General features: G+C 64.1%; 54 protein-coding genes, 2 tRNA genes and 1 riboswitch (1 of these 57 cut by a window edge). Of the genes, 34 read left to right on the plus strand and 22 right to left on the minus strand.

Annotated features, from left to right (window positions below):
• The 9 genes from alaS to trhA form a co-directional block, all read left to right on the plus strand.
• Positions 1-401, plus strand: the final stretch of a protein-coding gene (alaS, locus tag DAES_RS13720; RefSeq protein WP_013515637.1) for an alanine--tRNA ligase. Its footprint begins 2,239 nt before the window's first position; only the last 401 of its 2,640 coding nucleotides appear in the window; the start codon falls outside the window, past its left edge; it ends in the stop codon at positions 399-401.
• 259 nt (positions 402-660) lie between these two features.
• On the plus strand, positions 661-1,089 hold the full coding sequence (gene rplM / locus DAES_RS13725; RefSeq protein WP_013515638.1) for a 50S ribosomal protein L13: 429 nt from the start codon (positions 661-663) through the stop codon (positions 1,087-1,089).
• A 12-nt stretch (positions 1,090-1,101) separates the two neighbouring features.
• A complete protein-coding gene (rpsI, locus tag DAES_RS13730) occupies positions 1,102-1,491 on the plus strand; it encodes a 30S ribosomal protein S9 (RefSeq protein WP_013515639.1) in 390 nt (129 codons plus the stop codon).
• Positions 1,492-1,658: 167 nt separating this feature from the next.
• Entirely contained in the window at positions 1,659-2,921 is a 1,263-nt protein-coding gene (locus DAES_RS13735) for a radical SAM protein (protein WP_013515640.1), read from the plus strand.
• A gap of 18 nt (positions 2,922-2,939) precedes the next feature.
• Entirely contained in the window at positions 2,940-4,187 is a 1,248-nt protein-coding gene (locus tag DAES_RS13740) for an HD domain-containing protein (protein ID WP_013515641.1), read from the plus strand.
• Positions 4,188-4,346: 159 nt separating this feature from the next.
• On the plus strand, positions 4,347-4,952 hold the full coding sequence (cbiM, locus tag DAES_RS13745; protein WP_013515642.1) for a cobalt transporter CbiM: 606 nt from the start codon (positions 4,347-4,349) through the stop codon (positions 4,950-4,952).
• 13 nt (positions 4,953-4,965) lie between these two features.
• Positions 4,966-5,637 carry a hypothetical protein gene (locus DAES_RS13750; RefSeq protein WP_013515643.1) on the plus strand — a complete coding sequence of 224 codons (672 nt, stop codon included), beginning with the start codon at positions 4,966-4,968 and terminating at the stop codon, positions 5,635-5,637.
• 188 nt (positions 5,638-5,825) lie between these two features.
• Positions 5,826-6,272, plus strand: coding sequence for an RrF2 family transcriptional regulator (locus tag DAES_RS13755; RefSeq protein ID WP_013515644.1), 447 nt, complete (start codon positions 5,826-5,828; stop codon positions 6,270-6,272).
• Between the two features lie 74 nt (positions 6,273-6,346).
• Entirely contained in the window at positions 6,347-6,988 is a 642-nt protein-coding gene (gene trhA / locus DAES_RS13760; protein WP_013515645.1) for a PAQR family membrane homeostasis protein TrhA, read from the plus strand.
• A gap of 433 nt (positions 6,989-7,421) precedes the next feature.
• Here trhA and DAES_RS13765 read toward each other — a convergent pair whose 3' ends face one another.
• The 8 genes from DAES_RS13765 to DAES_RS13800 form a co-directional block, all read right to left on the minus strand.
• Positions 7,422-7,607: a hypothetical protein gene (locus DAES_RS13765; protein WP_013515646.1), complete on the minus strand. Its 186-nt coding sequence runs from the start codon at positions 7,605-7,607 to the stop codon at positions 7,422-7,424.
• A 98-nt stretch (positions 7,608-7,705) separates the two neighbouring features.
• Positions 7,706-7,969, minus strand: a complete 264-nt coding sequence (locus DAES_RS13770; RefSeq protein ID WP_013515647.1) for an RNA recognition motif domain-containing protein — start codon at positions 7,967-7,969, stop codon at positions 7,706-7,708.
• Positions 7,970-8,263: 294 nt separating this feature from the next.
• Positions 8,264-9,490 (minus strand): DUF697 domain-containing protein, encoded by a 1,227-nt coding sequence (locus DAES_RS13775; RefSeq protein ID WP_013515649.1) that lies wholly within the window; start codon positions 9,488-9,490, stop codon positions 8,264-8,266.
• A 146-nt stretch (positions 9,491-9,636) separates the two neighbouring features.
• A complete protein-coding gene (locus DAES_RS13780) occupies positions 9,637-10,497 on the minus strand; it encodes an Mrp/NBP35 family ATP-binding protein (protein ID WP_013515650.1) in 861 nt (286 codons plus the stop codon).
• 127 nt (positions 10,498-10,624) lie between these two features.
• Positions 10,625-10,873, minus strand: a complete 249-nt coding sequence (locus DAES_RS17995) for a NifB/NifX family molybdenum-iron cluster-binding protein (protein ID WP_236608414.1) — start codon at positions 10,871-10,873, stop codon at positions 10,625-10,627.
• 302 nt (positions 10,874-11,175) lie between these two features.
• A complete protein-coding gene (locus DAES_RS13790) occupies positions 11,176-12,507 on the minus strand; it encodes a sigma-54 interaction domain-containing protein (RefSeq protein ID WP_013515652.1) in 1,332 nt (443 codons plus the stop codon).
• 134 nt (positions 12,508-12,641) lie between these two features.
• Positions 12,642-13,301: a hydrogenase nickel incorporation protein HypB gene (hypB, locus tag DAES_RS13795; RefSeq protein WP_013515653.1), complete on the minus strand. Its 660-nt coding sequence runs from the start codon at positions 13,299-13,301 to the stop codon at positions 12,642-12,644.
• A gap of 21 nt (positions 13,302-13,322) precedes the next feature.
• Complete coding sequence (locus DAES_RS13800; protein ID WP_041271450.1) at positions 13,323-13,676, minus strand: hydrogenase maturation nickel metallochaperone HypA/HybF; 354 nt, start codon at positions 13,674-13,676, stop codon at positions 13,323-13,325.
• 199 nt (positions 13,677-13,875) lie between these two features.
• On the opposite strand from DAES_RS13800, the gene DAES_RS17045 reads away from it, so the two are divergent.
• Together DAES_RS17045 and ribB are read left to right on the plus strand one after the other, a co-directional pair.
• Positions 13,876-15,747: a sensor histidine kinase gene (locus tag DAES_RS17045; protein ID WP_013515655.1), complete on the plus strand. Its 1,872-nt coding sequence runs from the start codon at positions 13,876-13,878 to the stop codon at positions 15,745-15,747.
• Positions 15,748-15,812: 65 nt separating this feature from the next.
• Positions 15,813-15,961, plus strand: a riboswitch (FMN riboswitch).
• Between the two features lie 134 nt (positions 15,962-16,095).
• Positions 16,096-16,749 (plus strand): 3,4-dihydroxy-2-butanone-4-phosphate synthase, encoded by a 654-nt coding sequence (gene ribB / locus DAES_RS13810; protein WP_013515656.1) that lies wholly within the window; start codon positions 16,096-16,098, stop codon positions 16,747-16,749.
• Between the two features lie 131 nt (positions 16,750-16,880).
• Here ribB and DAES_RS13815 read toward each other — a convergent pair whose 3' ends face one another.
• The 4 genes from DAES_RS13815 to DAES_RS13830 are packed head-to-tail and all read right to left on the minus strand — an operon-like array spanning position 16,881 to position 20,381.
• Entirely contained in the window at positions 16,881-18,032 is a 1,152-nt protein-coding gene (locus DAES_RS13815; RefSeq protein WP_041271451.1) for an alginate lyase family protein, read from the minus strand.
• Positions 18,033-18,034: 2 nt separating this feature from the next.
• Positions 18,035-18,526 carry a GNAT family N-acetyltransferase gene (locus tag DAES_RS13820; protein WP_013515658.1) on the minus strand — a complete coding sequence of 164 codons (492 nt, stop codon included), beginning with the start codon at positions 18,524-18,526 and terminating at the stop codon, positions 18,035-18,037.
• Complete coding sequence (locus tag DAES_RS13825) at positions 18,523-19,386, minus strand: ABC transporter permease (RefSeq protein WP_013515659.1); 864 nt, start codon at positions 19,384-19,386, stop codon at positions 18,523-18,525. Before DAES_RS13825 ends, DAES_RS13820 begins: the two co-directional genes overlap by 4 nt.
• Entirely contained in the window at positions 19,383-20,381 is a 999-nt protein-coding gene (locus DAES_RS13830) for an ABC transporter permease (protein ID WP_013515660.1), read from the minus strand. The genes DAES_RS13825 and DAES_RS13830 overlap by 4 nt, the downstream gene beginning before the upstream one ends.
• A gap of 150 nt (positions 20,382-20,531) precedes the next feature.
• Between DAES_RS13830 and DAES_RS13835 the strand changes: the two genes are divergently transcribed.
• From DAES_RS13835 to DAES_RS13845, 3 genes are all read left to right on the plus strand, one after another.
• Positions 20,532-20,607: transfer RNA gene (locus DAES_RS13835), tRNA-Ala, on the plus strand.
• 327 nt (positions 20,608-20,934) lie between these two features.
• The gene (locus tag DAES_RS13840) at positions 20,935-21,963 is read left to right on the plus strand and encodes a polysaccharide deacetylase family protein (RefSeq protein ID WP_013515661.1); all 1,029 of its coding nucleotides are present in this window, start codon (positions 20,935-20,937) and stop codon (positions 21,961-21,963) included.
• A 194-nt stretch (positions 21,964-22,157) separates the two neighbouring features.
• The gene (locus DAES_RS13845) at positions 22,158-22,727 is read left to right on the plus strand and encodes a DUF6680 family protein (protein WP_041271452.1); all 570 of its coding nucleotides are present in this window, start codon (positions 22,158-22,160) and stop codon (positions 22,725-22,727) included.
• Between the two features lie 270 nt (positions 22,728-22,997).
• Here DAES_RS13845 and DAES_RS13850 read toward each other — a convergent pair.
• The 3 genes from DAES_RS13850 to DAES_RS13860 all read right to left on the minus strand — a co-directional run bounded on the left by DAES_RS13850 (position 22,998) and on the right by DAES_RS13860 (position 24,624).
• A tRNA-Pro gene (locus tag DAES_RS13850) sits at positions 22,998-23,074 on the minus strand.
• 83 nt (positions 23,075-23,157) lie between these two features.
• Positions 23,158-24,177, minus strand: coding sequence for an AmmeMemoRadiSam system radical SAM enzyme (gene amrS / locus DAES_RS13855; RefSeq protein WP_013515663.1), 1,020 nt, complete (start codon positions 24,175-24,177; stop codon positions 23,158-23,160).
• A 69-nt stretch (positions 24,178-24,246) separates the two neighbouring features.
• The gene (locus DAES_RS13860) at positions 24,247-24,624 is read right to left on the minus strand and encodes a hypothetical protein (protein ID WP_013515664.1); all 378 of its coding nucleotides are present in this window, start codon (positions 24,622-24,624) and stop codon (positions 24,247-24,249) included.
• A 168-nt stretch (positions 24,625-24,792) separates the two neighbouring features.
• Between DAES_RS13860 and purM the strand changes: the two genes are divergently transcribed.
• Positions 24,793-25,854, plus strand: coding sequence for a phosphoribosylformylglycinamidine cyclo-ligase (purM, locus tag DAES_RS13865; protein WP_013515665.1), 1,062 nt, complete (start codon positions 24,793-24,795; stop codon positions 25,852-25,854).
• A gap of 106 nt (positions 25,855-25,960) precedes the next feature.
• Here the strand turns inward: purM and rlmD are convergent, their stop codons facing one another.
• Positions 25,961-27,358: a 23S rRNA (uracil(1939)-C(5))-methyltransferase RlmD gene (gene rlmD, locus DAES_RS13870; protein WP_013515666.1), complete on the minus strand. Its 1,398-nt coding sequence runs from the start codon at positions 27,356-27,358 to the stop codon at positions 25,961-25,963.
• Positions 27,359-27,426: 68 nt separating this feature from the next.
• Here rlmD and DAES_RS13875 point away from each other — a divergent pair, with 68 nt between their 5' ends.
• Positions 27,427-27,732 carry a hypothetical protein gene (locus tag DAES_RS13875; RefSeq protein WP_041271453.1) on the plus strand — a complete coding sequence of 102 codons (306 nt, stop codon included), beginning with the start codon at positions 27,427-27,429 and terminating at the stop codon, positions 27,730-27,732.
• A 214-nt stretch (positions 27,733-27,946) separates the two neighbouring features.
• On the opposite strand, the gene DAES_RS13880 is transcribed toward DAES_RS13875, so the two are convergent.
• Positions 27,947-28,267, minus strand: coding sequence for a helix-turn-helix domain-containing protein (locus DAES_RS13880; RefSeq protein WP_013515668.1), 321 nt, complete (start codon positions 28,265-28,267; stop codon positions 27,947-27,949).
• 187 nt (positions 28,268-28,454) lie between these two features.
• Entirely contained in the window at positions 28,455-29,273 is an 819-nt protein-coding gene (locus tag DAES_RS13885; protein WP_013515669.1) for a DUF3108 domain-containing protein, read from the minus strand.
• A gap of 139 nt (positions 29,274-29,412) precedes the next feature.
• Here DAES_RS13885 and DAES_RS13890 point away from each other — a divergent pair, with 139 nt between their 5' ends.
• A complete protein-coding gene (locus tag DAES_RS13890; RefSeq protein ID WP_013515670.1) occupies positions 29,413-29,901 on the plus strand; it encodes a CBS domain-containing protein in 489 nt (162 codons plus the stop codon).
• A gap of 79 nt (positions 29,902-29,980) precedes the next feature.
• Here DAES_RS13890 and DAES_RS13895 read toward each other — a convergent pair whose 3' ends face one another.
• A complete protein-coding gene (locus DAES_RS13895) occupies positions 29,981-30,994 on the minus strand; it encodes an HD-GYP domain-containing protein (RefSeq protein ID WP_013515671.1) in 1,014 nt (337 codons plus the stop codon).
• Positions 30,994-32,451, minus strand: coding sequence for a pyruvate kinase (pyk, locus tag DAES_RS13900; protein WP_013515672.1), 1,458 nt, complete (start codon positions 32,449-32,451; stop codon positions 30,994-30,996). The genes DAES_RS13895 and pyk overlap by 1 nt, the downstream gene beginning before the upstream one ends.
• Positions 32,452-32,750: 299 nt before the next feature.
• On the opposite strand from pyk, the gene DAES_RS13905 reads away from it, so the two are divergent.
• The 16 genes from DAES_RS13905 to DAES_RS13980 all read left to right on the plus strand — a co-directional run bounded on the left by DAES_RS13905 (position 32,751) and on the right by DAES_RS13980 (position 51,634).
• Positions 32,751-33,197 (plus strand): division/cell wall cluster transcriptional repressor MraZ, encoded by a 447-nt coding sequence (locus DAES_RS13905; RefSeq protein WP_013515673.1) that lies wholly within the window; start codon positions 32,751-32,753, stop codon positions 33,195-33,197.
• Positions 33,198-33,199: 2 nt separating this feature from the next.
• Positions 33,200-34,177 carry a 16S rRNA (cytosine(1402)-N(4))-methyltransferase RsmH gene (gene rsmH, locus DAES_RS13910; RefSeq protein ID WP_013515674.1) on the plus strand — a complete coding sequence of 326 codons (978 nt, stop codon included), beginning with the start codon at positions 33,200-33,202 and terminating at the stop codon, positions 34,175-34,177.
• Entirely contained in the window at positions 34,174-34,458 is a 285-nt protein-coding gene (locus tag DAES_RS13915; protein ID WP_013515675.1) for a hypothetical protein, read from the plus strand. The genes rsmH and DAES_RS13915 overlap by 4 nt, the downstream gene beginning before the upstream one ends.
• 48 nt (positions 34,459-34,506) lie before the next feature.
• Positions 34,507-36,465, plus strand: coding sequence for a penicillin-binding transpeptidase domain-containing protein (locus tag DAES_RS13920; protein WP_013515676.1), 1,959 nt, complete (start codon positions 34,507-34,509; stop codon positions 36,463-36,465).
• Positions 36,440-37,960, plus strand: a complete 1,521-nt coding sequence (locus tag DAES_RS13925; RefSeq protein WP_013515677.1) for a UDP-N-acetylmuramoyl-L-alanyl-D-glutamate--2,6-diaminopimelate ligase — start codon at positions 36,440-36,442, stop codon at positions 37,958-37,960. The genes DAES_RS13920 and DAES_RS13925 overlap by 26 nt, the downstream gene beginning before the upstream one ends.
• On the plus strand, positions 37,957-39,354 hold the full coding sequence (locus DAES_RS13930) for a UDP-N-acetylmuramoyl-tripeptide--D-alanyl-D-alanine ligase (protein WP_013515678.1): 1,398 nt from the start codon (positions 37,957-37,959) through the stop codon (positions 39,352-39,354). The genes DAES_RS13925 and DAES_RS13930 overlap by 4 nt, the downstream gene beginning before the upstream one ends.
• On the plus strand, positions 39,351-40,427 hold the full coding sequence (gene mraY, locus DAES_RS13935) for a phospho-N-acetylmuramoyl-pentapeptide-transferase (protein WP_013515679.1): 1,077 nt from the start codon (positions 39,351-39,353) through the stop codon (positions 40,425-40,427). Before DAES_RS13930 ends, mraY begins: the two co-directional genes overlap by 4 nt.
• A gap of 3 nt (positions 40,428-40,430) precedes the next feature.
• Positions 40,431-41,732: a Mur ligase family protein gene (locus DAES_RS13940; RefSeq protein ID WP_013515680.1), complete on the plus strand. Its 1,302-nt coding sequence runs from the start codon at positions 40,431-40,433 to the stop codon at positions 41,730-41,732.
• Positions 41,729-42,844, plus strand: a complete 1,116-nt coding sequence (gene ftsW, locus DAES_RS13945) for a putative lipid II flippase FtsW (protein ID WP_013515681.1) — start codon at positions 41,729-41,731, stop codon at positions 42,842-42,844. The genes DAES_RS13940 and ftsW overlap by 4 nt, the downstream gene beginning before the upstream one ends.
• Positions 42,841-43,929, plus strand: a complete 1,089-nt coding sequence (murG, locus tag DAES_RS13950) for an undecaprenyldiphospho-muramoylpentapeptide beta-N-acetylglucosaminyltransferase (RefSeq protein ID WP_013515682.1) — start codon at positions 42,841-42,843, stop codon at positions 43,927-43,929. Before ftsW ends, murG begins: the two co-directional genes overlap by 4 nt.
• Before the next feature lie 84 nt (positions 43,930-44,013).
• On the plus strand, positions 44,014-45,402 hold the full coding sequence (gene murC / locus DAES_RS13955) for a UDP-N-acetylmuramate--L-alanine ligase (protein WP_041271830.1): 1,389 nt from the start codon (positions 44,014-44,016) through the stop codon (positions 45,400-45,402).
• Between the two features lie 4 nt (positions 45,403-45,406).
• The gene (murB, locus tag DAES_RS13960) at positions 45,407-46,288 is read left to right on the plus strand and encodes a UDP-N-acetylmuramate dehydrogenase (RefSeq protein WP_013515684.1); all 882 of its coding nucleotides are present in this window, start codon (positions 45,407-45,409) and stop codon (positions 46,286-46,288) included.
• Positions 46,285-47,169, plus strand: a complete 885-nt coding sequence (locus DAES_RS13965; RefSeq protein WP_013515685.1) for a cell division protein FtsQ/DivIB — start codon at positions 46,285-46,287, stop codon at positions 47,167-47,169. The genes murB and DAES_RS13965 overlap by 4 nt, the downstream gene beginning before the upstream one ends.
• A 90-nt stretch (positions 47,170-47,259) precedes the next feature.
• Complete coding sequence (gene ftsA, locus DAES_RS13970; protein WP_013515686.1) at positions 47,260-48,498, plus strand: cell division protein FtsA; 1,239 nt, start codon at positions 47,260-47,262, stop codon at positions 48,496-48,498.
• A gap of 59 nt (positions 48,499-48,557) precedes the next feature.
• Positions 48,558-49,805, plus strand: coding sequence for a cell division protein FtsZ (ftsZ, locus tag DAES_RS13975; protein ID WP_013515687.1), 1,248 nt, complete (start codon positions 48,558-48,560; stop codon positions 49,803-49,805).
• 158 nt (positions 49,806-49,963) lie between these two features.
• On the plus strand, positions 49,964-51,634 hold the full coding sequence (locus DAES_RS13980; protein ID WP_013515688.1) for a radical SAM protein: 1,671 nt from the start codon (positions 49,964-49,966) through the stop codon (positions 51,632-51,634).
• A gap of 379 nt (positions 51,635-52,013) precedes the next feature.
• Here DAES_RS13980 and DAES_RS17685 read toward each other — a convergent pair whose 3' ends face one another.
• Complete coding sequence (locus tag DAES_RS17685) at positions 52,014-52,421, minus strand: hypothetical protein (protein WP_157864869.1); 408 nt, start codon at positions 52,419-52,421, stop codon at positions 52,014-52,016.
• Positions 52,422-52,736: 315 nt separating this feature from the next.
• Between DAES_RS17685 and DAES_RS13985 the strand changes: the two genes are divergently transcribed.
• A complete protein-coding gene (locus tag DAES_RS13985) occupies positions 52,737-53,738 on the plus strand; it encodes an IS110 family RNA-guided transposase (protein ID WP_013515689.1) in 1,002 nt (333 codons plus the stop codon).
• Positions 53,739-53,997: 259 nt separating this feature from the next.
• On the opposite strand, the gene DAES_RS13990 is transcribed toward DAES_RS13985, so the two are convergent.
• Positions 53,998-55,133, minus strand: a protein-coding gene (locus DAES_RS13990) for an IS3 family transposase (protein WP_157864856.1) whose coding sequence is annotated in 2 segments (ribosomal slippage) — positions 53,998-54,878 and positions 54,878-55,133 — 1,137 coding nt in all. Because the reading frame shifts where the segments join, the coding sequence is not laid out codon by codon here.
• Positions 55,134-55,332: the final 199 nt, after the last annotated feature.

The raw sequence follows: 55,332 nt of genomic DNA on the forward strand, positions 1-55,332 counted from the left end.
TGGCCCGCGAGATGAAGCAGCTCCAGACCAGGCTCGCTTCCGGCACGGGCCGCGACATGCTCGCCGAGGCGCAGCAGATAGGCGGGGTCACGGTGCTGGCCGTCGAGGTGGAGGCCCCGGACATGAACGTCATGCTCGAACAGATGGACGCCCTGCGCAGCAAGCTGCCGTCGGCCATCGTCTGCCTCGTGGCCGGACACGCGGACGGCAAGGTCTCGGTGGCCCTGTCCGTGACCAAGGACCTGCATGGCCGGTTCAAGGCTGGCGAGCTGATCAAGCCCGTGGCCGCCGAGGTGGGCGGCGGAGGCGGCGGACGCCCGGATCTGGCCCGCGCGGGCGGCACCGATGCCTCGGGTATCAAGAACGCGCTGGCCAAGCTGAAAGAGCTTGTGGCCGGATAGATTTTTGTGTATCACCGGTCTCCCGGTCGCGAGAGGCGGGCCCAAGGAACAACCCCGTTACACCCCGTTCCTTTGGCAGCGCAGACCATGACCGGGCGAACGCCATAAACGACAGTTGACAAGGACTGCCGATCAAATCATCCGCCGGGGCCAAGGGCTGCGGCAGACGATACGGTATCGGCGGTCTGAAAAATGGGTTGACACACGGAATCAAACTCCGTAAAAGTCCCCTTCTCAGTTTGCGCAAGGAGCATTCACCATGAAGACATATAGCCCCAAGCCGGAAGACGCGAACCGCGAATGGTTCATCGTCGACGCCACCGACAAGATCCTCGGCCGCTTGGCCACCGAGATCACCACCCGTCTGCGTGGCAAGCACAAGCCTGAATTCGCCCCCCACATGGACATGGGCGACTTCATCGTCGTGATCAACGCCGAGAAGATCAAGGTGACCGGCCAGAAGCTCGACAAGAAGATGTACTACAAGCACTCCAACCATCCCGGCGGGCTCAAGGAAAAGACCCTGCGCGAGATGCTGGACAAGAAGCCTGAGAACGTCATCACCGCCGCAGTCAAGGGCATGCTGCCCAAGAACCGCCTGGCCGCCCAGCTTCTCAAGAAGCTCAAGGTCTACGCCGGTTCCGAGCACCCGCACGCTGCCCAGGCTCCCAAAACTCTGGATATCTAATCGGGGATTATCATGAGCGATTTCACTTACAGCACTGGCAAGAGAAAGAACGCCATCTCCCGCACCCGCCTCTACGCCGGGACCGGGCAGATCACCGTCAACGGTCGTCCCTTTGAGGACTACTTCCCCCGCAAGACCCTGCAGATGATCGTCCAGCAGCCGCTCAAACTGGTGCGCATGCTCGAACGGTTTGACATCAAGGCCAACTGCACCGGCGGCGGTGTCACCGGACAGGCCGAGGCCCTGCGCCACGGCATCTCCCGCGCCCTGTGCGAGATCAACCCCGAGCTTCGCGCCGTGCTCAAGCCCGCCGGTCTGCTGACCCGCGATGCACGCAAGAAGGAACGCAAAAAGTACGGCCTGCGCGGCGCCCGCGCCAGCTTCCAGTACTCCAAGCGTTAAGCCGCTTCCGGGATACACGGTTCATTCAAGGCCGACACCCTCATGGTGTCGGCCTTTTCCTGTCTGGCGCGGAGCGAACGGGCCACAGGCAGTGCTGCGCAGACCAGTCCAAGCCAACGCGCATTCACTCCTTGCCCTGGCTCGCCGTTTTCCCGTATAACCCCGGCATGCCGTCAAAGAAAAAACCCCAGCCGCACATGCTCTTCGCCACCCCGGAAGGCGAAATCTACGACCACCCGGATCTGCTCATGCTCTGCCGCCGGGGCAACGAGTTCGGCCTGCCCCGGCCCGACGAGATCACGCCGCTGCCCGAGGAGTCGGAGTTCTTCCTGCTGCCGGGCCGCCACGCCATGGGCTACGACCCGGAGACCGGCCAGACCGAGGTCATGGAAGAGCTGGCCGTGGCCGCCTTTGCCTGCCCCGGCAACACCGTCACCGGCATCGCGGCCTACGAGACCGACGACGGCGCGCCCATCCTGCCCCTGCTCTCCTACGCGGCCATCGGCTTTGCCAACGGCAAATTCTGGGTCTGCGCCAAACAGGTGGACGAAGACAAACGGCAGGTCTTCACGCACATCCCGCCGGACCGCATCGAGGCGGGCGCGCACCAGCTCATCACGGAGATGCCCCAGAACCGACTGGTCAACCATCTGGCCGGGTGCGCCCTGACCAACGGCTGCCCGGCGGCCAAGAATCTCGCCCTGGGCCGGTTCGAGTGTCCGCTGCCCACCTCGCGCACCTGCAACGCCCAGTGCGTGGGCTGCATTTCCCATCAGCCCGAGGATTCGGGCTTTCCCTCGCCCCAGTGCCGTATCGCCTTCACGCCCACGGCAGAGGAGATCGTCCAGATCATGCGCCGGCACGAGGCGCGCGAGCGCAACCCCATCTTCTCCTTTGGTCAGGGGTGCGAGGGCGAGCCGCTGCTCGAGGCCGAGCTCATCTGCGAGGCGGTCAAGGCCTACCGCGCCGACGGCGGCACCGGCACGGTCAATGTCAACACCAACTGCTCCCGGCCCCAGGCCATGCCCGCCCTCAAGATCGCCGGGGTCAACTCCATCCGCATCAGCCTCAACTCGGCCAGACCCGGCCCCTACGAGGCCTACTACCGGCCAAAGGGGTATACCTTTGACGACGTGCGCGAGGCCGCGGCCAAGGCCCACGACGTGGGGCTGTTCATCTCCCTGAACCTGCTCTATTTCCCCGGCATCACCGATACCGAGGAGGAGCTGGCCGCACTCATCGAACTGGGCGAGACCTGCCGCTACGACTTTGTCCAGCTCAGAAACCTCAACCTCGATCCGGAGCTGTACCTGCGCCTGATGGCCCCGTTCGGCCACTCCCCGTGCATGGGCTTCATGAACTTCAAAAAACGGCTGAAAAAGGGTTTGCCCTGGATCAACTACGGGTATTTCAACCCCTATCTCCCCTGACCAGCCACGGAGCCAGCCATGTCGGTGATCATTAGAAAGAGTCTGCTCGAACTCATTTTTTCTGGCGCGTTCATGAAACGCTGGAACGACAAGCTGCGGCCCATGGAGCTGGTGGAGGTGGACAAGCAGGCCCACAAGATGATCGTGGCCTGGCTTCTGTTCGTGCTCAACTCCGGGTCCATGGATGTGGCCAGCAAGCGCGCTCTGGGCGAATCCATCGTCGAGGGCGGCATCTTTGACTATCTCTACCGCCTCGTCATCACCGACATCAAGCCGCCTGTCTTCTACCGCATCAAGGAGAACCCGGCGGACTACCAGACCCTGACCAACTGGGTCCTCTCCGAGCTGCGCCCGCGCATCACGCCCCTGGGCGACGACTTCATGCGCCGCATGTCCGCCTATCTCATGCAGCCCGAGGACACCGGGCTGGCCCGGCGCATCCTGCATGCGGCCCATCTCTACGCCAGCTATTCAGAATTCAAGCTGCTCAAATCCATCAACCGCATGGACCACGAGCTGATAGAGATCGAGCAGAGCTTCATCGACCGCTTGAGCGCCATGCGCGACATCACGGGCGTGGCCGAGCTGCTGGACGAGGACAGCAACGTCTTTGGCCGGTTCGCGCGCATGTGCGGCAGGCTGCGCTTCCAGAAGCGCTGGTCCCAGACCCCGCGCGTGCCCGAAACCTCGGTGCTGGGGCATCTGTTCATCGTGGCCGCCTTCTCCTGGTTCTTCAGCATGGAGGTGGGCGCCTGCCGCGCCCGCTGCCAGAACAACTTCTTTGCCGGGCTGTTCCACGACCTGCCGGAGCTTTTGACCCGCGACATCATCTCGCCGGTCAAAAGCTCGTCCCAGGACATCGCGGACCTCATCCACGAGTATGAAAACCGCGAGCTGCACCGGGTCGTGCTCACCCCCCTCAAGGAGGGCGGCTATTCGGTCATCGCGGACCGGCTCGAATACCTGCTCGGCCTGGCCGTGGGCAGCGAGTTCAAGGCCACCATCTGCCAGGACGGGGCCGTGGTCGAGGCCGACGAGGCCCAGCTCGCAGGCGGGTTCAACCAGGATTCCCTGGACCCCAAGGACGGCCCCCTGCTCAAGGTGTGCGACTCCCTGGCCGCCTTCATCGAGGCCCATACTGCCCTGAAGAACGGCATCTCCTCGGGCCAGTTGCACCACGCCCTGTACCGCATCCGCGCCCGCTACAACGAGACCCCGGTCATCGCCGGGGTCCAGATCAGCGCCCTGCTCGCCGATTTCGACTAGTGTGCCCCCCGGCCTGACCGGCCGATCCGCGCGCCCCCTTGCCTTGCGGCGCGGATGGGCGTATACGGAATCCGGATTGTTCACACGCCGCAGCTATTCGCCCAAGGCCCGCCCGTGCGGGAGTGCGGCGATCCGGCACAACATCGGGGCGAACAGCACATGCACATTTCCGAAGGAGTCCTGTCCGCACCCGTGCTGCTCGGCGGGGCCGCCCTGGCCATTGCGGGCACGGCCATCGGGCTGAAGAGGACCGACTACGACCGGATCATGCCCGTGGCCATCCTCTCGGCGGCCTTTTTCATCGCCTCCCTGGTGCATGTGCCCATCGGGCCGGTGAGCGCGCATCTGGTGCTCAACGGGCTGCTGGGCGTCATGCTCGGCTGGGCGGCCTTTCCGTCCATCCTGGTGGCCCTGCTGCTCCAGGCCGTGCTCTTCCAGTACGGCGGGCTGACCTCCCTTGGCGTCAACACCTTCAACATGGCCGCACCGGCAGTGCTGTGCTATTTCCTCTTCCGTCCCCTGCTGGCCAAAGGGACGACCTTCCGCTTTGCCGCCGCCTTTGCCTGCGGGTTCGTGGCCGTGCTGCTCAGCGCCGTGCTCACCGCCGGCTCGCTGGCCCTGTCGGGCGACGCCTTCAACAGCGCGGCGGGCGCCCTACTGGCGGCCCATCTGCCGATCATGGTCATCGAGGGCGTCATCACCGGCTTTGCCTACACCTTTCTCGCCAAGGTCAAGCCCGAGGCCCTGGCCGCACCCATCAACTGATCCCGGAGCCGTCATGACCCGATACGCCCTTGCCGCCTGCGCCCTCCTGGCCGCCATCCTCTGCCTGGCCCCGGCCAGCCACGCCCACCGGGTCAACATCTTCGCCTATGTGGACGGCGACACCGTGGTCACGGACAGCGGCTACAGCCGCACCAGCCGGGTCATGGGCGGCACTGTCGAGGTCTTTGACGCGACCACGGGGCAGCGTCTGCTCTCCGGCACCACCGACGACACAGGGCATTTTGCCTTCCCGGTTCCGGAGCAGGCGCGCGCCGGAGCCATGGACCTGCGCCTCCTGCTCACGGCAGGCGAAGGCCATCAGGCCAAGTGGACCATCAAGGCCGAGGAACTGGCGGCAGCTGCGACCCTTGCCGGGACGACTGCCGGGACGGCTGCGGTACAACCGGCGCAATCGGCCACCCCTGCCCCGGCGCAGGTCGCGCCCACGCCCACCCTGTCGATGACGACCGGTCAGCAGGACCAGCTCACCGCTGCCCCACTCACCGCCGCCCAGGCAGACGCCATGCTGCGCCGCGAGCTGGCCCCGATAAAGCAGATGCTCGCCGAGCTGAACCAGCCCGGACCAGGCATGACCGAGGTCGTCGGCGGCATCGGCTACATCCTCGGCATCTTCGGCATCGCCGCCTACATGAAAAGCCGCAGCCGTCCCGCAAGCCAGGAGTGAGCCACGGGGCGCGGTTTTGAGGCTGCGAATCATTGTCGCGCCGTTCCTTTTGTGCTAATTTCCCTCCATGACGAACCCATAATTCGCGTAGTGCAATGATTCCAACCAGTAGGAAGTCGGCTTTCCCGACCCCTGCGGGTTGCATTGACCGGCAACGCCGGCATACACCAAAAACAGCCAGGGGGACCATGCGACTCACCACGCGCAGCAGATACGGCACACGGATGGCTCTGGACATCGCCCAGCACTGCGGCCCCGGCCCGGTCAGGATCCAGGACATCGCCGAGCGGCAGGGGGTTTCCACCAAATACCTCGAAAAGCTCATTCGCAGGCTCAAGGACGGCGGCTATGTGGTCAGCAAGCGCGGCCCCAGGGGCGGCCACACCCTGGCCCGGCCCGCCTCCGAAATCCTCATAGGCGAGCTGGTCCGCGTGCTTGAGGGCGACGACTCGCTGGTGGAATGCCGCACCGGCAAGAAGGACTGCCAGCGCCGCAGCGTCTGCCTCACCAGCAGGCTGTGGGTCGAAGCGGCAGAGGCCATGTACCAGCGCCTCAACTCCTTCACCCTGGCCGACATGCTCGCCGATGCCGAGCAGTGCTCCAAGCCCGAAGCGCCCCCCATGCTCATGGACTGACGCGACCGGTTCAAGCACTTGTTTCACCCCGAGAATGGGGGTAGTGATCTGGCTGGAGCAACCCAGGAGAAGCCATGTTCCGCTTTCTGCGCGACCCCATGAACGGCCTGACCCACTGCGTTGCCGCGGCCCTGGCCGTGGCCGGAACGGTCGCGCTCATCCTGCGCTCCCTTGATCCGGTCCAACCCCTGCACATCGTGGCCTTCTCCATCTTCGGGGGCGGCATGATCCTGCTCTACACGGCCAGCACCCTCTACCACTGGCTGCCCCTTGACGAGCGGGGCGTCCGCGTCCTGCGCCGGGTGGACCACTCCATGATCTTCATCTCCATCGCGGCCACCTACACGCCCATCTGCCTCATCACCCTGCGCGGCCCGTGGGGGTGGTCCATCCTCTCCGTCGTCTGGACCGTCGCCCTGGCCGGAATCCTGCTCAAGGTCTTGTGGATCACGGCCCCGCGTTGGCTCTCCACGGCCATCTACCTGGGCATGGGTTGGATAGCCCTGGTCGGCATCTACCCCCTGGTCAGGAGCCTGCCCCTGGCCGGGCTGACCTGGCTCGTGTCCGGCGGGCTGCTCTACAGCCTGGGCGCGGTCATCTACGCCCTCAAGCGGCCCGATCCCTTCCCCGGCTCCCTCGGATTCCACGAGATCTTCCACCTCTTCGTCATCGGCGGCAGCGCCTGCCATTTCATCCTCATGTACCGCTTCGTCTGATCGACCACGCCCGCCAGCCAGCCAAAACCGCCCTGCCTCTGACAGCGCATCCCTGGATTCCCTGGAACCGGGTCGAAAAATTTGGCCCAGACACGGGCCAGGGCCGGACATGTTGAAATTTTTATACCCAGGCAGGCGCGCTACCGACGAAAGCCCAAACAAACGCCAATCACAACTAGCTGTTTTTATACTATAAATTTTTTATACGCACAACATCCAACGTTTGGCACACCTCCTGCTAAAAGAAAAGCATCTTCCTTTTTTGCACCGAGAAAGTTCAGGCCTCCGCAAGGAGGCCTTTCTCGTTTCGCGCTCTGGCACCGGAGCGCGGCCCTGGGCCCGGCCAGAAATCCGGACCAAAAAAAAGACCCGATCCCGGATATGCGGGATCGGGCCTCTCGCCCGGCACAAGGCCGGGAGCGGCGGCTGACGCCTAGCTCTCCTCGTCCTTGTCTGCCGGGGCCTGCTCGTCGGAGTCATCACCAGGATCGTTGTCGGGCTGGCCGTCCTGGTCGTCCGACTGTTTGCGCGTCATCTTGCGCTGCATCTTCTCTTCCTTTTTCTTCTGTTTCGCCAAATCCTTCTGACGCTTTTCGAACTTGTAGTTACGGTTGACCAATGGTCCTCCTCTGGGCTGAATGGTTGCGAGAAAGAAAACGCCCGCCTCCCGAAAGAGAGGCGGGCGCCGGGGACCAGATTATTTCCCGGATATGAAGGCTACCAACGGGGGCGTTCCGCGCGGGGCTTGGCCTCGTTGACCTTGATGTTGCGACCGCCGAAATCCTTGCCATCCAGGTTCTCGATGGCTTCAAGAGCGCCGGCATCGTCCATCTCGACGAAGCCGAAGCCGCGGGGACGACCAGTCTCGCGATCTTCGATGAGTTTGACGGAGGTCACCTCGCCGTACGCGCCAAACGCTGCACGGATTTCGTCTTCGGTGGCGGACCAGGGCAGATTGCCGACATAAATGTTCTTGGACATTGGAAAAAGTCTCCTGAAAGAATGAGTGACAACGAATGGCGCCCGTACACCAAACTTAAAGAAGCAACGCACAAGATGCACGCCGCTTCTTGATATCCCTGTCTCTATTCCAACCAGCGCCGGACAACATTCAGACCGCGCCTCCACGGGTGCCGCTGGTATAATGGTTTTAAGCGTAGGCCACCAGAAAAATAAAAGCAAGAGCCTGACACTGGATTTTGTCAAAAATTTCTCCCTGCCAGCGGCAGGAAATCTTGGCAAAAACGGTCTGCATGGGGTGGGTCGCCGATGCCATCAGCCCCGCGGATCATCTCCGCTGGCGGCCTTTGCCTTGCCCCGGCCAAAGAACCCGGCCACACGGCGGCCCGCACGGGCGATCCGGCCCTGATCCGCAGCCGCTTTCCCGGTCGTTTTCCCGGCCACGCCCCCTGCCCTGCTCTTTGCTCCCTTGCGGACGGCCCTGAGCCTTTCCAGGGCCTTGGCCGCCGCGCTTCTGGCCGCCGCGCCTGCCCGGCCCGCAGCCTGGCCCACGGTCCGACCCAGGCTCCTGGTTCCCCCGCCCACGGCCCCGACCGTGCCGGAGACAGCGCCGGACACCGCACCGCTCACGCCCTGGAAGGCTCGCACCGACCCGGATCTGACCGCCGAAGTCGAGCCCCTGACCAGGGCCTTGGTGACATAGAGCACGGTCTCCGCGCTCATGGTCACGAACAGTTTCGAGGCCTCCAGCGTGGCCGAGCGGCGCATGGCCCCCCTGGCGTCGAGGCGCAGGCTCAGATAGTCGCGGGCCACGATGCCGCAGCGCAGGGTGAGCAGGCAGTTGGTGGAGCCGCTCAGGACCGAGGCGGTGATGACCCCGGCCACGGCCTGGGCGCCCGGCACCGCGCCGATGGCCGAGCCGCCCACCAGCGGCCCCATCAGCTCGCGCACGTACTCGTCCACGCCCAGCTCGTCGATGGCCCCGGCCAAGAACGAGGTCACGGCGATATTGGCGTAGAGATTGATCATTTCCCGATAATGGGGCCGCTGGTTGTAGAGCCGGGAAATGCGCCACGTCAGCCGGGTGATGAGAAAGAGGACCACCAGCGCGTCCAGCCGCCCGTTCTGGGCCAGGGCCGTGCTGATGAAGACCTGCTTGGCCGTGGTCCGTATCTCGCTGTCGGCCCTGGCCTTGAGCACGCCAAGGGCCGCTTCGAGGTCCGCGTCCGAGACCACGCGCACGCCTGCCTCGCGCAGGGTCCGGTTGCTGCGCAGCCGCTGGCCCAGGGTGCGCCGGAATTCGGCCAGATCCTCGGGCGTGGGGTCTGCATACACGAGCATGGGCTTTGGCCGGACCAGGGCCACGGCCAGCGCCCAGCCCAGCGAAACCAGGACCGGAATGAAGAGCGCCCAGAAAGCCCATGGCTCCAGGGCCGGGTTGAACCGCCCGGCAAAGGCGGCCAGCCCGGCGACGCTCTCATAGAGAAACGCCAGGAACGAGGCGACAATGATCACCCCGACCAGGGTGAGGAGGTTTTTCATGTATCTGGGCATGTCTCGTTCACTACCCCGTTTCCGCCCCGGTGCAAAGCCGCTTTGAACCCCGGCGTTGAACCTGGCTCACAATCCGCAAAAAAAAGGCCGGGCGAACCCGGCCTTTGTCATTCTCTGCGAAACAGGTCGGCGGTCTAGTCCGGGAAGGCGAGCAGGGGCTCGATGACCTGCTGCATGGCCTTGCCCGTGGCCGTGTCGCGGTGGACCTTCATGAAGGGGAACCCCTCGTCGCCCGAAATAGAGACTTCGGGGTCCAGGGGGATGCGGCCCAGGAAGCGGACCCCGGCCTCCCTGGCCAGCTCTTCGCCGCCGCCGGTGTTGAAGATGTTGTGGACCGCGCCGCAGTCCGGGCAGGCAAAGCCGGACATGTTCTCGACAATGCCGAGCACCCGGTTGCCCAGCTCGCCCACAAAGGAGACCGAGCGGCGCACATCGTCCACGGCCACGCCCTGGGGCGTGGTGACGATGACCGCGATGGCCGTGGGTCCGAGGGTTTGCAGGGTGGAGAGCGGCTCGTCGCCCGTGCCGGGGGGACAGTCCACGATGAGGAAGTCGAGGTCGCCCCACATGACATCCTCCACGAACTGCTTGATCAGCCCCATCTTGACCGGCCCGCGCCAGATCACGGCCTGCTTGTCGTCCTCCAGCAGAAATCCGAGGGACATGACCGAGAGATTCTTGCTCCAGGGCACCGGCTCCATGACATGATCGCCCATGTGCGGTTTCTGCCCCTTGAGGGAAAGCAGGCGGGGGATGCTCGGACCGTGCACGTCCACGTCGAGCAGGCCGACCTTCTTGCCGGCCAGGGACAGGGCCACGGCGATGTTGGCGGCCACGGTGGACTTGCCCACCCCGCCCTTGCCGGACATGACCACTATCTTGTGCCGGATGCGGCCCAGGGTCTTCTGAAGCTTCTCGTCAGCCTTGTCGCATCCGCTCTCGCTGGAGCAGCTGCCGTCCGGCGCGGCTGAGGCGCACCCACTGCATTCACTCATGACACTCTCCTGAAAAAAGCGGCCCAGGGCCGCGAAAGGTGTTGGCCCGCATCACGGGCATCCTGTTTCGACTGAAGTGATCTAGAGATAACCACAGTCGGGAAAAAGTCAAATTCGCCAACGGGATTCACTCCCGCCCCTTGCGCGCCTGGGGCGGCCTCTCCCCGCTGTCGGTTCCGGGGCGGCGGCAGCCGGGCATGGTCAGACCGGCCAGGGTGCCGTCCTGATAGGCGGCCACCACCTCGTCGATCCTGCCGGTGAGCCAGGGGATGACGCCCACCCCGTTGCCCTGGAGACGGGCGCGGGTGTCAACGCCGATGGCTCCGCACAACAAAAAGGTTACCCCGCAGGCCAATATGGCGGATGTCCTGTCCATAGGGTCCTTTGAGGGAAGGGATAGGCGGCCTGCGGGGTAAATAGTGTCGTCACGTATTTCAAATAGCTTGTACTCGTCCGCATTCTCGCAGACGGATGCCAGCCGGTCCTGATAGCACGCCAGACAGAGCAGCGTTCCGGGTTCATGGCGCATGCAAGCTCCACCCCCAGCAGGACCGATCCGACATGCTTTTCATAGAGCATGGACCGTGCCATGGGCGTTTGTTCAATTATGACTGATGAATGCGGGAAAGCCGCGCCGGAGGGTGGGCGATTTTTGCGCCCATGCGCTCCGGAAAGGACTTATTCTGCGTCGTCGGGGCAGCGGGCGAGCAGTCGGCGCAGGGTGTCCTTGGAGATGTCGAGCTCGCGGCAGGCGGCCATCTTCCTGCCGCCCTGCCGCTCCACGGCCCGCCATGCGGCGCGGCACTTGATCTCCTCCATGGTGCCGCACAGGTCGGCCCCCTGGGCCGAGCGCCCGGCGGGATGGAGATATTCCGGCAGGTGCTCGATCTGGATGAACCCGGCGTTGCACAGGATAAAGGCGTATTCCAGGATATTCTCCAGCTCGCGGATGTTGCCGGGATACTCGTGGCGCATGAGCAGTTGGAGCACGTCCTCGCTGACGCCCCGGACCGCCCTGCCCTGGACCGTGTTGAACTCGTCCACAAAGTGGTCGATGAGCAGGGGGATGTCCTCGCGCCTGTCCCTGAGGGCGGGCAGACGCAGGGAGACGACGTTGAGCCGGTAGTAGAGATCCTGGCGGAACAACCCCTCGGCCATGCGGGCGTGCAGGTCGGCATTGGTGGCGGCCACCACGCGCACATCCGCGCTGACCGGCCCCAGCCCGCCCAGGGGCTCGTAGGTCTTCTCCTGCAGAAAGCGCAGCAGCTTGACCTGGAGCAGGCCCGGCAGGTCGCCGATCTCGTCGAGAAACACGGTACCGCCCTCGGCCAGGGCGATGCGGCCCGGCTTGTCCGTGCGCGCGTCGGTGAACGCCCCGGCCTTGTAGCCGAACAGCTCGGATTCGAGCAGGCTGTCGGGCAGCGCGCCGCAGTTGACTGCCACGAACGGCCCGTCCTTGCGCGGGCTCAAGGCGTGGATGGCGCGGGCGAACAGCTCCTTGCCCGTCCCAGATGGGCCGAGAATGAGCGCCGTGGCCTCGCTTGAGCTCACCTGCGGCAGGATGCCGAAGAGTTTTTCCAGGGCCGGACTGCGGCCTATGATGTCCTCGAACCGGTACAGCCCCTCGACCTTCTTGCGCATGACATGGATCTCGGTCAGATCACGGAAGGTCTCCACCCCGCCCACCACCTCGCCCCGGCTGTTGCGCAGCGGCGAGGCCGAGATGGACACCGGCACCCTGGTGCCGTCGCCCCGGACGATGAAGATGGACTTGTTGACCACGCGCCCGCTGCAACGCAGGCAGTGGTCGATGACGCACTGGCCGTCGCACAGGCTGGAGCGCAGCACGTCCCAGCACTTGCGGCCCACGGCCTCATCGGCGGCAATGCCGGTGATGCGCTGGGCCGACTCGTTGAAGTAGGTCACGTTCCAATCGGTGTCCACGGTGAAGAGGCCGTCGGCGATGGACGCGAACACTTCTTCCAGGGCCAGGTCTTGGGGAAAAGGCATGGCGCGAGCATACCCCCTCGACGCAATTATGCCAATGGTTCGGGACGCTGTTTCGCACACCCGCCCCGAACCTCCACACAAAAACCCCCTCGCCGGGGCAAGGGGGTTCGGATCGGTGCAGGAAAGCTGCCGGGCTAGAGCTTCTCGGCCCGCTTGGCGCGGAGCCAGTCGTACCAGCCATCCATGTTCTCGCCTTTTCTGGCGGACACGGGAAAGACCTTGATGTCCTTGTTCAGCTTGCGGGCGTGGCCCTCGGCCTTGGCCAGGTCAAAGTCCACATAGGGCAGCAGATCGATCTTGTTGAGCAGCATGACTGCGGAGATGTGGAACATGAGGGGATACTTCTCAGGCTTGTCGTCACCTTCGGCCACGGACAGGAGCGTGACCTTGTAGTCCTCGCCCACCTCGAACTCAGCCGGACAGACGAGGTTGCCCACGTTCTCCACGAACAGGATGTCCACCCCGTCCAGGTCCAGGGCCTTGATGGCCTCAAGGACCATGCCCGAATCGAGATGGCAGCCGCCCTCGGTGTTGATCTGCACGGCCTGGGCGCCGGTGGCGGCCACACGCCGGGCGTCGTTGTCCGTTTGCAGGTCGCCCTCGACCACAGCCATCCGGAACTCGTCCTTCAGGTCGGTCAGGGTGCGCTCCAGCAGCGTGGTCTTGCCCGCGCCGGGCGAGCTCATGAGGTTCAGACAGAGTATCTTCTTGGCCTTGAACGTGGCCCGCAACTCTTCAGCGAGCTTGTCGTTGGCCTCAAGCACGTTGCGGACAATGCTGACTTCCTGGGACATGGCGATTCCTCTCCTTATTGCTTACGCGTCGTCGATCTCTATGGAATCGATGAGCATTTCCTTTCCCTGCAAGACCTTGTGGCCGAGCAGCGCCTCGCACTTGGGGCAGGGCATGCAGCGGGCGTGCTCCGGGCTGAACTCCTCGCCGCACTCGCCGCAGGCCACCCGGATGGGGATCTCGACCACCTCAAGCTGTGCGCCGTCGAACTCGCCGCCGGGCGTGAGCGCCTCCCAGGCGAAAAGCAGCGATTCGGTGACGATGCCAGCCAGCGCGCCGTTCCTGACCACCACCTTCCTGAGGCGTTGGCCGTCGTATTTGACCATTTCCTCGCGCAGGATGCCGAGGATGGATTCGACTATTGACATTTCATGCATGGAGAGTTCGCTTACCCCATAAACACGAGGGGGGCAAGAGGACACGAACACCTTGATCAAACTCGACTTCCGGGAGAGGAAATGGCGAGCATGGGACCGCCCTCTGGTTGTCATGCCCATTGCACGACCCGTGGAAACAGGCTAGCGTGGAAAACCGTCGACACCTATCCCCGGCAGGCAACCTCCAACCCGACCCGCCATGAAACTGAGAAACATCACCTTCATCAGCATCGCCGCCCTGACTCTTGTCTTTGTGGCCATCGAATCCTGGGTTTCGCAGTCCGTGGTCAAGCAGGGATTCGACACCCTGGAGCGGGAATTCGCGGTCGCCGATGCCAGAAGGGTCAGAAACGAGGTACTGCGCGAAATCGAAGCGCTCGGCACCTTCGTGTGGGACTGGTCCTCCTGGGACGACACCTACGATTTCGCCAGGACCGGCAACCCGGAATACATCGAGTCCAACCTGCCCATTGAGACCTTTGACAACCAGTCGCTGAACGCGATTATCATCACGGACACCCAGGGCCGCCTCGTCTTTGGCCGCGCCCTGGACACCGAGCGAAACGACGACACCCCCATGCTTGAGCGGCTCATGGCAGCGGTCATGGAACGGCCCGCCAACGGGCAGGGAGAGATCAAGGGACTGCTGGCCGTGCCCGAAGGAATCCTGTTCTTCGCCCGCCGCGACATCCTCAACTCACAGGACCTGGGGCCGCCCGCCGGGCGCATGCTCATGGCCCGCCTGCTGACCGAGGAAACCCGGCAGGCCATAGCCGAGCGGCTCGAACTCCCGGTTGAATTCTTCCCGGTCGCAGACGGCGACACCGGCTTGGCCCCGGTCACGCTGGAATCGCTCACCCACGGCGACGGGCTGTTCGTGGAGGAGCAGGACGCAGACATCATCAACGGCTACGCCCTGCTGCGCGATGCGGACGGCCAGCCCGCGCTTGTGGTCAAGGCGGTCCGGGAGCGCTCGATCTCCAGGCAGGGCCGCTCCGTGGCCAACCTCAACTTCATGATCCTGGCCGCAGTCCTGGTCGCCTTCAGCCTGCTCGTGTTCTACCTGCTGCAAAGCAAGGTGCTCTCCCGCATGGAGCGGCTCAACGCCGAGGTCAAGACACTGAACGGCAGCGGAGAGGTCACGGTCCAGGGCCGGGACGAAATCGCGGAGCTGAGCCGGAACATCAACGCCATGCTCCATCAGATCGACGAGAGCCGGACCGCGCTCCAGACCGCGCACGACGACCTGGAGCGCAAGGTCAGGGAGCGGACCGCCGAGTTGGAAAAGGCCAACCGGGAACTCCAGTGGCTGGATCAGGCCAAGTCGCATTTTCTCTCCTCCACCTCCCACGAGCTGCGCACCCCGCTGACCTCGATCCTCGGCTTTGTCAAGCTCATGGAACGGACCTTCAAGGAGACCTTTGAGCCAAGCCTCGCGGCCAGCGCCGAGCCGCCAGAAAAAATCGCCAAGCACCTGCAAAACTACAAGATCGTCAGGGCAGAGGCAGAGCGGCTGAGTCGGCTCATCAACGACCTGCTCGACTTCAGCAAGATCTCGGCAGGCAAGGTGGACTGGCACGAAGACGAGGTAACCCCGGCGGAACTGGTGCGCGACGCGGGCGAGGCCATCGCCGGGCAACTGGGGGACAATCCGCAGGTGGAACTGACCACCGACGTTGCCCCGGACCTGCCCACCCTGCGCGTGAGCCGCGACCGCATCCATCAGGTGTTGATCAACCTGCTGGGCAACGCGGCCAGGCACACCGAGAGCGGATACATCCGCATTGCCGCGCGCCGAAGCGGTGACGCCATCGAGTTCTCGGTCAGCGACACCGGCGTCGGCGTGCTGCTCGAGGACAGGGAGCGCATCTTCGAGGTTTTCTACCAATCCACCGGGGAGTACAGGGACGCGGGGCGCTCTGCCGGGACCGGCCTCGGGCTGGCCATCTGCAAGGAGATCGTCGAGCACTACGGCGGTCGCATCCGTGTCGAATCCGAGCCGGGCAAGGGCAGTGTTTTCAGCTTCTCCCTGCCGATCTCGCGGCCGATCTCCCTGACTGTTCAGGCCTGACCCGCCCCCCTGTTTCCACTGGGCGCAGGCTTGACATGACGGACGATCTGGTCTTTCATCACCCCACTTGTTCTCAGGGCGGGGTGAAAGTCCCCACCGGCGGTGATCCGGCCTTGGCCGGAAAGCCCGCGAGCGCTCCCCCGCGCGGGGGAGGTCAGCAGACCCGGTGCGACTCCGGGGCCGACGGTAACAGTCCGGATGAAAGAGAATGAGACAGTCCGCACCGTGGCCGCGCGCCTGCGCCCGGCCCACGTCTGCTCCCGTGTGTCCGCGTTTGTCTACGCCCGCATCCGGGAGACTGTCTTTCCTTGCGCCCTGATTCACCCAGACTCTTCAAGGAGTTCCATGATGAATCAGTCCCTGCTCAGCCTGTTCGGCACCCCTGCCGAACGCGTCGAAAACGCCCTGGCCGCCCTGCGCGACGGCCACGGCATCCTGGTCACCGACAACGAGGACCGGGAGAACGAAGGCGATCTCATCTTCGCCGCCCAGACCCTGACCGAGGCCCAGATGGCCCTGCTCATCCGCGAGTGCAGCGGCATCGTCTGCCTGTGCCTGACCGACGAGAAGGCCCGCTCCCTGAACCTGCCCATGATGGTGGAGCACAATGACAGCCGCTATCAGACCGCCTTCACCATCTCCATCGAGGCCGCGCGCGGCGTGACCACCGGAGTGTCCGCCGCCGACCGCACGGCCACGGTCCTGGCCGCAGTGGCCGACAACGCCCTGCCCTCGGACCTGGCCAGCCCCGGCCATGTCTTCCCCCTGCGCGCCCGGCCCGGCGGCGTGCTGGAGCGCGGCGGCCACACCGAGGCCACCGTGGACATGGCCCGCATGGCCGGGCTCGCCCCCTGCGGCGTGCTCTGCGAGCTGACCAACCCGGACGGCACCATGGCCCGCCTGCCCGAGATCGTGGCCTTTGCGCACAAGCACGGCCTGCCCGTATGCACCGTGGCTGACATCGTCGCTTATCGACAAGCGCACGAAAAAGCCGCTGCCTGACCTTTGACCATCACCTTTGAGAACAGGAGGCCCCGCATGACACGGGGCCTTCTTGTTCCCGCTCCGGGAAGATGCGGTGTTCATGGCGGAATCGCCCCATGGCGCAAGGCAGCCCTGGCCGCCACGGGCGGTCAATGAAACAGTCGGGCGCGGGAATCCTGGGGCAATTCTTCGACGAGTTCGCCGTATCGCGGCCCCTGGAGTGCCATGGCGGCCCGGAGCAGCAAGGGGGTGAGGTCCGGAGGGACCAATCGATCGGCGCAGTCGGGCGCGTGGCTGCACGGCGAGTCTGGCCGGACACCCTCCATGGCCCGCCCGAGGGAATCGTGACCCCAGATGTTCACCCCCGCCCGCTCGCCCACGGCAGCCAGCGTGAGCATGGCCCGGAGGGCAAAACCGCTTGGCGCGGGCCTGCCGGAAATGGTCATGGCCGCCATGCGTTGGCAGGAACCCTCGACCGTGTCGCGGGCCAGGGCACCATCGCCGACAAAGAGGGCAAAGGCAGCCACCTGGGCGTCGCGCCACAGGCCGAGGCAGCCCTGGTCAGCGGCGGCCTGCCGCCCGAATTCGCTGCCACGCAGCCAGCGGAGAAACTCGCCAAACCATCCCTTGACCGCGCGGTCCACCGCCCTGCTCCAGGCCGGGGAGTCAGCGAGAAGGCACGCGGCCTCAACTGCGTCGATCAGGTCGCGGGCTTCGATGATGCCGGTATGGCTGCCGATATGGTTGCCGGTAATATCGGCGGGCCGGGCATGGGCATACGTCATGGCGGGCCGGGCGCGCGTCAGGGAGTCGCAGCACCACGCCCAGAGCAGGGCCGTGCCCTTGCCCGCGTAGTCGGCGTTGCCGGTCAGATGCCACGCCTGGGCCAGGGTCAGGCTGTCGCGCGCCATGCGGCGCAGGCGCAAGCGGTCGTATGTGTCGGCGCAGGGATCGCTGTCCTGAGCCGCATCCGGGGCCAGGGACCAGAAGTCGTGCAGATCGCCGCCGGGCGGGGGTCCGGGCTTGAGGACCACGGCCTGGGCCTGGGCGGCCATGGCCGCGTCCGCGTCCCGGATCAGGGCGCTCAGGGCGGGCATGAGCGCGGGATCGCCCGCCAGCACCTGCGCGCGTGTCCGGGCAAGGACTTCGGGTGAAAAGACGATGGTCGGCGGCTCGCCTGCCAAGCTTGCAACGGGCGCGGGCCAGGGGGCCAGGAGCGCGGCCAAGAACGCGGCCAAGAACGCTGTCAGACGCAGCAGGCCCGCAAGCCGGGCGCACGGGGCGCGAGACCGGCCCGCCACGCTCATCCCTTGAGCTTGGTGACCATCTTGAGCATGGTGTAGACCTTGACCGGCCCGCCGGGCACGTTGCGCGAGTCAAAGCTCGACGCCCGGCGAAAGCGCAGTTTTCCGAAGAACTCCAGCGCGTCCGGGTTGGCCTCGTAGCAGTACAGGGTGATGGTGGGAAAGCCCATGGCCCGGAACTCGGACTCGATCCAGTGGATCAGGGCGCGGCCCACCCCCTGCCGCTGGTAGATGGGGTCCACCCACAGCTCGGTGATGGTGTTGTCCGAGTACATGACGAAGCCGACCACGCGGCCCATGATCTCGGCCACCCCGGCCCGGCTCAGGCTGGTGCGCACTGTGCGCTCGGCCATGTTGCCGTCGTACCACTCGCGCACGTACTGCTCGGGCATGAAGGTGGCGTAGCTCTGGGCAAAGGCGTCGCGCATGATCTGTTCCATGACAAAGACATCGTTCTGGGTCGCAGGGCGGGTGTAGGGAGGGATGCTCATTGTTTCAGCCTCGGATCAAGCAAATCCCGCAGGGATTCGCCAAGCAGGTTGTAGCCCAGGACCGTGACGAGGATGGCCAGGCCGGGAAAGACCGACAGCCACCACGCAATGCCCAGCACTTCCTTGCCCTCAAGGAGCATGTTGCCCCAGGAGGCATCGGGCGGCTGGACGCCCAGGCCGAGAAAGGAGAGGGAGGATTCCGTCAAGATCGCCCCGGCCACGCCCAGGGTGGCCGAGACCAGCACCGGGGCCAGGGCATTGGGCAGGATGTGGCGCAGGATGATGCGGCTTGACCCGGCCCCGGCGGCGCGGGCGGCCAGCACATAGTCGCGCTCGCGTATGGTCAGGGTCTCGGCGCGCACCAGCCGGGCCACGCCCATCCAGCCCGTCAGGCCGATGACCACCATGATGTTGGTCAGGCTCGGCTCCAGAAAGGCGATGACCGCCAGGATCAGGAAAAACGACGGGAAGCAGAGCATGACATCCACCCCGCGCATGATGATCTCGTCGGCCAGCCGTCCGAAGTAGCCAGCCACCAGCCCGAGGACCAGCCCGATGGACGTGGCGATGCCAACGGCCACGAACCCCACCCACAGCGAGACGCGCCCGCCGAACAGGATGCGCGAGAACACGTCGCGGCCCAGGGCGTCGGTGCCCATCAGGTGCGCGGCGCTGGGAGCCCTGAGCAGGGCGTCCACATTGATCAGGTCCGGATTATAGGGGGCCACCCACGGGGCGAGCAGCGCGCCCAGCGACATCAGCCCGACGATGAGCCCGCCCGCCGCCAGCAGGGCGTGGCGCGACCAGGGCGAGGGCCGTTTCAGGGGGCGTCGTTTCCGGATGCGGGCGGGCAGGGTCATCGCTCGCGCCCTCCACCCAGGCGCACGCGCGGGTCGGCCAGCCCGTAGCCCATGTCTGCCAGCAGGTTGCCCGCCAGGGTCAGCACCGCGCCCAGCACGAGGCTGCCCATGATCAGCGGGTAGTCGCGGGCCATGACCGCCTGATAAAAGAGCTGGCCCAGTCCGGGCAGGGCAAAGATGGATTCGATGATCACCGAGCCGCCGATAAGGGCAGGCACCGACAGGCCGAGGATGGTGATGACCGGCATGAGCGCGTTCCTGAGCGCATGCTTGAAGAGCACCACCCGGCTGGGCAGCCCCTTGGCCCGCGCGGTCATGATGTAGTCCTGGCGCAGCACCTCAAGCATGGAGGAGCGCATGAAGCGGGACATGCCCGCCCAGGAGCCGGAGGTGTAGATGAAGACCGGCAGGATGAGGTGTTTGATGACGTCCCAGACCTTTTGCGGCCCGGACATGGTCTCGTACCCCATGGACGTGAGCCCGGAGATGGGCAGGATGGGCCAGGCGATGCCGAGCCAGAGCATGAGCAGCAGCGCCAGCCAGAAGCCGGGCATGGCAAAGCCGATGAAGACCACCACCGTGGAGAGTCTGTCAAAGGTGCCGCCCCGCCACCACGCCGCGGCCACGCCGATGGGCACGGCAATGAGCAGGGTCAGGACCAGCGAGGCCACGTTCATGCCAAAGGTGAGCGGCAGCCGCTCCTTGATCTTGTCCCACACGGGCCGGTGGTCGCCGGACATGGACTGGCCGAAGTCGAGCCGCACCAGCCGCGATATCCAGCTGGCGTACTGGATGTGCAGGGGCTGGTCGAGGCCGTAGAGTTTTTCGAGCTGGGCACGGGCTTCCATGCCCGCCTCGGGATTGAGCGTGGTCTGCAAATCCGTGGGCGAGCCGGGCGCAAGGTGGATGACCCAGAAGCTGATGACCGTGATGCCCAGAAAGACCACGCCCACCCAGATGAGTTTGATGAAAATCCGCTTGAGTATCTGGGCCATTGATCGTCCTTGTCGTTCCTGTCCTGCTCCCTACTTACTGCAAGAAGCCAGTCGAATCAATGAACACCGCCCACAATAATCCGGCCCCCAGCCCTATTTCCGATTGACATCCGCCGCCCCCTTGGCTAATTACCCTCCACCCAACAGCGTGGGGCTGTAGCTCAGTTGGGAGAGCGCTTGAATGGCATTCAAGAGGTCGTGGGTTCGATTCCCTCCAGCTCCACCACAAGAAAGTTAAGGGTTTCAAGTAAATACTTGGAACCCTTTTTTCGTGCCTGATGGCGGATTTCAGGAAAATGTCCGCTCTGTGTCCGCCGCTTCCGACGGGGTTGTAAGCTGACACCCGCCCGGAACACCCCTGTAGGGGGACACTTAACTTGAGAAGGTAGGAAGTGCCGGGGGAATCTGGCACAGGCTCCCCAAGTTCATGCTGGGCTGCGATGTCGGCTTCACCATGATTCGATATCGCCACCATTGATCCGGCTGAAGGTTTGCCGTAGGTTGCAGGAAACTTTGATGGTTGCGAAATTTCTGCAAGGCCGGAGGCCGCTTTATGGTTGCGTTTCGATTTTCACTGCCCCTCCTGTTGGCGGTCATCCTGCTGGCTGGCGGCTGCGCCTCCAGGAAGACCGCGCCCGCGACCCATGGCTCGATAGCCCTGCTGCACGCCCTCTGGTTCGACGAGCAGTTGGCCGGGGCCGACAGCGATCTGGCGCGCGCCACGCTGCCCGAGCCGGACCTGCGTCCACCGCTTCGCACCACGCCTGTGCGCGCGCTGCCCCCGATTACGCCGGAGCGCAGGCAGGTCATCACCTGCGTGACGCCGCGGGACGGACGCAAGGTGGTGGCCCTGACCTTTGACCTGTGCGAGCGTGCGCCGCATCTGGCGGGATATCAGAAGGACATCGTCAACTTCCTGCGCAGCCAGGGCGTGAAGGCGACTTTTTTCGCAGGCGGAAAATGGATGCGCAGCCACCCGGATAAGACGCTGCAACTGATGGCCGACCCGCTTTTCGAGCTGGGCAATCACGCCTGGACACACGGCAATCTGGCCCTGATGGACGAGGACGAGGTGCGCCAGCAGATGGACTGGACGCAGGCCCAGTACGAGTTGCTTTACGAATCGCTGAAGGCGCGCGCGCAAGAGCGCGGCCTGGGCCATGCGATGAACACGGTGCCACAGTCCCTGCGCCTGATGCGGCTGCCCTATGGCCGCAACAACGCCCGGACCGGCGACCTGCTGGCTTCCATGGGGCTGCCCATGATCCAGTGGTCGGTGGAGGGCGAGCAGGATGAACTTGAGCGCACCGTGGACCAGCTGGTGGAGTGGAACCTGGGCAAGGTGCGGCCCGGCGCCATCATCCTGATGCACGCCAACGCCGTGCCGCAGAAGACGCACCTGCTGGTGCCCCGGCTGGTGCCGGAGCTGCGAAAGCGTGGCTACGAGTTCGTCACCGTGAGCGAACTGCTCGAAATGGGACCGGCAGTGACCGTGACCGACGGCTATTTCGACAAGCCGGGCGACAATCTCTACGTGGACGATCTCTTCGGCGGCAAGGGCACCCTTGGCCGGGTGCGGTAGCCGGGTGCAATAGCCGGGCGCATGCGACCGCAACCGGGGCCTATCGCCCAACAAACCTTCTCCCCCCAATTACACCACGAGTTGCGACGCTACCGAAACAGGCACCGATGCTATTAGGATTGGCGTCTCACATTTTTGAGTCGAAATTATTCGGGGAAGGTGCTACAGCCTCACTATTCAAAGTGAGGCTACACATGGAATGGGTTGAAAAGCACTTGTTTGAGCTTCTGACGTTAGTTGCCATATTTATGGGGCCTGTAATGGCTGTGTTGGTTGGGCAGCATCTCCAAGACAGGAGACAGCGTTCGGACCGGAGGCAGCAGGTCTACAAAGATTTGATGGGAACGCGCCGCATTGTTCTCCACATCGACCATGTTAAGGCCCTCAATATGATAGATGTTGAGTTCTCTTCAGCGAGCAAGGAAGATGTTGCTATCAGGGACGCTTGGCAACTATATATCCGCCATCTTGAGGATGTTCAATTTAGAGATAATGACCTTAATGGGTGGGGGCGCAAGACTGACGAACTCCTTCATAGTTTATTAGAGAAAATGTCTTTGGCTGTTGGTGTATCGGTCCAGCGCCATCAGATTGCAAAGGGTGGATATTCACCTGAATTCTATGGGAATGTTGAGTTTGAGCAACAAATTTTGAGGAGAAGCCTGATCGACCTTGCCCTTGGTCGCAAGACATTGAAAGTCTACCACACAGACGAAGACCCCATTCGTGTTGACGCTCCTGTGCCTGAGGTCGGGGTGAAGTAAGGAAAATGAAATAAGCTACTTCAATTCGGTTTGCTCAATCTGGCGGAAGAACTTGGCAATGGCTCGAAGGCCTGCACGTTGATAGGCTTTTCTCGGGATACTTTTTTACCGATAGCAAGCGGCAAGGGCACCCTTGGCCGGGTGCGGTAGCCGCTCGCATTCGACCGCATCCGGGGCGCGTCCAAGCCCGTGAGTCCCTTCCATTTTCAGAAACGCCCTTGCGGCAAAAAAAGAGACCGCAGGATAACGCCTGCGGTCTCGGATGATCACTGGTCGGGGCGGAGAGATTTGAACTCCCGGCATCCTGCTCCCAAAGCAGGCGCGCTACCAGACTGCGCCACGCCCCGTCGTGTGGTCGGTTACCCCTGGTCGGGGGCCTGAATACCTACGGGAAAAGGGAGCCGTTGGCAAGAGTTCGCCGCTTGCCCCGTCAGCCCATGTCCACGCCAGACACTGCCGCGCCGCAGCGAGAGCATCGGCCATGACCAAGGGCCAGGAGCGTGGAGGCGAACCCGGTCCGGTCGATGAGCGTGGCTCCGCAGCCGGGACACAGAGTCTGCTGCCGGTTCGAGCCGGGCATGTTGCCGATGTAGACGTACTTGAGCCCCTTGTCGCGGCCCATGGCATAGGCCGCCTCCAGGGTGTCGCCCCTGGTGGCGGACACGTCGTTCATCTTGAAGTCCGGGTGGAAGCGCGAGATGTGCCAGGGCGTGTCCTCGCCCAGCTCCCGGATCAGGAAATCCGTCAGCTGGTCCAGCTCGTCCGGCGAGTCGTTTTTGCCGGGGATGAGCAGTGTGGTCACCTCCAGCCACCAGCCGAGATCGTGGCGGATGCGCACCAGATTCTCCAGCACCGGCTTGAGGCGCGCGCCGCAGACATCCTGGTAGAAATCGTCGCTGAAGCTCTTGAGGTCCACGTTGGCCGCGTCGATGAGCGGCCCCATCTCGTCCAGACATTCCGAACTCATGAAGCCGTTGGTGACCATGATGTTGGACAGCCCTTGGCCTGCGGCCAGCCGGGCCGTGTCCTGCATGATTTCGAAGAAGATGGTGGGCTCGGAGTAAGTGTAGGAGATGCTTGAAGCCTTGAGCTTCAGGGCCTCGTCCACCAGATCCTGCGGGGTCATGGCCCGGCCCGTGACGCGCCCGCCCTCGCGGGGCGCTTGCGAGAGAGACCAGTTCTGGCAGAAGGAACAGCTCAGGTTGCACCCGGCGGTGGCAAAGGAGTAGGTCCGGCTGCCGGGCTGAAAGTGATACAGGGGTTTCTTTTCCACCGGATCGAGGTTGAGGGCCGCGATCCTGCCGTAGTTGAGGGCCATGAGCGTGCCCTCGCGGTTTTCGCGCACGCCGCACAGGCCGCGCTCACCCTGGCCGATGACGCAGAAATGGCTGCACAGGCGACACTGGACCGTGTCGCCCTTGAGCCGTTTCCAAAGCCGTGCCTCATGCATGCCGCACCTCCCGGACCCTGACCATGCCACAGGACGCAGCCGCCGTCACCGCCCTGGTCCCAAAAACCACTACCAGTTTTTTTCCCGGGTCGTGGTGGTCCTGGTCTCGGTGTCGGTGGCATTGTCGTAGGAGGTCGAAGAGCTGGATGAGGAACTGGTACCGGAGGTGGGCCACCTGGTCTCCGGGTTCACGGTGATGATGACCTTGTCATACCAGTCCACCTCTTCCTGCTTGGGCCGGGCCTTGCTCTTGACGGTGGTGTCCCCGGCCTCGTTGGTGCCGAAGGTGGCGGTGGCGGCGTCTTCGTCCGGGTCGGTGCCAATGGTGTTGGTGCGGCGATCTCTGGCCGTGTCCTTGTTCTTGATCTTGGACTGGGCCGCAGCCAGGGAGAGCGTCAAAACGACAACGCCCACGGCAACGATCACTATCTTGCTGAAACGATGCATTGTTCCCTCCGCGATTCGGGCCGGTTCTCTCATCCCTCTTGCATACGACCGGCTGCCTGAAATGGCAAATGCAATTCACGGGCCGGGCGCGGCGTGCAGTTGTCCCTTGAACTTGCCCGGCCAAACCCCTATAACCCAGGAATCTTGAACGCACATGAGGAGCAAGACATGAGCGAGAGCGCCAGACGTTCCCAGGCATACACCGCCGCAGGCGTGGACATAGAAGCGGGCAACCGGTTCATCGGTCGCATCAAGGACATGGTCAAGTCCACCTTCACGCCCGGCGTGGCCATGGATATCGGCGGATTCGGCGGGCTGTTCAAGCCGGACATCTCCGGCATGGAGGCCCCCATGCTCGTGGCCGGGGCCGATGGCGTGGGCACCAAGCTCAAGCTCGCCTTCCAGTTCGACCGGCACGACACCGTGGGCATCGATCTGGTGGCCATGTCGGTCAATGACGTGCTCGTCCAGGGCGCGGCCCCCCTCTTCTTTCTCGACTATTTCGCCACCGGCAAGCTCGAATCGGGCGTGGCCGAACAAGTGGTGGCAGGCGTGTGCGAGGGCTGCCGCCGCTCGGACTGCGCCCTGCTCGGCGGCGAGACCGCCGAGATGCCCGGCTTCTACCCCGACGGCGAGTACGACCTTTCCGGCTTTGCCGTAGGCATGGTCGACACCCCCCGCCTGGTGACCGGCACGTCCGTGACCCCCGGCGACGTGCTCATCGGGCTCGGCTCGTCCGGCGCGCACTCCAACGGCTACTCCCTCATCCGAAAGCTCTTCGACCAGTCGGGCCTGCGGCCTGACCAGCCCTTCCCCGGCTCGGACAGGACCGTGGCCGAGGTGCTCATCGAGCCGACGAAAATCTATGTCCGCGCCGTGCTGGCCCTGCTGCAGACCATCGGGATCAAGGGCATGGTCCACGTCACGGGCGGCGGGTTTTACGACAACGTGCCCAGGGTTCTGCCCGAGACGACCACGGCCCGCATCGAGTTCGGCTCCTGGCCCATCCTGCCCGTGTTCGACTGGCTCAAGACCGAGGGCCGTCTCTCCTGGCCAGAAATGCTCCAGATCTTCAACTGCGGCATCGGCTACATCCTCATCTGCTCGCCGGAGAACGCGGAAAAGGCCATGGAACTGCTCGACGCCCGCGACGACGTGGACGCCTACCGCATCGGCGAGATCACCCCACGCGAACCGGCCAGCGAACAGGTGGAAGTCGTCTTCCCCTGACCACGATCCCCATACCCCCGAACGCACAAAGAGCCCGGCCTATTATGGCCGGGCTCTTTTTTTCCAATAAACTCACAGCAGCCTCTCCCCTTCCCCCCGGCAGCCTCTACGCCCGCAGCTCCAGCAGGGCCACGGTCTCGATGTGGTGGGTGTGCGGGAACATGTCCACGGCCCGGACGCGGGTAACATGGTACCGGTCGGCCAGCCGCTTCACGTCGCGGGCCAGGGTGGCCGGGTCGCAGGACACGGCCACGATTCTGGGCGCACCCAGGGCCAGCAGTGCCTCGGCGGTCTTCTCGTGCATCCCGGAGCGGGGCGGATCGACCACCACCACGTCGGGCACGGCCTGATCCCCGGAACCGGCAAAGCCGGGGATGCCCTGCTCCAACGACCCGGAGACAAAGGAACAGTTGGTCAGCCCGTTGAGCCTGGCGCTTTCGCGGGCCTTGGTCACGGCCTCCTCGCTCTGCTCATAGCCGATGACGCGGCCCGCCTCACCGGCCAGATAGATGCCGATGGCCCCGGTGCCGCAATAAAGATCGAGCAGCACATGGGTGTCGGACAGGGCGCAGAATTCGGCCACGGTGCCGAACAGCTCGGACGCGCCGCCCGTGTTGGTCTGGAAGAATGCGTTGGGAGAGAGGCGGTAGCGCACCTCGCGTTCGCCACGGGCCAGCCGCTCCTCGACAAAGGCGTTGCCCAGGCTGTAGACGATCTTTTCGCCAAAGGCCACGGTGGTCCGCTTGACGCGGGTGGAGTGGACAAAGGAGGCCAGCTCCGGGAAGCGTTGAAGAAAGAGTTCGGCCATGTCCTTGATCAGGTTGTCCTTGCGCTCGTCGCGGGCCGTGATCAGGTGGACCATGACCTCGCCAGCCGCCGCGTGCCGGATGACCAGATGCCGCCAGAAGCCGCTCTCGGTGGCCGGATTGTAGGCGGGCACGCCGGTGGCGGCGCAGAATTGGCGCACCGCGACCATGATCTCCACATCCCAGGCCGCGCACAGGTGACACTGGTCGATGTCGAGCACCGGGCCGGGCCGGTTGCTCCCCTCCGGGGTGGGCTCGCGCAGGCCAAGGTGCAGCCCGTCCTCGCGCTGCTCAAAGGCGAACTCCATCTTGTTGCGATAGCCCCAGATGTCGGGCGAGCCTGCGGGCGCGTCCATGACCAGGTCCTGTACGCCGCCGATGCGGGTCAGGGCCGCGGCCACTTGGGCGTTCTTCTGGGCCAGCTGCTCCGGGTAGGCGAGATGCTGGAGCGCGCAGCCGCCGCAGGTGCCGAAATGGGCGCAAAGAGGCTCCACGCGGTGGATCGACGGGGTCAGCACCGCCTCGGCCACACCCTCGGCAAAGCGCTTTTTGGAACGGGTGATGCGGGCCGACACCGTGTCGCCGGGCAGGCCGCCAGCCACGAAGACGGCCATGCCGTCCACATGGGCCACGCCCCGGCCACCATAGGCCAGGGATTCTATTTCACACTGCACGAGACTGTCTTTGGGCAGGGGCATGGGCGCTCCGGGTTGAGGTGAGAGTGGTCGTTTGACACGGATCGCTCCGACTGTCTATGGTAATATGCATGATTGACAAGGCCACGGCCATGGAAACCGTCATGCGCAGGCTGGAAAAACTGCCCGTGGGCCACGCCCTGGACCTGCGCACCTACAAGCGCAACCGCTCGGTGGTCATCGCCCGCACCGGGGAGGATGCCTTTGACGTGGTGGAAAACGGCTTTGCCCAGGAACGGTTCCAGGCCTCGGCAGGATCCATGAAGAAGTTGCTCCGGACCCTTTTCAAGCGCGAGTTCCCGCGCAGCACCAAGATTCGCCTCTATGACCTCGGCCCGGCGCAAGCGGATGTGGTCATCGCGCGCAAGCCCCTCTGACGCGGGCCGACACCCGGAGACCGGCAAGGCGGGACGCCTGCCGGGTGGCACGCAACGGATCCAGGCGCGCCGCCCATGATATGGACGGCGCGAGGGTGCGGAGATGCTAAAAAAAGGGACTTCCGCGAGCGACTCGATCAGGGCCTGCGCGGTCGGCCCGTGACCCAAGACTCGGCCCGTGCCAGAGGCAGGCGAGCCGCCCGGCAGGCGGACGCTACTTCCGCTCCGCTCCTGTGGACTTGATCTGGTTGAGCAGGGAGACCACCCGCTCGGGATCGGCGAAGACCGCCCTGCGGACCGCCTCGGACACCTTGCCGTTCATGGCCAGGAGCAGCTCCGGGTCATCTCCCAGTTCCTCGGCCAGGGCGATGATGCGCTTCTCGCACAGTGAGGCGGGCTCGCCCCGTTCGATCTTGCTCAGGTACGAGTGGTGGATGCCGATCCGCTTGGCGACCTTGCGGATGGAATACTCCGGGTCAGCCTTGCGGATGGACTCTCGCCGTGATCGGATGTAATCGCCAAAAAGCTTGCTCACGTCTACCCCTGGGAATATACTGACAGGTTTCCCACCATTCTTCCGTCTACTATACAGTAGCCAACAACCCATCGACAAGATTGAACAAGATGGGATTCCAAACATTTTCTCCCGCCAAACACGAGCGGACCGCGCGCCTGGGGCGACGGCGTGGTGCAGACGTCGTGGCAATTGCGGGGCGTTGCGCCTAGTTGTCGTTGGTTGTTTGGAGTTCGGCTGGCGGCTGGTAATCGACCAGTTCCAGGGTGAAATGACCGACCACCACCTTGGAGCGGACCCGGACCGGGATGCGGCGGCTGTCCGCCGAGAACCAGACCAGCAGCTCGGCGTCCGGACTCTTGCGGAACACGCCTGAGAGGTGGCGGACATCGAGGCGGACCCGGAAGCAGGGGATGTCTCCCATGGGGGTTTTGAGGGTCTCGGTGTCCTCGACATGGGCCTTGCCCACCACGCTGACCTTGCCGTCGGTCACATTGGCTCCGAACTGCATGGTCTTGTAGAGAACCTGCTTGCGGAAGGCGAAGAGCACGGACATGGGGTCGAAAACGGATTCCGGCTGCTCAAGCTCATGCTTCAGTTCGCCTTCGATGTAGCGGAAGGTGCGCCGGTTGGCCGGGTCAAAGACAAGGTCCGCCTTCTTGCTGTACTTGCCCTCGTTCTGGTCGCTTTGGTAGCGCAGGGCGTGGGTGACATCAGGGTCGGTCCAGGCGTCCATGGTGTCGCGGACCTTGTAGAACTTGTCCACCCAGGGCACGGTGCTGGCCGTGCCCCGGAAGTGGCGGGCAGACGCCCCGTCCACTTTAGTGTCGGGCATGACCTCAAGCACGGCGTTTCCCGCGTGGACAAAGGTCCAGTGGATCTCATAGGTCATCTTCTCGCCCGGCCCGAAGGGGATGCTCCGGGCGTGCGCGGGCGGGGAGGCCCAGAGGAGCGCGGCAGCGAGGAGGACGAAACTGGCCGTCAGGATACGGGTCGTGATCGGGGTCCGGGTCTTGCGTATTTCCATACAGCTTTTTCCCAGCCCTTGCGGCCCAAGTCAAGCCGAACCGAAACAGGGTCGGATATGGACAAATGCCGCACGAGAGGCTAGGACTATGCCAAGCGACAAGACCATTCATGCATGCATGTGAAGGAGATACAGGACTATGATGCTGAGAAAACGCGCCTGGGACATGATGCGCGACGAATTCCCCACCGTGCAGGACGACGCCAGCCTGGCCGAGGCCATCCGCGTCATGCGCAACGCCATGACCGACGCCCCGGACTCGCAGGTGGTGGTGGTCCGGAACAAGGGCGGCAAGCTCGTCGGGGCCATCAACCTGTGGAATCTCTTCAAGGCGGTCAAGCAGGCAGTCCTCAAGGACGACAATCTCAAGGCCGACGGCGAGGTGGACTGGGACCAGCAGTTTGCCAACGCCTGCCTGCTGTGCACCCAGCTGCGCCTTGACGACTACCTGATCACCAATCCTCCGACCCTCAAGCCCAACGAGCCCATCCTGCTGGTGCTCGACACCTTCATCAAGACCCGGCGCGACTGGGCCCTGGTGGTGGAGAACGACAAGGTCATGGGCGTGGTCTACGTCACCGACGTGTACCGCGAAATGACCCGCGACATGATCCAGCTCTTCAAATAGGCCCTGGCCGCCCGCACCGCGCAAGAGAAAGCGCCCCCTGCCTGCGGCGGGGGGCGCTTTTTTCACGCGTGTCGAGCGGTCACGACTTCATCTTCAGGTCCACCATCAGCAGCAGTTGAAGCGCCTTGGTGATATCCTTGTCGTAGCGCGCGTCGCCCGCAAGATCCGCCGCAGCCTTGAGAAAGGGCAGGCCCGGCGAATGGGGCCTGTCGGTGACCATGGCGCAGAACGAGTCCGCCACCGCGCAGAGCCTGCCGGGAAACTCCATGGCCGTGGTCTTCATGGGATACCCTGAGCCGTTGAGCCGCTCGTGGTGTTCCATGACGCACTGCTCGACTTCGGGATACTTGAGGTTGAGCTTGCCGAGCATCTCGTAGCCCACCTTGGTGTGGCCGTTGATCTTGGTCCGCTCGTCGCCGGTCAGGGGCTTGTCCTTGGAGCGGATGAAAGACGGCACCTTGGCCATGCCCAGGTCGTGCAGGAACAGCCCCGCGGCCAGCCGATCAAAGGTCTTGCGGCGCACGCCCTCGCGGAAGGTCTTTTCCTTGATCTTGCCGAACAGGGCCAGGCCGAGGAACCCGCTGTTGACGCTGTGGTTCTCCAGCGAGTGCTCCTTGTGCATGCGCCGGACCAGGGCGCGGGCGCGGCGGATATCCTCATAGAGGTATTCGGTGAGCACCATCAGGTCCACCCAGAGCTTCTCGAAGACCATGGGCACGGGCTGGTCGAAGAAATCCTTGAGCCTGCGTGTCAGGGCCTGGGTGAAGATGTCGGCGATCTCCTTTTCCTTGAGGTTCTTGTCCACCAGCACCAGATCGAGCTGGTAGCTGATGTGCTTGACGTAGACCGGGTGATCCTCACGCGAGACAAAGATGATCCCCTCGTTGGTCATGGCCAGCAATTCCTCCACCTGCTCGTTGGTCAGCCGCCCGCCCACCTTGTAATAAGGCATTATCCGAGCGACATCCTCCTTGAACAGGAAGATGTTGAGCGGCGGGCGGTACTTGTTGAAGCTGCCCAGGATATCGGTGCTGATCTGGTAGTATTCTTCGTTCAGCCCGTCGGGGATGTCGTGCTTCTGCTTGGAAATCATCATTCCCCTTCTTTGCCGGAAGTGTCCTTGCCGAGCTTCTCGTACAGCTTGACCACGTTGGTCTGGGTCATGGCCCTGCCCTTTTCCGGCTGGCCTGCGGTGACGATGACAATGTCGCCCTCTTCAAAGGCCGGGCACTGGCGCACGAAGACTTCGGCCCGCTCCTGGTGGTCGTCGATGACATCAAGCGGCGCAGCCGGGATGACACCCCAGGAGAAGTTGGTGAAATGCCGGACAATGGAGTCCCGGCTCAGGGCGTAGATGGACTGCTTGGGGCGGCAGGAGGCCAGGATGCGCGCCGTGCCGCCCGAGGTGGAGTGGCAGACGATGGCCTTGGCCCCGGTCTTGCCCGCCAGCATGGCGGCGGCATAGGCCAGGAAGGTGGAGGGATTGTCCTGCTCGCCGCCCCGGTCCACCTCGGCCCGGCCCGACTCGAACATGAACGCCTCGGTCTCGTAGGCGATCTTGCGCATGAACCGGACCGTCTCGCCGGGGTAGCGGCCAATGGCGGTCTCCTCGGAGAGCATGACGCAGTCGGCGCCGTCGAGGATGGCGTTGGCCACGTCCGTGGTCTCGGCCCTGGTTGCCATGGGCGAATTGACCATGGACAGAAGCATCTGGGTGGCCACGATGACCGGCTTGCCCGCCTCGTTGCACGCCTTGATGATGCGCTTCTGGGCCACCGGGAGCTCGGCCAGGTCGAGCTCCAGCCCCAGATCGCCGCGGGCCACCATGACACCGTCGGTCTCGCGCAGGATCTCGGGCAGGTTCTTGAGGGCCTCGACGCGCTCGAGCTTGGCCACGATGGGCAGGCGGCGGTTGTACTGGACCATCTCGGCGCGCAGGTTGCGGATGTCCTCGGCCTTCTGGACAAAGCTCATGGCCACCGCGTCCACGCCAAGCTCCATGCCGATGGCCAGATCAGCCTTGTCCTTGTCGGTCAGCGGGGCCAGCGGCGTGGTCTTGCCGGGAAAGGTGATGCCCTTGCGCGGCGGGCACAGGCCCGAATTGGTGGCGCGCAGGCGGATGAGGAACTCCTCCTCCACCTTGATGACCGTGAACCGGATCATGCCGTCGGACAGGGCCACGGAATCACCCTCCTTGACCCCGGCATAGAGGTCCGGGATATCGAGGCAGATGAACGGCCCCTCGACCTTGCCCGCCTTGTCCGAAGTGCCGAGCATGACCTCGGTCCCCTTCTCCACCTCGAAAACAGGCAGGCCGAGATCGCAGGTGCGGATCTTCGGGCCGGAAAGATCCTGCATGACGGTCAGGGTCAGCCCGGTCTCGACCTCCAGCCGCCGGATGATGCCGACCATCTTCTCGAAGAACTCACGGCCCCCGTGGGAAAAATTGAGGCGGAATATTTTGGCTCCCGATTCCACCAGCTCCTTGACCGCCTCGTATGAGCCGGTTCCAGGTCCCAGAGTCGCAATGATTTTTATGTGCCTGTCCATGGAGACCCCGTGCGAGTACGTCTTGCGTGCCGCGAGTTGCTTTGCCAGAAAAACAAATCACTGGCATTATTCGTTATTTTTAGCAGACAGCGTTGCGCATTCTTCCGTTTGCCACCCGCCGCTTGGGACGAAGTCTAAGCGTCCCCTCTCAAAAAATCAATGATACTCGCACTTTTTTGCCGACCATTTTCCTGTTTGCGATTGACTTTCTTTTATTTTTCAAGCACCCGTGGAAAGAAGTGGAACTTAGTGTAAAACTAGGGTAAGAATGTGGAGCAAACAGCAGCTCCGGGGGAACGATGAAATTCAGAGGTCACGCACACAGAAGCCTGGACGACAAGGGTCGGCTCATATTGCCGCCCGACTTCCGGGACATGATCCGCTCCGGCGTGCCGGAGTCGGTCATCGTGCTGACCATTTTCGACAGGCACGTCATCGGCATCACCCCCGCCCAATGGGCACGCATGGAAGACGAGCTGGAGAAGGTCAAGACTCCCAGCCGTGAACTGCAGAACACTATCCGCATCCTCTACTCCGGCTACACAGAGACGCCGGTCGGCGCGCAGGGGCGCATCGCCATTCCCGCGCACCTGCGCAAGAGCGGCAAGCTGGACAAGGATGTGGTGGTCATGGGCGCGGGGCGCCGTTTCGAGATTTGGCCGGCTGACAGCTTCGAACGTCTGCTCGACGAGGACTACGACGTGTCCCAGGAGCTGGCCGAAAACAACGTCAGCCTGCCGTTCTAGCGATGGATGGCCGCCTTGATCCAGGGTCCATCCACACGACGGTTCTTTTACATGAAGTGATCGAGTGGCTCCGGCCAAAACCGGGAGGCCGGTACCTGGACGGAACACTCGGCATGGGCGGCCACAGCCACGCGCTCCTGGAGCGCGCGGGCCAGGGGGCCGAGCTTGCCGGACTCGATCGCGATGCGCAGGCGCTTGCCCTGGCCGGGGAGCGTCTTGCCGGGATGGGCGACCGCGCCCACCTTTTCCGCCTGCCGTTCTCAAGGTTTGAGGAAGCCTTGGACGCACTGGGGTGGGAAACGGTGGATGGGGCCGTCCTTGATCTGGGCGTCTCGTCACTCCAGCTTGACGAGGCTGAACGGGGATTCAGCTTCCTGAGCGACGGGCCGCTGGACATGCGCATGGACCCGGACTGCGGCCCCTCGGCTGCGGATTTGGTCAATACGCTCAAGCACGGTGATTTGGCGCGGATCATCAGGACCTGGGGCGAGGATCCCCTGGCCGGAAAAATCGCGTCGGCAATACTGAGAGCACGGGACAAGGAAGCGATCATGAGGACGCTTCGACTGGCAGAGATTGTGCGGCTGGCCTACCCGCCCAAGATGCGGCACACCGCCCGCAACCATCCCGCCACCCGGACCTTTCAGGGACTGCGCATAGCGGTCAACAGGGAAGCAGAGGAACTTGAACATTACCTTCAGGCCATAGTAGGGCGGCTTGCGCCCGGTGCGAGACTGGCGATCATTTCGTTTCACTCCCTGGAGGACAGGGCCGTGAAGCGCGCCTTCCTGGCTGATGCCAAGGGATGCCACTGCCCGCCGCACCAGATGCACTGCACCTGCAACGGCGTGCCTTCGCTCAAGGTGCTGACCAGGAAGCCGCTTATCCCGTCCGATGACGAGATGGCACGCAACCCCCGCAGCCGCAGCGCCAAGCTCCGCGTGGCAGAGCGGCTCGGACCCGATGGAGAAGAGGCATGAGCACGACGGACAAGACGCTTTTGTGGATGATCCTCACCCTGCTGGGTGTGGCGCTCTCCCTTGGGCTCGGGGCGGTCTGGCTCAACATCGAGCGCATGGACGTGGCCTACGACCTGCGCAAGATGGAGAAAAGCCTGAACCAGAAAGAGGCATTGGCAGTGAAGCTTTCGGTTGAGAGGAACAACCTGGTTTCACCCTATCAACTCAAGAAGCTCGCCGGGAAACTGGACCTCGGCGTGGCCGCGCCCGGACAGATACGGCGCTTCACAGACACGAAATAGTCGGCGTCTGAATCATACCGGCGCCGCAGATTGGATACAGGGAAGAAAATGGCAAACGAAAGCCAGGGGCGCAAGGATCACAGCAGGGTGAAGATAGGGCTGGTCGCGGCCCTCTTCGCGCTTGCCTTTGCCGGGCTTTGGGTTCGCGCAGGATGGGTGCAGCTCCACATGGGCAGCGCGCTCCTGAGCCAGGCCTCGCGGCAGAGTCTTGCCTCCGAATTCGAATACGGCGAGCGTGGCCGCATCTTCGACCGCAACGGCGAGATGCTCGCCACCAGCGTGGAAGCCAAGTCCGTCTACGCCTGCCCCTTTGAGATAGCCGACCTGGACAAGGCCGCAGGCACCGTGGCCAAGGCCCTGGGCATGCCCCTGTCGCAAATCAGGAAGAAACTCGCATCCAAGAAACAGTTCATCTGGGTCAAACGGCAGATCAGCGACCGCGAGGCCGCGGCCCTGACCAAGGCCGACATCCCCGGCATCCGGCTGGCCAGCGAGTTCTCGCGCATCTATCCCAACGGCCATCTGGCCGGGCAGACGCTCGGCTTTGTTGACATTGACGGTCACGGGCTCGAGGGCGTGGAGCGCCTGTTTGACGCGCGCATGCAGCCCGGCAAGGCCAAGTTCGTGGTCCAGCGCGATGCCAAGGGCAGCCGCCTCTACCTCGACGCCCAAGGCCGCGAAGTGAACATCAACGGCCTGGACGTGCGCCTGACGCTGGACACCCACATCCAGCACGCCGCCGAGCAGGCCCTGGCCAACGCCATTGAACAGTACAAGGCCCGCGCGGGCATCGTGCTGGTGGTCGAGGTCGAGAGCGGCGACATCCTGGCCATGGCCAACCAGCCCTTCTTCAACCCCAACACGGTCAAGGGGTCCAATCCGACCCAGCGCAGACTGCGCGCCGTGACCGATGTCTACGAGCCGGGCTCGACCTTCAAGCCCTTCCTCTTTGCCGCCGCGCTGGAAGAGCGCGTCATCGACCCGGAAACGCTCATCAACTGCGAGAATGGCCGCTGGAAAGTGGCCAACCGGACCATCCGCGACACCCACCCCGAAGGATGGCTGCCCGCCCACAAGGTAATGCGCTACTCGTCCAACATCGGCACGGCCAAGATCGGCCTGGACATGGGCGCGGACGTGTACAGTTCATACCTGTCCAAGCTTGGATTCGGCGAAAAGACGAGCCTCGGCCTGTCGGGCGAATCCTCCGGCCTGGTCATGCACCCGGCCAAGTGGACCAGCGTGGACCTCGCGGCCATCAGCTTCGGCCAGGCCATCGGGGTCACGGCGGTGCAGATGGCGCGGGCATTCCTGTGTCTGGCCAACGGCGGCGTGACCAGGGATCTCAACCTCGTGCGCGACCCTGATCCGGGTCGCAAGAACGCGGCTGTCCGCGTCTTCAGCCCTGAGACGGCGGCCACGGTGCTCTCCATGATGAAGGACGTGGTCCATGAGGACGGCACCGGGCGCAACGCGCGCATCCCCGGCATCACCATGGCCGGCAAGACCGGCACTGCCCAGAAGGCGGCCAAGGGCGGCTACGGCGACGAATACCTCTCGTCCTTCGTGGCCCTGGTCCCGGCGGACCAGCCCAAGCTGCTGGTCATCACCATGATCGACGAACCCCAGAAAGCCAACTACGGCTCCATGGTCGCGGCCCCTGTCTGCCGCGACGTGACCGTGCGCACCCTGGCCTACTACGGGAAGGTGTCCGAGAACCTTGAATCCGTGGTGGCCGAAACCGTGTCCGTGGATTCGCTGGCAGACTTTCCCCTGGACCAGGCCATGGCCGATCCGGTCGAACAGCCGGAGACCGGCACCGTGCCCAACATCCGGGGGCTGACCGTGCGCCGCGCCCTGGAAGTGCTCGCGAGAAGGGGCATCGTCCCGGTTCTCAAGGGCCAGGGCACAACGATCAGGGACCAGAAACCAGGGGCGGGACAACCGTGGCCCGCAGAGCAACAGAGGGAGGGAACGGATGATGTTTTTATTCTCTGGCTCTCATAGCGAAAAGAAGACGAAGCGAGGGGTTATGGATTTCGAGACGCTGCTCAAAGAGGCGGCAAAAGGGCTGGTGGTGCGCACCGATTCGCGCAAGATCCTGCCCGGCGAGTGCTTTGTGGCCATGCCGGGCACCCATGTGCGCGGCATAGACTACATCCCCGCCGCCCTGGACAAGGGGGCGCAGTATGTCGTGGCCCCGGCCTCGGCCCGCGATCTCGTCGCTCCCGCGGTCGAAAAACGCGCCCTGGCGGTCTATCACGACAACCCGGCGGTGGCCCTGGGCCTGCTGGCCCGCGCCCATTTTCACCTCACGGACCGCGACCTCAAGCTGGTGGGCATCACCGGCACCAACGGCAAAACGACCACCTCCTACATCATCGAGCACCTGCTGGCCGCAACAGGCATCAAGGTGGGCGTGCTCGGCACGGTCAACTACCGCTGGCCCGGATTCGTCATGGACGCGCCCCTGACCACGCCCGACTGCTGGATGATCCACGAGCTGCTCTACAACATGAAGAAGGCGGACGTGGACGTGGCGGTCATGGAGGTTTCCTCCCACGCGCTCGACCAATACCGCGTGGCCGGGCTCGATTTCGACGCCGCAGTACTGACCAACGTCACCCAGGACCACCTCGACTATCACGGCGACATGGAGACCTATTTCCAGGCCAAGACCCGGCTCTTCTCCACCTACCTGCGTCCGGGCAGGGCGGGCGTCATCAACTTCAACGACCCCTATGGCCGCAGACTGCTTACCTCCACCGAGGGCGGCATCGGCTATGGCATTGGCGACAGCTCGCTGGTCACCCACGAGGTGGGCGACAAACCCATGGTCCAGGGCCGCATCCTCTCCCTGACCGGCCAGGGCATGCAGATCGAGACCTCGTACAAGGGCAAGAGCTGGGTCGTGGAGTCGCCGCTGATCGGCGCCTTCAACGCCATGAACCTGCTGGCCGCCCAGGCCGTGGGCCTGCAACTGGGGCTCAACTGCAAAGACATGTGCGTCCTCAAGGATTTCCCCGGCGTGCCGGGCCGCCTGGAGCGCGTCATCAACGACCAGGGCCTCGACATCTTCGTGGATTACGCCCACACCCCAGACGCGCTGGAGAACGTCCAGCACACCCTGAAGAGCCTCGACTTCAAACGGCTGATCACCGTGTTCGGCTGCGGCGGTGACCGCGACCGGGCCAAGCGGCCCCTCATGGCCAAGGCTGTGGCCCGCTATGCCGACGTGGCCGTGCTGACCTCGGACAACCCGCGCAGCGAGAAGCCCGAGGCGATCATGGACGACGCGCGCCCTGGCCTGGCCAGGGCCGCCGTGGTCCTTGAGCATCCCGACCGCCAGACCGCCATCACCATGGCCGTGGCCGGGATGCAACCGGGCGACGTGCTGCTCATCGCGGGCAAGGGACATGAGGACTACCAGCAGATCGCCGGGACCACCATCCACTTTTCGGACAAGGAAGCAGCGCTTCGGGCCATCGGGGAGACGCGATGAAGCTGACCCTGGGCGATGTCCAGCACTGCCTGACGGGCATGGCCGAAGAGTGCCGCGAGTTCGCCGTCATCAACGCGGTGCGCACGGACAGCCGCGCCGTGGAGCCAGGCGACCTCTTCTTCTGCATCGAGGGCTGGAACTTCGACGGCCACGAATTCGCGGCCCAGGCCGAGACCAGGGGCGCGGTGGCCGTGGTCGCCTCGCGCATGCCAGAGGGCGTGACCGTCCCGGTGATCATGGTCCGCGACACGGTCCGCGCCCTGGGCCAGCTCGCCTCCTGCTGGCGCGACCTGTGCGGGTCCATCCTGGTGGCCGTCACCGGCACGGCGGGCAAGACAACCGTCAAGGAAATGCTGGCCGCCGTGGTCTCCAGAAAATTCACCGTGGCCAAGAACTACCGCAACCTGAACAACCAGATCGGCCTGCCCGTGTCCATGCTCAAGGCGGACAGCGGGCAGGAGGTGTGGATCATGGAGCTTGGCATCTCCGTCAAAGGCGACATGGAGGAACTGGCCGTCATCGCCAGCCCTGACGTGGCCGTCATCACCAATGTCGGCCCCGGCCACCTCGAAGGCCTGGGCGACGTGGCCGGCGTGGCCAGGGCCAAGAGCAGCCTGCTCAAGTACATGCGCCAGGATGGCACGGCAATCGTCAGCAAGGACTATCCCGAGCTCTGGGCAGCAGCAACGGAGCTGACCGGGTCGCCGGTGGGTTTCTCCACCAGTGACGAGTCAGCCTCCTGCCACGCCGTCTTCCTGGGCGCGGACGACGATGGGCGCGGACGTTTTCGCCTGCGCACCCCGACAGGCCAGGGCGAATTCACGGCCCCCTTCTGCGGCGACCACTACGCCGAGAACGTGGCCTGCGTGGCTGCTGCGGCCAATGCACTCGGCCTGCCCTTTGATGACATCGTGGCCGGAGTGCAGGCCGTGGAGGCCGACTGCCAGCGGTTCTGCTGCCGCCCGATGGGCGATGCCCTGGTCATCGACGACACCTACAACGCCAACCCTCTGTCCATGGGCCGGTCCATCCGGACCGCCGTGGCCATGGCCAAGGATCGGCCCCTGGTGCTCGTGCTCGGCGACATGCGCGAGCTGGGCGACGAGGCCCAGGCCCGCCACGAGGAGCTGGGCCGCCTGATCCGCGATGTGGCGCCCAGGGCCGTCTTCTTCAAGGGCGCGCATTGCGGCGATGTGCTGTGCGGCCTGGACGGGGGCGTGGACTTCACCGCTGTCGAGGGGCCGGGCGAGTTCCTCGCCGCGTGGCGCGACATGGAGCTGGCCGACGCCGTGGTGCTGGTCAAGGGATCGCGGTCCCTGAAAATGGAAGCCTTTGCCGCCGCCCTGTGCCGGGAGCTGGACGACAGGGCGGGAACCCAGGGAGGTGTCCGGTGATCTACAATCTTCTCGTTCCGCTGAGCAGTGATGTCGGCATTTTCAACGTCTTCCGCTACATAACCTTCCGGTCGGTGTGGGCGCTGCTCACGGCGCTGATCATCTCCATCATCTTCGGCCCGGCCATGATCCGCTGGCTGCAGCGCATCAAGTGCGGCCAGTACATCCGCGAGGACGGCCCCAAGCACCAGGCCAAGCAGGGCACCCCGACCATGGGCGGGATCATGATCATCATCGCGGTCTGCGCCTCCACCCTGCTCTGGGCCGACCTCGCCAACGTCTACGTCTGGCTGACGCTCCTCGTGTTCACCGGCTTCGGCGCGGTGGGCTTTGCCGACGACTACCTCAAGGTGGTCAAGCGGCAGAACAAAGGGCTCTCGGCCAAGGCCAAATTTTTCTTCCAGTGCTTCGTGGCCGCGGCAGCTATCGCCCTGCTCATCCAGGAACCTGCCTACTCGACCCAGTTGGCCGTGCCGTTCTTCAAGAATTTCAACCCGGACCTCGGCTGGTTCTACCTGCCCTTCGCCCTGGTGGTCATGGTCGGAGCAAGCAACGCGGTCAACCTCACCGACGGCCTGGACGGGCTGGCCATCGGCCCCATGGTCGTGGCCATGGCCTGCTTCGCCATTTTCATCTACGTCTCGGGCCACGCCAGGATGGCCGACTATCTGGCCGTGCCCAACGTGGTCGGCATCGGCGAAGTCACGGTCTTCTGCGGGGCCATGGTCGGCGCGGGCCTCGGCTTTTTGTGGTTCAACGCCCACCCGGCCCAGGTCTTCATGGGGGATGTGGGCTCCCTGTCCCTGGGCGGCGCGCTCGGCTTCGTGGCCGTGCTGGCCAAGCAGGAGCTGCTGCTGGCCATCGTGGGCGGCGTGTTCGTCTTCGAGACCCTCTCGGTCATCCTCCAGGTGGGCTACTTCAAGCTCTCCGGCGGCAAGCGCATCTTCAAGATGGCCCCGCTGCACCACCATTTTGAACTCAAGGGCATCCCGGAATCCAAGATCATCGTCCGGTTCTGGATTCTCTCCATACTCATGGCGCTCATGGCGCTCTCGACCCTCAAACTGAGGTAGACCGTGAACCGCATCGTCACAAATTTCATCGAGCAGCGCACCCTGGCAGGCAAGCGGGGCGTTGTGGTGGGCACGGGCCGCTCCGGCCTCGCCGCCGCCCGGCTCCTGACCGTGCTCGGCTGCCAGGTGCGCGTGGCGGACAGCAACGAGGCCGTGACCCCGGAGCGTCTGGGCGAGTTGAAGGACACAGTGGAACTGGTCACCGGCCCGCACAAAAAGGAACATTTCGCGGACGCGGACATGATCGTCCTGTCGCCCGGCGTGCCGGTCAGGAAACTGGCCCACGCCCTTGAGGGCATCCCGGCCCGCACCATCGTGGCCGAGCTTGAGCTGGCCTCCTGGTTCATCGAGGCTCCGGTGCTGGCCGTGACCGGCACCAACGGCAAGACCACGACCACCACCCTGATCAGCGAAATTTTCAGGCACGCGGGCATCAAGGCGTTCACGGGCGGCAACATCGGCACCCCGCTGTGCGAATACCTGCTCGACATGGAGCAGGCCGAGGTCATCGTGCTGGAGGTGTCGAGCTTCCAGCTCCAGAACTGCCGCCTGTTCAAGCCGCGCGTCGGGCTGTTCCTCAATTTCGCGGCCAACCACCTCGACTACCACGAGGACATGGACGAATACCTGAGCGCCAAGCTGACCATGTTCAGCCGCATGACCGGCGAAGACACCGCCCTGCTGCACGAATCCCTGCGCCCGGCCATCGGCGACCGGGGATTCACCAATGCGCGGGTCGAGTGGTTCGGCCCCACGGACCGCTTCGAGGCCCCGCACCTGCCCGGCGAGCACAACCGCTCCAACGTGGAGGGCGCGTGGCAGGCCGTGCGCCGCTTCGGCGTGACCGAGGCCCAGGCCGCCGAGGCCATCCGCGCCTTCAAGCCCCTGGCCCACCGCATCGAGCGCGTGGCCGAGGTCACGGGCGTGGTCTACATCGACGACTCCAAGGCTACCACGCTGGACGCGGTCATCGCCGCAGTGCGCAGTTGCGACCGCCCGGTGCGCCTGCTCATGGGCGGGGTGTGGAAGGGCGGCGACGTGGCCGCCTTTGCCCGCGAAGTCAGGGATTCGGTCATCCACATCGGCCTGTTCGGCGGCAGCCGCGAGGTGTTCGAGCCGATCCTTTCCAAGACTTTCCCCGTGACCTGGGACGCGACCCTGGAACTGGCCGTCACACGGCAGGCAGGGCTGGCCCGACCCGGCGAGATCGTGCTCCTCTCCCCGGCCACGTCGAGCTTCGACCAGTACAAGAGCTACAGCGAGCGCGGCGACGACTTCAAGCGCGCCGTGGGGAGTCTGGCATGAGCGGCACACTGAACAGCCCATCCAGCGCAGGCCGTCTGGACCCCTGGCTGATGACCGCCACCCTGCTCCTTGGCGGGTTCGGCCTGATCATGGTCCTCTCGTCGAGCGGCATCATGGCCGAGCGCGTGTACGGCGACACCTACTTCTTCTTCAAGCGGCAGGCCCTGTACACCGGGTTCGGGCTGGTGGCCATGCTTGCCTGCATGCAGATGCCGCGCCGGATTCTCTACGGCCTGACCTACCTCTGGGTTGCCACCGCCCTGATCCTGCTGACCCTGTGCCTGTCGCCGCTTGGCTTCAGCGTCAACGGCGCCAGCCGCTGGGTCAACCTGGGACCGGTCCACCTCCAGCCGCTGGAATTCGCCAAGATCGCCATGGTCCTGTATCTGGCCTATTTCTTCGCCCGCAAGCAGGACATGGTGCGCACCTTTTCCGTGGGCTTTCTGCCCCCGTTCCTGGTCACCGGCATCCTCTGCGGCCTGCTCCTGCTCCAGCCGGACTTCGGCGGGGCCGTGGTCCTGGCCGGGCTGCTCTTTTTCATGTGTCTGGTGGGCGGCACCCGGTTCAGCTACCTCTTCATCTCACTCATCTTCGCCGTGGGCGCAGGCTGGCTGCTCATCTCGTCGTCGCCCTACCGCTTCAAGCGCTGGACCGCCTTCCTCGACCCCTTTGCCTCGGCCCAGAACGAGGGCTACCAGCTGGTCCAGTCCCTCTACGCCTTTGGCTCGGGCCGCATCTTCGGCACCGGCCTGGGAGTGGGCAAGCAAAAGCTCTTTTTCCTGCCCGAGGCGCACAACGACTTCATCATGGCTGTGGTGGGCGAGGAGCTCGGCTTTGTGGGCATGTCGCTCTTTTTCATCGCCATCGGCTTCTTCCTGTGGCGGGCGCTGAGGATCTGCTTCAAGCTCGACGATCTCCAGGACCGGTTCACGGCCTTTGGCGTCACCTGCGTCATCGCGCTCGGCATGCTGCTCAACCTCGCCGTGGTGCTCGGCACCGTGCCGCCCAAGGGCGTGGCCATGCCCTTCATCAGCTACGGCGGCTCGTCGCTGACCGCGTCCTTCATCTGCGCGGGCATCCTGCTCAACCTCTCGCGGAGGGTGTCGTCATGACCCTCAAGCGGGTGATCATCGCCACCGGCGGCACCGGGGGCCACATCTTCCCGGCTCTGGCCGTGGCCGACGAGCTGGCGGCCCGCAACCCCGGCACGACCATCCTCTTTGCGGGTGGCGCAGGCCCGGAGGGCGACATGGCCCGCAACCACGGCCTCGAATTCCTGGAACTCCCGGCCAAAGGCATCATGGGCCGCGGCCTGTCCGGCCTGCTCGGCGGAGTGTCCTGGCTCGGCAGAGGGCTGCCCAAGGCCATGGCCGCAGTCAGCCGGTTCAAACCCGACGCGGCCATCGGGTTTGGCGGCTACGCGGGCTTCTGCCCGGTGCTGGCCGCCGCTCTGCTCGGCGTGCCCTCGGCGGTGCACGAGCAGAACTCGGTGCCCGGCGTAACCAACAAGATCCTGGGCAAGGTGGTCAAAAGGATTTTCCTGAGCTTCCCGGACACGCACGGCGCGTTTCCGGCAGGCAAGACCGCGCTCACGGGCAACCCGGTGCGCGCGGCCATCGTCGCGGCTGGCGACGCGCGCTTCGCCGACCCGGAGCGCACGCCGGGCAAACGGGTCCTGGTCCTTGGCGGCAGCCAGGGAGCGCGGCCCGTGAACAACGCGGTCATCGCCGCCCTGCCCCGGCTCATGGCCGAGGGCGTGACCCTGGTCCATCAGGCGGGCCGGGCCGACGCGGCACGGGTGCGCGCCGCCTACGAGGCAGTCGGGAGCGATCCGGCCCAGGTGCATGATTTCATTGAAGACATGGCCGCCATGTATGCCCGGACCGATCTGGCCATCTGCCGGGCGGGCGCGACCACGGTCTTCGAGGTGGCGGCAGCCGGGGTTCCGGCCCTGTTCGTGCCCTTCCCCCAGGCCACCCACGACCACCAGACCATGAACGCGCGCGCCATGACCGACATGGGCGCGGCCCTGCTGCTCCCCCAGAGCACCCTGACCGGCGAGGGGCTGGCTGACACGGCCCTGGCCCTGCTGGGCGACCCTGATCAACTGATGACAATGGAAAATGCGGCACGCGCCTTTGCCAGACCCGGCGCGGCCTCGGATATAGCGACAGGGCTGGAGGCCCTGGCTGCCTAGCCCTGCAGGGCCAGGCAAAGGAGACAGGAAATGGCGGCAGCACAGGGACCATATCTGACCGTGGGCGGCGAGGCCTGCCCGGCCATGCGGGCCAGGGTCAACAAAATCCACATGGTGGGCATCGGCGGGTCAGGCATGAACGGCATCGCCGAGGTGCTCATCAACATGGGCTTTTCGGTCACCGGCTCGGACCTGAGCGCGTCCGCCGCAGTGCGCAGGCTGGAGAAACTCGGGGCCACGGTCTTCATCGGCCACGGGGCGGCCAACCTGGGCGAGGCCGACGTGCTCATCAAGTCCACGGCCATCCCGGACAAGAACCCGGAGCTGGTGGCGGCGCGCGGACGCGGCATTCCCATCATCCCCCGCGCCGAGATGCTGGCCGAGCTGATGCGGCTGCGCACCGGCGTGGCCATCGCGGGCACCCACGGCAAGACCACCACCACCTCGCTGTTGGCCACCATCTTTACCGAGGCCGGGCTCGACCCCACCGTGATCATCGGCGGCAAGCTGAACACATACGGCGCCAATGCGCGCCTGGGCGGCGGCGACTATCTGATCGCCGAGGCCGACGAGTCGGACGGCTCGTTCCTCCTGCTCTCGCCCATCATCAGCGTGGTCACCAACGTGGACAAGGACCACATGGATTTCTACGCCGACCAGGACGCCATCGACGACGCCTTCACCCGGTTCATGAACTCAATCCCCTTCTACGGCATGAACGTGGTCTGCGGCGACGACGAGGGCGTGCAGCGCCTTTTGCCCACCATCAAGCGCCCCTGCCTGACCTATGGACTGGGGCCCAAGAACCGGCTGCGCGGCGAAATCATCACCTCCCACCTGCGCAGCCTCTTCAGGGTCTTTCTCGACGGCCAGCCATGGGGCGAGGTGACTGTGGCCCAGCCCGGCATCCACAATGTCCAGAACGCCCTGGCCTGCATCGGCGTGGCCCTCGAGGCCGGGCTGGACAAGGAGGACATCGTCAACGGACTGGCCAATTTCGGCGGGGTGGGCCGCCGCTTCGAGCGCAAGGGCGAGCGCAAGGGCGTGCTGGTGGTGGACGACTACGGCCACCACCCGGCGGAGATCATCGCCAACCTGCGCACGGCCAGGGCGTGCTACCCGGACCGGCGGCTGGTGGTCGCCTTCCAGCCCCACCGCTTCACCCGGACCCAGGCCCTGTTCGGCGAATTCTGCAAGGCGTTCACCGATGCCGACCTGCTCCTGCTGACCGAGATATACCCGGCCAGCGAATCGCCCATACCCGGCGTCAGCGGCCTGTCCCTGGCCCAGGGCATCAAGCAGGTGAGCGATACCAAGGTCCAGTTCTTCCCGGATTTCGAGTCGCTCGAAGCACGGCTCGCGGACACGCTGCGGCCCGGCGACCTGTTCATGACCCAAGGCGCAGGCTCCATCTGGCGCATCGGCGAGAACTGGCTCAACCAGGACACAGAAAACACTGAGAACGAGGCGTAGCCGCATGGCCCTGGAACTGATCCCCAACCCGTCGCTGGCGCAGCGAACCACCTTGCGGCTCGGCGGCTCCGCCGAGGTCGAGGCCGTGGTACGCGACGAGCGCGACCTCGACGACCTGGGCGGCTTCCTGGCCACGCAGACCCTGCGCCCGTTTGTCATCGGTCGGGGCAGCAACCTGCTGGCCCGCGAGGGGCAGCTCGATCTCGCCCTGATCCGCGTGGGCGCGGCCCCCGGCCCCCTGCGCGTGGAGCGGGCAAACGACAGGCTGATGGTGCGCTGCTGCGCGGCCCAAGGGCTGCCCGGCCTGCTCGGCTGGGCGCAAAAGGCCGGGCTGTCCGGCCTTGAGGGGCTGACCGGCATCCCCGGCTCCGTAGGCGGGGCCGTGGCCATGAACGCTGGCTCCTACGGCGTCGAGTTTGGCGATCTGGTCACCCGCGTGCGCTTGTGGTCGCCCGCCGGCGGCCTGGACTGGGTGGACGCGGCGGACTGCGCCTTCAGCTACCGCCATTTCTCCTCCCCGGCACGCCCGGCCGGGCGACTGGTCTGGGAGGTGGAGATCGGCCTGACTGAGTCCACCCCGCGCGCCGTGCGCAAGGCCATGCAAGGGATCTACGACAAGAAGCGGGCCACCCAGCCGGTCACGGCCCGGAGCGCGGGCTGCGTCTTCAAGAATCCCGAGGGCGAGAGCGCCGGACGGCTGCTCGACGAAGCGGGCCTGAAGGGCGTCAGCCGAGGCGGCATGGCTTTTTCTGACATCCACGCGAATTTCCTGATTAACCTCGGCGGAGGAACCAGCGCCCAGGCCCTGGAACTGATCGAACTGGGCCGCGAGTCGGTCCGGACCGCCTTTGGCGTCACCCTCGAAACGGAGGTCATCATCCTGTGAGCACCCTGACCATGAACAACCAGGGCCGCCTCAATCTCGGAGGCAAGCGGAACAACTCCCTGCACAAGCGCAAGCCGCTCCCGACCCGCTCCCTGTCCCACGCCCGCGCTTCAGGCTCGGTCTTTTCGGGCGCGGGGAGGCTGGTGGTGCGTCTGGTCATGACACTCTTGACCCTGTCGCTGGTGGCGGTGCTTGGCGTGGGGCTGCTCTACGGCTACCGCGTGATCACCTCGCATCCCTATTTCGGGCTCAAGGAGATCCAGGTTACGGGCAACACCCGCATCTCGCGCGGCGACATCCTCAAGGCCGCCGAGGTCGGTCTGGGCCTCAACAGTTTCGAGATGAACGTCTCCCTGGTGGAGAGCCGGGTGTCCGAGAATCCCTGGGTCCAGTCGGCCATGGTCAGGCGCGAATTCCCCAACCGGCTGCGCATCACCGTGGTCGAGAAAGTGCCCTCCTTCTGGCTGCGCCAGGGCGATGGCCTCTATTTTGCCGATGCCCAGGGCCGGGTCATCGCGCCCATGCATCCGGGCGAGTCCGACTCCCTGCCCGTGCTCTCGGTGGCCGACGGCATCGACGACGGCGGCGCGGTCCTGACCGGCCTGCTCAAGAAAATGGAAGACCGCCAGACGCCCTTTACCCAGGCCCAGACCGCCTGGATGCGGCTGACCAGCGCGCATGACGTGGAGATTTACCTCGACGGCCACGGGGGAGGCCAAGGGCTGACCGTCCAGCTGTCCATGGACCGATGGGAGGTCCAGCTGGAGCGGCTCAAGGTGGTCTGGCGCGACCTGATGCGCCGGGGCGAGTTCAAGGACGCGGCCATCATCGCGGCCAGCGGCGACAAGATATGGGTCAAGAAGCGTCCGGAAAACAGTTAGGACGCACAGGATATCACAGGGAACACCGAACCAAATTCGGCGGAGAGCCGGGCACGACAACGCCCCGGAAAACTGCGGAGGAGACAGAACATGGCCAAGAACGATCTCATAGTGGGCCTGGACGTGGGCACCACGAAAATATGCACCGTGGTGGGCGAGGCGACCGAAAACGGCGTGGACATCATCGGCATCGGCACGTCCCCGTCCACGGGCTTGCGCCGCGGCGTGGTGGTCAATATCGAAAAGACGGTCCAATGCATCAAAAAATCCCTTGAGGACGCCGAGCTCATGGCGGGCTGCGACATCCGCACCGTATACGCGGGCATCGCGGGCAGCCACATCCAGGGCTTCAACTCCCACGGCGTCATCGCGGTCAAGGGCGGCGAGGTCACCCAGCGCGACGTGGACCGCGTCATCGAGGCGGCCAAGGCCATCGCCATCCCCATGGACCGCGAGGTGCTGCACACCCTGCCACAGGAATTCATCGTGGACGACCAGCGCGGCATCGCCGATCCGCTAGGCATGGCCGGGGTGCGCCTGGAGGTCAAGGTCCATATCGTCACCGGCGCGGTCACCTCGGCCCAGAACATCATCCGCTCCTGCAACCGCTCCGGGCTCGATGTCTCCAACATCGTCCTGGAGTCGCTGGCATCGAGCAAGGCCGTGCTCTCGCCCGAGGAGCGCGAGATCGGCGTGGCCCTGGTGGACCTGGGCGGCGGCACCACGGACATCGCCATCTTCTCCAAGGACTCCATCAAGCACACCTCGGTCCTGGCCCTGGGCGGGCACAACCTGACCAACGATATCGCCTACGGGCTGCGCACGCCCATGATGAGCGCCGAGAAGATCAAGATAGATTTCGGCTGCGCCATGGCCGACATGGTCACCAGCGACGAGATCATCGAGGTGCCCAGCGTGGGTGGCCGCGAGTCGCGCCGCATGAGCAAGCGGGTGCTGGCCGAGATATGCGAGCCGCGCTGCGAGGAGATATTGGCCCTGGTGGACCAGGAACTGATCAAATCCGGATTCAAGAACATGATCGCGGCGGGCGTCGTCCTCACGGGCGGCACCTGCCTCATAGACGGCATGCAGGAGCTGGCCGAGCAGATTTTCGATCTGCCGGTGCGCATCGGCGTGCCCGGGGAGGGCATCGGAGGACTGACAGAGGAAGTCAGGAGCCCGAAATATGCCACCGCCGTAGGCCTGCTGCTCCACGGGGCAGAAGAGCAGGGCCTGCACAACAAGGTGCGCCCCTTCAAGATCCGCGACGATTCCGGTTTCGACCGCATCGTCTCGCGCATGAAGAAGTGGTTCACCGACATCGCCTAGGACTTTTGAGGAATTACAGGGAACTTCTAACAGGGAAGAGGATTTGAGGAGGAAGACACATGGAATACTTTGAAATCGAACATGACACCAACGCCAAGATCAAGGTCGTGGGGTGCGGCGGCGGCGGAGGCAACGCGGTTAACAACATGATCCTTTCGGCGCTCAAGGGCGTCAAATTCATCGTGGCCAACACCGACAGCCAGGACATCCAGAAATCCCTGGCCGAGCACAAGATCCAGATCGGCGAAAAGCTGACCAAGGGCCTTGGCGCAGGCGCAAACCCGGAGATCGGGCGCAGCGCGGCCATGGAGTCCGTGGACCAGATCCGCGCCGCGCTTGAGGGCTCGGACATGGTCTTCATCACCGCGGGCATGGGCGGCGGCACCGGCACCGGCTCCGCGCCCGTGGTGGCCGAGATTGCCAAGGAGCTGGGCGCGCTGACCGTGGGCGTGGTCACCAAGCCCTTCTACTTCGAGGGCAAGCGCCGCCTGGAACAGGCCGAGGCAGGCACCCGCGCCCTGGCCGACGTGGTGGACTCCATCATCACCATCCCCAACGACCGCCTGCTCCAGCTGGCCGCCAAGAAGGCGTCCTTCTCCGACATGCTCAAGAAGGCCGACGAGGTGCTCTACTACGCGGTCAAGGGCATCGCCGACCTGATCACGGTCCACGGCCTGATCAACCTCGACTTTGCGGACGTCAAGGCCGCCATGTCGTGCTCGGGCATGGCCCTGATGGGCACCGGCATCGCCAGGGGCGAGGGCCGGGCCAAGGAAGCGGCCATGAAGGCCATCACCAGCCCGCTGCTGGAAGACGTGTCCATCGAGGGTGCCAAAGGCGTGCTCATCAACATCACCTGCGGCCCGGACATGCTCATCGACGAGGTCTCCGAGGCAGCGGACATCATCTACAAAGAAGCCCACGACGACGCCGAGATTTTCTTCGGCACGGTCTTTGACCCGGACGCGGGCGACGAGATGCGCATCACGGTCATCGCCACCGGCATCCAGAACGCCATGGAAGAGCCGGTACCCTCCATAAGCAAGGCCGAGCAGCAGAAGCTCCTGCTCCTCGGACCCCGCGGTGTGGACAAGACCCCGGCCCGCCGTGCCGGCCACCAGAAGGTCATTGCCCAGGATCGCAACATCCCGGCCTATCTGCGCAAATCCGGCGGCGAGCTGAACGCCCCAGAGATGCCCCAGCGCCGCGTCAGCCAGCGCGCCGTGGCCGGTCCCGGCGAAGAGGAGTTCATCTTCGAGGAGGACAACCTCGACGTGCCCGCCTTCATCCGCAAGAACGTGGACTAGGCGCAACCAGAAACACAAGAGAGACAACACCATGATCGTCTGCGGTTCAAGCATCCGTCTCAAGCGGCGGGCAGTGGCCCCGCGCGTCCTCTGCGGCGCGCGCGGCACCTCCCCTGCGGCGCGGATGCCGGGCCGCTGTTAGCGATCCCAAGCGCGAAATGGGTGCCATCATCGGCAAGCGAGTCCTGTATCACGGCGTGTCCGAGCCAGCGGCTCCCGACCTCGGCGGACGACTGCCCGTAGCCATCGCCGTCCCTGGCGGCGAGAGCGCGGCCATATCGACCCTGGGCTGGCAGGCCGTCTACAGGATGCTGGCCGAAGAGCCGGGCCTGGCTGTTGAACGTGTCTTCCCGGACAAGCTCGGCCTCACCGACGGCCACGAACCCATAACGCGCGAATCACGGAGCCCACTATCCTCATTCCCTGTAATAGCCTGGAGCGTCATATTCGAGGAGGACTTCCTCAGCCTCCCTCGAATGCTCCGGGCAGCGGGCGTTCCGCCACTGTCGGCGGAACGCCCGCGCCTTCCCCTGGTCATGGCCGGGGGGCCGCCCGCCTTTCTCAACCCCGCGCCCATCGCGCCCTTTGTCGATCTCTTCTGGGTGGGCGAGGCCGACGACCATTTCATTCCCTTTTTCCTCAAGCTGCGCCGCCTCTTCTTTGACGGCGCGGACAAGGCCGCCATCCTCGACGCGATCAAGGACGACCCCGCCATCTATGTGCCGGGTCGCACCAAAACCCCGGTCCGGCGCGTGGTCACGGGCCGCTCGGGCACGACCCTGCCCGATCCCGCCTTTTCCTGCTTCATCAGCGGCCAGGCCGCCTTCCGCGACACCCTGCTCCTGGAGGTCAACCGGGGCTGCCCCTACGGCTGCCGGTTCTGCGCCGCCGGGTTCATCTACCGCCCGCCCCGCCATGCCGACCTCGACGAGCTCAAGCGCATCGTCACCCTGGCCGACCCGCCCAAGGTGGGGCTGGTGGGCACGGCCCTGACCGACTGGCCCGACCTGCTCCCCTTCCTCAAATGGCTGCACGGCCAAAAAAAGAAATTTTCCCTCTCGTCCATGCGCGCCGACGGCATCACCGAAGAGCTGCTCGTCTACCTGCGCGAGCGCGGCATCCGCACCGTGACCCTGGCCCTGGAGGGCGCGAGCGAGCGGCTGCGGCGCATGATGAGCAAGAAGCTCAAGCCCGAGGATTTTCTCAATGCCGTCCGCTTGTGCGCCCGCTACGGGGTCAACCACCTCAAGCTCTACCTCATCGCGGGCTGGCCCGGCGAGACCGATGCCGACTACGACGAGCTGCGCGAGTTCCTGGCCGGGATCATCCGCATCCGCTCCGAGGAGCCGGGCGGCCGCAAGAAGCAGTTCATGCGCATCACCATCGGCGTCAGTTCCCTGGTGCCCAAGCCCTTCACCCCCTTCCAATGGGCGCCCATGGCCTCGGAGAGTGCCCTTGAGGCGCGCATGAAGCAGCTCACCGCCATGGTCAAGCCCTACAAGGGCGTGACTCTGCATCACGACGCCCCCTTTCAGGCACGGCTGCAGGGCATGCTCGCCCGGGGCGGCGAGGAGCTGGCCGAGTTCATCCTCCTGGCCGCTGACCACGGCGGCTGGAAAAAAGCCCTCAAGCTCTGGCCCGGCGACCAGTCCGCCATCATCGACCGCGAACGCGACGAGCATGAGCCCTTCCCCTGGGAGGTCATCGATATCGGCGTGTCCCGCGAGCATCTGTGGAAGGAATGGCAACGAGCCAAGGAGGCGGTTGTCTCGGCAGGCTGCCCGCCCAAAGGGTGTGAGAAGTGTGCAGGGTGCGGGATGAAGGAGTAAGAGGGGAGCCGTCGCTGGCGCTCCTCCAGGCTTTAAGAGCCCTCCCCTGCTTGAGCCGCTTCGCGTCTCTCTGCCCTTCGGGCAGACGCACTTCGTGCGACGCTGGATTCCCTTCGGTCACCGGCGGGGTTACTTTCTTTTGCTGGCCCAAAAGAAAGTAACCAAAGAAAAGGGCCTTGCCAGCTTGGCCGCCGCACTCCACGGCCAAGAATCTGATCAAATCGCGCTGCTCCCGAATCAAGTCGCCGAAGCGGCTCCGTGATTCGAAGAGCCGCAGCCTGCGATTTGTCAGCTTCTAGGCCTTAGGAGGCTTAATGGCTGGGTGGGGTTGGGGCTTTACCTTTTTTGGCGAAAAACGGCGATTTTGTGCTATGGGAGGTTATCCACTCTCTGCATCCGAAAGAAATGATCTCACTTTTCCCGGACACAGATTCATCCCCTCTTCCAAGGCCTCCTCAGGGGTAGAACGAATAATGCTAAACCACGACCCATCGGTGGAGATATCAATACGTGGAACTTTCGTTTTAAAGTTATTACCCACAATTGAAATCATTTGATCAGGGCAATCTTCTAAAACCTCCTTTAACCTTGTATGAATAGCCTCCAAATACACACATGCCACGTAGACGACTTCTTCAACGCCCCCTGACAAGTGTTTTGTCCCTTTTAAGACGACTATTTCCCGCACACTCTCGCAAGGCACATCAACTTCACATGCAATTGATTTATCGAAACAAACTAACAAAACCGCTGCAACCCAAACAACTACCAAACTTTTCCTAGTCATCCAAATCCTCGTACGTAATCGTATAATTAATTCCAGTGTTATTTCCGACGGCCATCAACGTATCCTCCAAGAGACAGGGGGTGTCTAGGGTGACATCTCATGAGGCAACAAGCGCAACATCACTTCCTATAAGTGATGACGGAGTAGAAAATGAGAAGAGGAGAGCCGTCGCTTTCGCTCCTCCAGTTTTTATAATGCCCTCCCGGCGGGGTTCTTTTTTGGCTGAGCCGCCCCAAAAAAGAACCAAATACTATGCTGGCCTTACCTGAGGTAGTCTGAGTTTGAACGACAACTTAGAACCGCAGGAGGCACAGCATGGCAAAGTATTCAGTATCACGAATCAGCGATTTTCTGGAAGCGTTTGAAGGCCGGGAGATTCACGTCGGCGTGGACGTTCACAAACTCAGTTATCATGTGGCGGTGCGTCGCGAGGATGGGGCTTGTGAGACATGGGTAGCGCCTGCCAAGCCATATGATTTGGTCCTGGCGTTGCTCGAATTGGGGCAGCCAATAGCACAGGTCACTTATGAATCCGGCCCAACGGGTTTTGGGCTATGTCGGGCCATGGAAGAGGCTGGCATAGATTGCTGCGTGGTTGCCCCGAGCAAGGTTCCCCGTGCTGTGGTTGCGGGGTCAAAGACAGATCGGTTGGACTGTATCAAACTGGCCGACTATGCCGCCAAGGGCATGCTTAAGGGGATCGCCGTGCCTACTCCTGCCGAGGAAGGAGAGCGCAGCCTGATTCGCCGCAGGTCGCAGATTGTCGACAACATCCGCCGCGCCAAGTTACGGATCAAGTCGTTGCTGCTTTACGTCGGCGCGGAGGAGCCGCCAGGGCTATCGCAGTGGTCCGGGCAAGCCGTTGGGAGACTGTCGACTCTTCAAATCGAGCCTGCCGCCAAGTTGACGCTGGACAGCCTGTTGCGCGAGTTGTCTTGGCAGAAGGTGGAGCTAAAAGAGATCGAGGCGACTCTGTCCATGATCATGGTAAAACGGCATGAAGAGGCTATGAAGCGGCTGCGGACGGTCCCCGGCGTCGGCCCGACGGTCGCCACCACGTTTTTGCTGGAGGTCTTTCGTCCGGAGCGTTTTCAGTGTCATGAACAGGTCGTGTCGTATCTCGGTCTTGCGCCGACGGTTCGCCAAAGTGGTGAGCGATCATCACGCGGCCGACTTGTTCCTGTCGGACAAAAACGATTGCGAAGCCTCCTGGTCGAATCCGCTTGGATATGGCAGGCAAAAGTTCCTAAAATCAAAGAACGTTACAACCAGCTTGTCGCAAAACAGGAGTGCCGCAAAAAGCCATTGCAGCCATAGCTCGCCTCCTGGCAATCGTTTTATGGCGTTTGAGTCTTTCGGGCCGTTGTTATCAAAGTTCATAACCTGAATCACCAATCTGCGCGGGCGTTTTTCGGCTGTTTAGACAGCGTGAACCAAATGGCGCAATAATGATTTTGTACCGAACGAATGGTACTTGGTGCCAGAGAGCACGAATAGGAAAAGGCTATACACAGATTCCCTTGACGGTGGGCCACATAGGAAAAAAGCGCGGCTTTCTAGCTTGGCCGCCGTGACCTTACCCCGCCGAGTATACCACCCGTAAGTTTGGGTTCTGGCTGGTCCGGTTTTCTTCATTCATGGTTCTTCCGTATTCCTCTGGGGCCAATCCGCCAAGTGCGCTGTGTGGTCGGGCTGTGTTGTAGTCCTGCCTCCACGCCTCGAGGATGTCCCTAGCCTCTGCGAGTGACTGGAACGCATGGGCGTTCAGGCACTCCTCACGGAATTTGCCGTTGAAGCTCTCCACATGCCCATTCTCCATCGGCCTGCCAGGCCGGATGAATTCCAACTGCACCCCCACGCTGGTCGCCCACTGATCCAGGGCCCTACCCGTGAACTCTGGCCCATTGTCAGAACGCAGATGCTTCGGGTATTCGCCGCGCTGGCGCAATTGCTCCAGCACCCGGACCACGCCCTCGCCCGGAATCGATGAGTCCGCTTCGAGCTTGGGGCAGCGGCGGTCCCACAGGTCAATGATCGTCAGCACCTTGATTCTGCGGCCATTGTCCAGGCTGTCACTCACGAAGTCCATGGCCCACTGCTCATTTGGGCCTGTGGGCGCGGGTTGGACCACCCGCAGGTGGCTCTGGCGCTTGCGCTTTGGCCGCAAGCGCAACGACAGTGCCTCTTCCCTGTACAGCCGCTCAACGCGCTTGTGGTTCACCACCAGACCCTCGCGGCGCAGCAGCAGATAGAGTCGGGGGCATCCGAACCGCCTACGCTCCTCGGCTAGCTCGCGTAATCGCATGCGAAGATCCTTATCGCGATCTGGCGAAGGGACGCGCCGCAACGTCCTGCGATTGAGGTCGGTCAATTGACAAGCCCGCCGCTCGGAGTAGCCGTACACCTCAATAATCTGGCGTGCGGCATGACGGCGAAGGGCGGGCTCAGTCATTTTCGGCCCAGCACCTCTTTGAGCACCTGTATGTCAAGCGCCTGATCGGCCACAAGGCCCTTGAGGCGCCGATTCTCTTCCTCAAGCTGCCGCAACCGTCGGGCCTCGGATACCTCAAGGCCCGCGAATTTGCTGCGCCACTTGTAGAACGTCGTGTCCGTGATGCCGATCTGGCGGCACAGTTCTGCCACAGGACGTCCAGCCTCCGCCTGCTTTAAAAGCCCGATGATCTGCTCTTCCGTGAACCTGCTCTTTCTCATCTTCGTGATCTCCTTTGCCGGAGTCACAAACTTATAGCTGGGATACCAAACGGGGGGAAGGTCACCGCAGCCTGCGATTTGTCAGCTTCTAGGCCTTAGGAGGCTTAATGGCTGGGGTTGGGGCGTTAGGAGAGATGGGAGGGGAGAAAGAAACGAGGACAGACTGACAGACGAAGCATTCAACAGAAATCATTCACTG

It is taken from the genome of Pseudodesulfovibrio aespoeensis Aspo-2 (genome assembly GCF_000176915.2).
In the GTDB taxonomy this organism is placed as follows: domain Bacteria; phylum Desulfobacterota; class Desulfovibrionia; order Desulfovibrionales; family Desulfovibrionaceae; genus Pseudodesulfovibrio; species Pseudodesulfovibrio aespoeensis.

What these genes read in the sequence shown, in the direction of transcription:
- rplM (WP_013515638.1), top strand. Translation starts at nt 661, where the DNA reads ATGAAGACATATAGCCCCAAGCCGGAAGACGCGAACCGCGAATGGTTC.
- ftsZ (WP_013515687.1), top strand. Translation starts at nt 48,558, where the DNA reads ATGGAATACTTTGAAATCGAACATGACACCAACGCCAAGATCAAGGTC.
- DAES_RS13830 (WP_013515660.1), bottom strand. Translation starts at nt 20,381, where the DNA reads ATGGCCCAGATACTCAAGCGGATTTTCATCAAACTCATCTGGGTGGGC.
- purM (WP_013515665.1), top strand. Translation starts at nt 24,793, where the DNA reads ATGAGCGAGAGCGCCAGACGTTCCCAGGCATACACCGCCGCAGGCGTG.
- ribB (WP_013515656.1), top strand. Translation starts at nt 16,096, where the DNA reads ATGAATCAGTCCCTGCTCAGCCTGTTCGGCACCCCTGCCGAACGCGTC.
- murG (WP_013515682.1), top strand. Translation starts at nt 42,841, where the DNA reads ATGACCCTCAAGCGGGTGATCATCGCCACCGGCGGCACCGGGGGCCAC.
- DAES_RS13885 (WP_013515669.1), bottom strand. Translation starts at nt 29,273, where the DNA reads ATGGAAATACGCAAGACCCGGACCCCGATCACGACCCGTATCCTGACG.
- DAES_RS13790 (WP_013515652.1), bottom strand. Translation starts at nt 12,507, where the DNA reads ATGCCTTTTCCCCAAGACCTGGCCCTGGAAGAAGTGTTCGCGTCCATC.
- DAES_RS13735 (WP_013515640.1), top strand. Translation starts at nt 1,659, where the DNA reads ATGCCGTCAAAGAAAAAACCCCAGCCGCACATGCTCTTCGCCACCCCG.
- rpsI (WP_013515639.1), top strand. Translation starts at nt 1,102, where the DNA reads ATGAGCGATTTCACTTACAGCACTGGCAAGAGAAAGAACGCCATCTCC.
- DAES_RS13780 (WP_013515650.1), bottom strand. Translation starts at nt 10,497, where the DNA reads ATGAGTGAATGCAGTGGGTGCGCCTCAGCCGCGCCGGACGGCAGCTGC.
- murB (WP_013515684.1), top strand. Translation starts at nt 45,407, where the DNA reads ATGGCCCTGGAACTGATCCCCAACCCGTCGCTGGCGCAGCGAACCACC.
- DAES_RS13930 (WP_013515678.1), top strand. Translation starts at nt 37,957, where the DNA reads ATGAAGCTGACCCTGGGCGATGTCCAGCACTGCCTGACGGGCATGGCC.
- DAES_RS13770 (WP_013515647.1), bottom strand. Translation starts at nt 7,969, where the DNA reads ATGTCCAAGAACATTTATGTCGGCAATCTGCCCTGGTCCGCCACCGAA.
- DAES_RS13905 (WP_013515673.1), top strand. Translation starts at nt 32,751, where the DNA reads ATGAAATTCAGAGGTCACGCACACAGAAGCCTGGACGACAAGGGTCGG.
- hypB (WP_013515653.1), bottom strand. Translation starts at nt 13,301, where the DNA reads ATGTCCCAGGAAGTCAGCATTGTCCGCAACGTGCTTGAGGCCAACGAC.
- DAES_RS13755 (WP_013515644.1), top strand. Translation starts at nt 5,826, where the DNA reads ATGCGACTCACCACGCGCAGCAGATACGGCACACGGATGGCTCTGGAC.
- DAES_RS13840 (WP_013515661.1), top strand. Translation starts at nt 20,935, where the DNA reads ATGGTTGCGTTTCGATTTTCACTGCCCCTCCTGTTGGCGGTCATCCTG.
- DAES_RS13985 (WP_013515689.1), top strand. Translation starts at nt 52,737, where the DNA reads ATGGCAAAGTATTCAGTATCACGAATCAGCGATTTTCTGGAAGCGTTT.
- rsmH (WP_013515674.1), top strand. Translation starts at nt 33,200, where the DNA reads ATGGATGGCCGCCTTGATCCAGGGTCCATCCACACGACGGTTCTTTTA.
- ftsA (WP_013515686.1), top strand. Translation starts at nt 47,260, where the DNA reads ATGGCCAAGAACGATCTCATAGTGGGCCTGGACGTGGGCACCACGAAA.
- rlmD (WP_013515666.1), bottom strand. Translation starts at nt 27,358, where the DNA reads ATGCCCCTGCCCAAAGACAGTCTCGTGCAGTGTGAAATAGAATCCCTG.
- DAES_RS13820 (WP_013515658.1), bottom strand. Translation starts at nt 18,526, where the DNA reads ATGAGCATCCCTCCCTACACCCGCCCTGCGACCCAGAACGATGTCTTT.
- DAES_RS13895 (WP_013515671.1), bottom strand. Translation starts at nt 30,994, where the DNA reads ATGATTTCCAAGCAGAAGCACGACATCCCCGACGGGCTGAACGAAGAA.
- DAES_RS13890 (WP_013515670.1), top strand. Translation starts at nt 29,413, where the DNA reads ATGATGCTGAGAAAACGCGCCTGGGACATGATGCGCGACGAATTCCCC.
- DAES_RS13800 (WP_041271450.1), bottom strand. Translation starts at nt 13,676, where the DNA reads ATGCATGAAATGTCAATAGTCGAATCCATCCTCGGCATCCTGCGCGAG.
- pyk (WP_013515672.1), bottom strand. Translation starts at nt 32,451, where the DNA reads ATGGACAGGCACATAAAAATCATTGCGACTCTGGGACCTGGAACCGGC.
- DAES_RS17045 (WP_013515655.1), top strand. Translation starts at nt 13,876, where the DNA reads ATGAAACTGAGAAACATCACCTTCATCAGCATCGCCGCCCTGACTCTT.
- DAES_RS13875 (WP_041271453.1), top strand. Translation starts at nt 27,427, where the DNA reads ATGATTGACAAGGCCACGGCCATGGAAACCGTCATGCGCAGGCTGGAA.
- cbiM (WP_013515642.1), top strand. Translation starts at nt 4,347, where the DNA reads ATGCACATTTCCGAAGGAGTCCTGTCCGCACCCGTGCTGCTCGGCGGG.
- DAES_RS17685 (WP_157864869.1), bottom strand. Translation starts at nt 52,421, where the DNA reads ATGACTAGGAAAAGTTTGGTAGTTGTTTGGGTTGCAGCGGTTTTGTTA.
- DAES_RS13925 (WP_013515677.1), top strand. Translation starts at nt 36,440, where the DNA reads ATGTTTTTATTCTCTGGCTCTCATAGCGAAAAGAAGACGAAGCGAGGG.
- DAES_RS13775 (WP_013515649.1), bottom strand. Translation starts at nt 9,490, where the DNA reads ATGAAAAACCTCCTCACCCTGGTCGGGGTGATCATTGTCGCCTCGTTC.
- trhA (WP_013515645.1), top strand. Translation starts at nt 6,347, where the DNA reads ATGTTCCGCTTTCTGCGCGACCCCATGAACGGCCTGACCCACTGCGTT.
- amrS (WP_013515663.1), bottom strand. Translation starts at nt 24,177, where the DNA reads ATGCATGAGGCACGGCTTTGGAAACGGCTCAAGGGCGACACGGTCCAG.
- ftsW (WP_013515681.1), top strand. Translation starts at nt 41,729, where the DNA reads ATGAGCGGCACACTGAACAGCCCATCCAGCGCAGGCCGTCTGGACCCC.
- DAES_RS13860 (WP_013515664.1), bottom strand. Translation starts at nt 24,624, where the DNA reads ATGCATCGTTTCAGCAAGATAGTGATCGTTGCCGTGGGCGTTGTCGTT.
- DAES_RS13980 (WP_013515688.1), top strand. Translation starts at nt 49,964, where the DNA reads ATGGGTGCCATCATCGGCAAGCGAGTCCTGTATCACGGCGTGTCCGAG.
- murC (WP_041271830.1), top strand. Translation starts at nt 44,014, where the DNA reads ATGCGGGCCAGGGTCAACAAAATCCACATGGTGGGCATCGGCGGGTCA.
- DAES_RS17995 (WP_236608414.1), bottom strand. Translation starts at nt 10,873, where the DNA reads ATGGACAGGACATCCGCCATATTGGCCTGCGGGGTAACCTTTTTGTTG.
- DAES_RS13750 (WP_013515643.1), top strand. Translation starts at nt 4,966, where the DNA reads ATGACCCGATACGCCCTTGCCGCCTGCGCCCTCCTGGCCGCCATCCTC.
- DAES_RS13915 (WP_013515675.1), top strand. Translation starts at nt 34,174, where the DNA reads ATGAGCACGACGGACAAGACGCTTTTGTGGATGATCCTCACCCTGCTG.
- DAES_RS13920 (WP_013515676.1), top strand. Translation starts at nt 34,507, where the DNA reads ATGGCAAACGAAAGCCAGGGGCGCAAGGATCACAGCAGGGTGAAGATA.
- DAES_RS13825 (WP_013515659.1), bottom strand. Translation starts at nt 19,386, where the DNA reads ATGACCCTGCCCGCCCGCATCCGGAAACGACGCCCCCTGAAACGGCCC.
- DAES_RS13740 (WP_013515641.1), top strand. Translation starts at nt 2,940, where the DNA reads ATGTCGGTGATCATTAGAAAGAGTCTGCTCGAACTCATTTTTTCTGGC.
- DAES_RS13845 (WP_041271452.1), top strand. Translation starts at nt 22,158, where the DNA reads ATGGAATGGGTTGAAAAGCACTTGTTTGAGCTTCTGACGTTAGTTGCC.